The sequence below is a fragment of the Paractinoplanes durhamensis genome (assembly GCF_016862175.1).
GTDB lineage: Bacteria > Actinomycetota > Actinomycetes > Mycobacteriales > Micromonosporaceae > Actinoplanes > Actinoplanes durhamensis.
This window is the reverse complement of record NZ_BOML01000090.1, coordinates 1-43,625: the sequence shown is the minus strand read 5'-3', so window position 1 is coordinate 43,625 and position 43,625 is coordinate 1. Positions and strand designations below refer to the sequence as shown.

Genomic DNA, 43,625 nt, shown 5'->3' with positions numbered 1-43,625 from the left:
TGGCCCGGCTTCGGCCCGCTGGCGAGAGCCCGTTTTCCTGGATTTCGGCCGCTGGCCGCTGGGGCGAGGCCCCGACTTCCGCGAAGTCGGTGGGCCCGGCTCCGGCTCCGGTCGATCTTTGAGCAACCGGCTGACCTGGGCGGCGTTCGGTCGAAGCCATGTGAACAGTTACCGAATCCACGACCAGGCGCCAACGATGCGGGCTGCCGGAGGGCTTCGACGTCGGCTTGAGCGTCACCGAGGGCCCTGATCTCTGGGTGAGCAGAGCGGGGCGTCTGGCGCGCATGCGTGCGCTGCGTAAGCAGAGCAAGGGGGCGGCTGGTGGGGGCTGGCAAAATGCTGACGTGGACGACGCGTTGACGGTGCTGCGGCGGGAGTTCGAGGCGTCGGAGGGCAGCTTTCTTCTGGGCCTCCGGGGTAGCGGCCTCGTGTGGGAACGGGCGGCGTTCAGCCGGTTGGAGCGGGCGATGCGCGTGGTCTGCAAGCAGTACGAAGATTGTGACGACGTGCCGCGCTGGATGGCGGAGGGGTTCTACTACGTCGCACACTTCGTCGCCGAGTGGACCAGCCACCCGAACTTCCCCCGGCCGGAGCGGCGCAGTATTACGAGGAATGCCTGGAGCGGCTGCGCGACCTGGCGGACTGGTTCTTCCACGGGTGGCACTCCTACCTGGAGCCGCACGTGTGGCGTGACCTTTAGCCACTCGTCAGGCGGCTACGGACAGACTCAGGGCGCCGATCGTCTTGGCCTTCTTGGCCTCGTACATGGCCAGGTCGGCTCTGGTCAGGATGCCGTCGGTGGTGTCGTCGGGGTGGGCGTGGGCGATCCCGACGCTGACGCCGATGCGGACCTCGGTGCCGGCCGCGGTCAGGGGGTGGGCGGCCAGGGTGCGGATGCGGTCGGCGATCACGTCGACGGCCTGGTCGCCTCGGGTGATGATGACGAACTCGTCGCCGCCGAAGCGGCTCACCAGGTCGCCGTCGCGCAGGTCGCGGCGCAGGTGGTCGGCCACCGCGACCAATAGGTCGTCGCCGGCGGCGTGGCCGAGGCGGTCGTTGACCGGCTTGAAGCCGTCCAGGTCGCAGAACAGCACGGCCAGGCCGGTCGGGTCGGACGCCAGGGCCTCGGTCAGGTGGTCGACGCAGGCCGCGCGGTTGGGCAGGCCGGTCAGCGGGTCGGAGGTGGCCATCCGGTGCAGGGCTCGCTCGGCGCGGCGGCGGGCGCTGGACAGGCGGGCGATCCGGATCATGACCAGGGGGATCAGGGCGGCGGACGAGATGGCGATCAGGACGCCGTCGGTGGGCAGGCCGAAGATGACCCGGCCGCCGCCGACCAGTGGGCTCAGCGCCATCATCGTGCCGAGGAAGGCCAGCCGGCCGGTGCTGAGGTTGTCGACCGGGGCTTCGCCGGGCCTGGTCACCGCGGCGACCGACGGGTGCAGGGCGGCGCAGCCGAGGGCGGCGTACGCGGCCAGGTAGGTGATGTTGGTCCAGTCGGCGCGGGCGCCGGTGGCCGGGTCGACGGCCAGCGCGCCGGCCACGTTGCCGAACAGGGCGATGCCGACCGCCAGGGTCAGCAGCCGGACCGAGGCGAGCGCGTCCGAACCGGCGAACGAGATGCGCAGCAGGGCGCCGAGCGTGCCCGCCATGACCAGCACGTTGACGAAGACGGCCGCCTCGCGGCCGGTGGTCGCGCCCTGGTCGCTGAGGGCCGGGAGCAGCAGCGTGTCCCAGAGGATGCCGGTCAGCGCCAGCGCGCTGATGACCGAGTCGATGATGCCGCCGATGTCGCGCTTGCCGCGCTGGACGACCACGATCAGGGCCGAGCCGAGGACGAGGACGCTGCCGCCGGTGAGGAAGAACTCGGCGGCGCTGCCGTCGCCGGTGGTCCGGCCGTCGGCGAGTACCAGCCACAGCCACATGACGTTGCCGATGTTGTAGAGCGTCATCGAGGCGAGCAGCAGCCACCAGGCTTGCCGCGCCCCGGCCGGCGCGCGGCGCAGGGCCACCGCGATCGCGGGCATCGCACCCAGCGTGACCAGCAGGAAGATCCACGAGCGGTTCATCTCGGCCGGTAGCAGGCCGTACAGGACCACGAGCACGGCGTTCGTGGCGGCGTACAGGCTCAGCAGGGGCACGGCCGGTCCATCGGCCGTGCCGGGCGCGACTTAAGGAGCGGCCACCCGGAACACCCGCAGCTGCAGGGCGAGGGTCGCGTAGTAGCCGACCAGCGTGGTCAGCTCGAACAGCACCGGCAGGCCGAGCCCGTCCTCGGCCGCGGCGTACTCGTCGTCGGTCAGATCGTGGCGAGCAGCCAGGGCCGTGGTGGTGGCGAGGACCAGGCGCTCGCGCGGGTCGGGGAAGACCGACTCGTCGCCGGTGCGGAGCGCGGCCAGCTCGGCGTCGGTCATGCCGGCCGACCGGCCGACGGCTTCATGGGCGTACGTCTCGAAGGCGCTCGCCCAGGCCCGCGCGACCGTGAGGATGGCGATCTCGCGGCAGCGCAGGTCGAGGGTCGAGCCGTAGCGGACCGCGCTGCCGAGGGCCTGCAGGGCCGACCCGACCGACGGCTGCAGCAGCATCGCGTTGAACGGGCCTTCCAGCCCACCGTCCGCGTTGAGCAGCGGAAACGGCGAGCCACCGGCGGCCCGGGGCCCGCCGGCGATCGCGTCGTAGAGCTCCCGCTGGCCGGCGGAGAGGTCGGCGGGCGAAAACGGGGTCAGGGGGCGGTTCATCCGGTGTACCCCAGGAGGGCGGAGATGTCCCGGCAGGCTTCGGCGACCACCGGCTTGAGCTCGCGCACGATGCGCTGGCTGGACCAGTCGCGCGACTGCACGGCCAGGTTGGCGCCGGCCACGACGGAGCCGTCGCGGCCGTAGACCGGGGCGGCGACGGATCTCAGCCCGTACGCCAATTCCTCGTCCTGCATGGCCCATCCGTCGTTTCTGATCTTGGTGAGCTCGCCGTGCAGCTCGTCCAGGGAGAGCTTGGCGTTCGGGCCGTGGTTGAGCGTGAACGACGCGTCGGTGACCTGCTCGGTCAGGTCGGCGGGGGAGAGGAACGACAGCAGCAGTTTGCCGATCGACGTGTGCACGGCCGGCAGCGTCGAGCCCACCTGGATGTTCGCGGTGACCAGGTCGGAGTTGCGCAGCCGCACCAGGTAGAGCACCTTGTCGCCGGTCAGGACGGCCAGGTTGACCGTCTCGCCGGTCTCGGTGGCGAGCCGCTGCAGCCGGGGGGTGGCCGCGGTGACCAGGTCGAGGCTGCGCAGCGCCGCCCCGCCGAGGGTGAGCACCCGCACGGCCGGGCGGTAGTCGCCGTTGGGCAGGTGGTCCAGGTAGCCCTCGGCGGTCAGCGTCATCACCACCCGGTAGACGGTGGGCAGCGGCATGCCGACCGCGGGCGCGATGTCGCTGACCCGCCACGTCGGCCGCTGCTCGGTGAAGAGCGACAGGATGCGCAGGCCCTTCGCCAAGGCCTCGACCCGGTATTCGGGCTTCCCGGCCACGGCGGGCTTGGTGGGTACTGAGCGAGTCACGCCATGGAAGCTACTTTCGCAGAGCGAGAAATACAAGTTTGCTGAAAGCTCGGTTGTGACCATTGACACCGCAGGTGGTGAGCGGAAACACTCGGGTAACAACTGATGGAAAGCCACTCTCGCAGAGTGAAAGCAAGGCCAAAGAAGGGGCTCAGCCGATGGCACGCACGGTCTTCACCAACGGGTTGGTCTTCGACGGCACCGGCAGCGCCCCCACCCCGGGCGAGGTCGTCGTCGAGGGCGACCGGGTCGTCGAGGTGCGGGCCGGCTGGCGCGACGAGCACGGTGGTGACCAAGTTGTCGATGCCCAGGGCGGCACGGTTATGCCGGGCATGGTGGAGTCGCACAGCCATCTCACCTTCCCGTCGGCCGTCGGGCATATCGACCCTTCGTTCAACCCTCCCCTGGACGTTTCGTTCTTTCACCACATCGAGGGCCTGCCGAGCGAGCTCGCCCGGGCCGAGCGCAACGCCGCGATCCTGCTCGACCACGGCTTCACCTCGGCCTACTCGGCCGGCTCGATCCTGCCGATGCCCGTCGAGGTCATCCTCCGGGACAAGATCAAGGCCGGTGCGGTGCCCGGTCCGCGGATGCGGGCGGCGAGCATGGAGCGCGACAACCACCCGGTCCGGCCGGACGGGCACACCGAGCCCGACTGGCAGGGCCCGGAGGCGTGCGCGCGGTGGGTGCGCGAGCAGGCGGCGCAGGGGTACGACAGTGTGAAGTTCCTGCTCAGCAACGACGACGTGTTCGTGCCGGGCGGCTCCCAGATCACCCAATACACGCTGGAAGAGGCGATGGCGGCCGGCGCGCAGGCCCGCGAGTCGGGCGTCTGGCTCAACTGCCACGCGCAGTCCGCCGAGTCGGTCAAGCTCGCGGTCAAGGCCGGCTTCCGGAGCATCTACCACTGCACGTACGCCGACGAGGAAGCTCTCGACCTGCTCGAATCGGTCAAGGACACGGTGTTCGTCTCGCCCGCCCCCGGCATCATCTACGCGAACGTGTACGAGGGCGAGGAATACGGCATCACCCGCGAGGTCGCCGAGAAGATGGGCTCGGTCGCCGCGCTCGACGGCATGCGGGCCGTCTACCCGGAGATCCGGCGCCGGGGCATCCGCGCGCTGCCCGGCGGTGACTACGGCTTCCCCAACAACCCGATCGGCCGCAACGCCCGCGACCTCGAACTCTTCGTCAAGGAGCTCGGTTACACGGCGCTCGAGGCGCTCAACGCGGCCACCGAGCTCGGCGGGCAACTGCTCGACCTCGGCGACATCGGCCTGCTCAAGCCCGGCTGGGTCGCCGACGTGCTGGTCGTCGAGGGCAACCCGGCCGAGGACGTGACGATCCTGCAGGACAAGGACAACCTCAAGGTCATCATGCAGGCGGGCCGGCTGCACAAGGCGCCGGCCGTCGCATGAGGGCTTTCAAGGGCCTGAATCAAGACACGATTGATCTGTACGTTCCGGACGGCGCCACCACCCTCTGCGTCTACCTGCATGGTGGTGGCTGGCGGCTCGGCGACCGCACGCAAGGGCCCGGGGCCGCGGCCAAATGGCAGCCGAGCTTCTTCGAGACGGTGGCCGGTCTGGGCATCGCGATCGCGAGTGTCAGCTACCGGAAGAGCTTCGAGGCCGTCTATCCGGCGCAGTCGGAAGATGTGGCCGGAGCATTGCGGTTCCTGTCGGCCGCTCGTACGTCGTACGGAATAGAAAGCGAACGGACCGTGACGTGGGGTGTTTCCGCAGGTGGGCACCTGGCTGCTCTGGCGGCCCTGGCCGCCGGTAATCGCATCGCCGCGTCGGTGTGCTGGTACCCGCCGACCGATTTCGACGCCCTGTCGACGGATATCGAGGAGGCCGGCGGCACCGGTGACCGCAGCGCCGGCTCGCGTGAGGGGCAGCTGATCGGCGCCGGGATCGACGAACGGCCCGACCTGGCCGCCGCCGCCTCGCCGGTGCATCATGTCCGGGCCGGGGCGCCGCCGTTCCTGTTCCTGCACGGCACCGCCGACCTGGCCGTTCCGCCGCGGCAGAGCTCGCGGCTCGCTGAGGCGTTGCGCGCGGCCGGCACTTCGGCGACGGTCGAGTTGATTCCCGGCGCCACGCACATGTTCCCGGAGCTCGACGACGAGGCGACCTTGGCCCTCGTCCGGCGGTCGGTCGACTTCTTGAGGTAGTCGGCCGGTTGCGGCTCGGTGGCAATTGCTACCGAAGGAAGGCTCAACTAGGCGGCTTCGGCGCCGACGGTGGTGATCGACACCCGGCCCCGACCCCCAGGGACTAGCCGAATATGAGTACCCGCCTTCCCCGAAGCGTGGCCGCCGCCCTGACTGCCGCCATGCTGTGCGGCAGCCTGAGCGGCTGCAGCAGTCTCAAGGAGTTGACGAGCAGCAGCAAACCGCTGGTCGGCGCCAAGCCTTCCAGCAGCCCCAGCGCTTCGCCGTCGCCGACCGCGGCGGCCACGATTCAGGCGGTCGCGACCAAGGTGGCGACCCGCCCGAGCGGGCCGCTGGACACCGGCTCGGTCGTCCACAAGCTGAAGCAGGGCACCTTCACGGTCCAGATCACCTACTGGACCACGGACAACGCCAAGCTCTACACCGCTGAGACGGTCAAGAACCTGAACGTCGCCGTGCACATCGAGGACACCGACAGCACCCATCGGGTCAACGTCTCGACGTTCCAGGTGACCCAGGACGACGGCACCAAACGCGCGATCGTCACCACCGACAGCGGCAAGTTCGAAGTCACCCCGCCCTACCCCTACAACACCGTGGTGACGGTGCCGGCAGCGACGGCGGGAGCATCGGCGCTCACGCTGACTTTCCGGCTGGATCTCCTCGTGGAGACCGCCCCGAAGTCGAACAGCTACTACCGATCGACCGCCCTCGACACCCTGACCTTGCCGCTGCTCACGGATGGTGCCAACGAATGACCGAGTCAAGCCCCGGCCTGCGCCGGGCCACCGACCGCCAGATCCTGTTGCCGCGCAGCGCCAAGGCCGGAACGCTGGCGCTGCCGCCGGCCCCGGAGCCGCAGCTGCACGCCCTGGAAGCGGTCGAATCGGTGGCCGGCGAGATCGCCGCCAGCGCGTCCTCCGCCACCCCGCGGCACGCCACGATCAGCTGCATCATTCCCTGCTACAACGAGCAGGACACGATCGGCGACGTGCTGAAGAGCCTGCTGGCCCAGACCCGGCTGCCGGACATCATCCACGTCATCATCAACAACACCGATGACGACACCCCCGAGATCGCCCGCAGCTTCCAGGGCGTGCACACCCGCACGGTGAAGGGCGAGGACTTCGTCACCACCGTCCAGGTGCACGACATGGGCGTCAACCCGGACAAGAAGGTCGGCGCGCTCAACTACGGCTACTTCCTGTCCCGCGGCTACGACTTCATCCTCGGCGTCGACGGCGACACCACCCTCGCCCGCGACACCGTCGAACGCCTCGAGCTGGAGATGACCGACGACCCGCGGATCGGCGGGCTCAGCGCCATCTACAGCATCGACAAGAACCGGATCAAGGGCGCGATGGCCCGCTTCCTGATCTCCGGCCAGCGGGCCCAGTTCGCCGCGTTCAACATGGACAACCTGCTCCGCGGCCGCAACATGGCGGTGCTCGGCGGCCAGTGCAGCCTGTTCAACATGCGCGCCCTGGAAACCGTGATGATCCGGCACCACCAGCAGGCGCCGTGGGTCCGCGACAGCGAGGTCGAGGACAGCAAGCTGTCGCTGCAGATCAAGGACGCCGGCTACAGCACCAAGATCAGTGCCTCGGCCCGCGCCTACGTCGGCCCGATGACGAACCTGCGCGCCCTGCACGGCCAGCAGGTCAAGTGGAACTTCGGCGCCATCGACCTGTTCTGGCCCGGCCAGCGCGGCGACAACAAGGGCCAGCCGATGCACCCCAACCTGCGGCTGCGCTGGTACGAGAACATCTCGATGCTGTTCAACATCGGCTCCCGGCTCGGCTTCCTGCTGCTGCTGGTGGCGGCCCTGTCGATCAAGGCGTTCGTGTTCAACCCGATCTGGCTCATCCCGCCGGTCATCGCCATGCTCCTGAACTTCCGCCTCGCCATGGCGATGAAGGACAAGAGCGCTTCCGACCTTCTGTACGCGGCGTTGATCCTCCCCGCCGAGATGTACATGTGGATCCGGATGGGCCACTTCCTCTCCGCCTGGACCCAGTTCCTCGCCAAGTCGGACCAGGACAACTGGGCCGCCCAGGCAAACGCCGAGAAGGGCAAGGGCTCCGCGTACGTCATGCCGCTGGTGGTGCTCCTCGCCGTGGTCGGCGGCGCGATCTTCGCCTGGACCCAGCAGAGCGTGGGTGTCCAGTCGGCGATCCTGTCGCTGGGCTGGCCGATTCTCTACATCGCCACCATCGCGCAGAGTGTGTTCATGCTGCGCAAGCTGGTCCGCCGGCACCGGGGTTTCGCGGTCTGAGTTGGTTTCCTGACCTTCTTACGGGCCTTTCTATGCCCGTAAGAAGGTCAGCACCGCGAGCACCCGGCGGTGCTCGCGTTCGTGCTGGATCAGGCCCAGTTTCGTGAAGATGGCGGTCACGTGCGCCTCGACGGTTTTCACCGCCAGGTGCAGGTCGGCGGCGACGGCGACGTTCGACAGGCCCTGGGCCATCAGGGCGAGCACGGCGCGCTCGCGGTCGGTCAGATTGTCGAGCGGGTCGCGTTCGCGGCGCCGGGCCACCAGCCGGGCCACCAGGTCGGAGTCGATCACCGTGTCGCCTCTGCCTACCCGCCGTAGGTCGGTGCCGAACGCGGCCAGGTCGGAGACCCGATCCTTGAGCAGGTAGCCGACTCCGCCGTCGAACTCGTTGATCAGCCGCAGGGCGTGGTGCACCTCGACGTACTGGGACAGCAGCATCAGGCCGACCGCGGGGGCTCGGGCGCGGATCGCGGCGGCTGTCTCGATGCCCTCGGCCGCGTAGCCGGGCGGCATCCGCAGGTCGATCACCGCGACGTCCGGGGGATCGGCCCGGATCAGGTCGAGCAGGGTATTGCCGTCGCCGGCCTGGCCGGTCACCGTGAAGCCGGCGTCGGCCAGGATGCGGGCCAGGCCCTCGCGGAAGAGGACGGCGTCGTCGGCGAGCATCACCCGCACGGGATCACCGTCCGCAGCCTCGTGCCGTTGCTTGCGCTGTCTATTCGTAGGCGGGCGTCGAGGACCGCCAGCCGGTCGGCCAGGCCCTGGAGGCCGCCGCCGGGCCGTTTCGCGGCGCCGCCGCAGCCGTCGTCGGCCACCTCGACGGTCAGGCCGGCCTCGCTCTGCCGGATCTCGACGGTGATCAGGGTGGCGGCGGCGTGCTTGGCCGCGTTGGTCAGGCATTCGCTGACCACGAAATAGGCGGTGGCCTCGATCTCGGCCGGCAACCGGCGCTCGACCGCCACGGTCAGCCGCACCGGGACCGGGGAGCGGTCGGCGAGGAAACCCGCCGCCGCCTCCAGGCCGTCCTGGGTCAGCACCGCCGGGTGCAGGCCGCGGGCCATCTCGCGAAGTTCCGCGGTCGCCTCGAGCAGGTGCGCTCGGACCGTGTCGGCCTCGGTCGCCACGTCGGTGGCGCCGGCCGCGGTGGCCTGCCGGACCACCCCGCCCAGCTCCATGGCCACCGTGACCAGCCGCTGCTGTACGCCGTCGTGCAGGTCGCGTTCCATCCGGCGGCGGGTGGCGTCACCCGCCGCGACCAGGCGCTGCGCCGTCGCCCGCAGCTCCAGCACCAGGCCGGCCTGGGCGGCCAGGTCGGCGACCAGACGTTTCTCCGCGCTGGACATGACCTCGCCGGGTGCCTTCGTCACGGTGATCGCGCCGCGGAAATCGCCGTCGTGCAGCACCGGGGGTCGCTTCCAGATCGGTCAGGCGCCGTGGCTCGGGCGGGAGCGGCGCGGTCGCCGGCCAGGCCGATGCCGCGCGCAGTTCCTCCGGCGGGCCGGTCCAGAGCACCACCTCGCGGGCGCCGATCGCGTCGGCAACGGTCGTGCAGATGCCGTCGAGCGGTGCGGTCACATGCGCCGACAGGCGGGCCAGAGCTTCGTAGGGGGTGACCCGGCGGCCGTGGACGAGCCGGTCGGCCAGCCGTTGCACGCGCCGGCGCAGCGGCTCGAACGCCACCGCCACCACCGCGGTGGCGATCAGCGACAACACGGTGCCGTGGCCGTCGACCAGACTGCCGATGCCGGTCACCACGGCTATGTAGCCCGCGGTCACCACCAGCGCCATCGCGCCGAACACCAGCGATTTGTTGATCACCGGGTCGATGTCGTAGAGGCGGTACTTGACGATCGCGGCGCCGGCCGCGGCGGCGATCAGCGGGACGGCCAGGACGCCCGGGATCGGGGAGCGCCACAGCACGAAACCCAGGAGCATCACGGCGGCGGAGACGGTCACGGCGTACACGAACCAGCGGAGCTGCCTTGCCTCGTCGCCGGACGCCGCGCGGACCCGGACCACCACGCAGACCGCCCAGGTCAGCTGGAACAGCAGGTAGCCGATCGGGCGGGCGGTGTCGTAGAAGGTCTCGGCGGCCGCGCCGCCGGGCAGGGCGAGGGGGTGGGCGGCGAGCAGGCCGGTGCGGGCGTACTCCACCGGCCACAACGCCGAGACCCCGGACAGGACCAGCCCGATCGCGGCCATGACACCGACGACCGGCCGCCACCTCCTGGAGGGCAGGCGGCCGGACGGGAAGCACATCACCGTGACGCCGACCAGCACCAGCACGAGCGGCAGCGGCCAGACGCCCAGCCAGCCGATCCAGGACCCGCCGGGGCGCAGACCGTACTGCCGGCCGAAGAACATCACCGCGTGGGCGACACCCGTTGCGGTGAACAGCATGCCCTCGCGGTTGCCGGGGCGGCGGTGCACCACTTACAGCCCGACCGTGGTGAACGACGCCGCGATGAGCCCGTTGTGCAGGTTGGCCAGGTGCACGCCGCCGAGGGCGAAGCCGACGCCGACCAGGGCGACGGTCACCGCGGCCGCCACCCGATGCAGCGTGCCGGCCCGGATCACGCTTGTATCGTGCCAGCGCACGGCGCCGAGGGGACCAGGGTTAACCCGGTGATATCGCCGGGCCTGCCCCGATGACCACGGCCGGCCGCGGCGCGACCGTACTGGCATGACCTCACCACTCGACCGGGTGCTCACCGCATCGCTGATCGCCGGCCCGGCGATCTACCTCATTGCCGACATCCTGTACGCCGTGAACGGCTGGGCCGACCCGACCGCCGCGGTCTTTCACATCCTCGGCGCGATCGGCTACACCATCGTCCTGGTCCGGCTCCTGACCTTCGCCGACGGCTACTGGGCCGCGGCCCTGCTGATCGTGGGCGCGCTCGGGGCGGCCGGCAACGTCGCGTACGGCTTCAACACCATCCACGTCTCGCTCGGTGACACCGATCTGGTCGACGCGACCGGCGCCGCCACCCTGATCAAGCCGCTCGGCCTGTTCTTCCCGCTCACCCTGCTGCTGGCCGCGGTGATCCTGCGCCGCTCCCAGCCACTGTGGACCGCGGCGCTGCTCGGCGTGGCCGCGCTGGCGTGGCCGGTCGCGCACATCGCCAACATCGGCTGGCTCGCGGTCGCGGTGAACGTCGCCCTGGTCGTGGCGCTCGGCGCGGTGGCCGTCACGGCGTTCCGCGCGCCGGCCCCGGCCGCTCAGGTGGCGTAGCGCAGCAGCAGGGCGCCGCCCCAGGTGAGCGCGGCGATCGTGCCGACCAGGAAGAGGAAGGCCCAGATCGCGCTCGGGATCAGGGTCAGCGCCTGCAGCGACACCGAGTCGTTGACGTCGTCGTCGTACTGCCGGTTCAGCACGAACAGGATCATCCGCTGGACCGCGCCGATCAGCAGGAACCAGACCCACATGTGCGTGTAGAGGGTCCGCTGCGGCTCGTCGACCCTGGTCGCGATCAGCCAGATCGCGGCGATCAGGCCGGGCACCAGCAGCCAGCCGAGAAGGCCGCGAACCGCGAACAACATCAGCACGAGGAACCCGAGGCTCGCCCACAGCACCTGCGCGGTCATCCCGTGGATCAGCATCCACGCGCCGAGCAGCCCGAACGCCGACGGCCCGAGATAGCCGGCCAAGAAGATCAACACATTGAACAGCCAGGGTACGTCGTTGGCCGGCACGGTCGCGCCACCGCCGCCCGAGGTGAACGAGATCCCCTTCAGCTTCTGGAAGAACAGCTTGGCGAGCAGCGCGTGGCCGCCCTCGTGCGCGATGACGAGCACGAACTTGGTGACGAACCAGAGCGGCACCGCCAGCAGCCACGAGAGAACGGCCGCCGACCAGGCCAGCCTCGACGGCCCGTCGGCGAACGGCGCGGCGAACAGGGACATGTGGCCGAAGATATCGACAGTTATGAGCCGCGTATACAGGGCGTCAGGACGGCGATACGCACCGATCGTGCTAGTTACTTTTACCGGGGCCAACGAACGACGGTGCCGGGCTTCGCCGGCTCCGGGATCTTCAGTGCCATGCCGATGCCGGTGAAGAACAGCACCGGCACCAGCATCCAGAGCACGATCGAGTCCTCGCGGCCGTCGTTGGCCAGCACCACCGCCAGGAGGATCGAGGCCGGCAGCAGTCCGCTCGCCCACCCGATGTAGAAGCGCCGGGTGTGCGCGTGCGGCGGCGGATCGTCGGTGGCGATCACCGCCGGGTTCCGGTCCACCCACTCCGCGGCGACCGCTTGGGGAACCTCGGGGATGCGCAGGTCGCCGAAGCGGGTGCGGAACGGCAGCTGGCGGGGGAGCCCGCGGTACTGCACCAGGTAGGACAGGAACGATATCGCCGAGACCACGACGGCGTAGCCGCCGGACAGCAGCCGGTCGGTGAAGGCCGAGGACAGCCACACGGCGATCAGGATGACGGCCAGGAGAGCGGACCACGGCGCGAGCCAGAAGTAGCGGCGAACGACCCGGGCGCTGCGCGGATCGAACGGAAGCCGCTGGGTCGGCGGCGGCTTGATCCGCCGCCGGTACAGCGGCACGTCAACCCAGACCGGATCGGCCGTGCCGTCGGTGACGGCAAGCGGCGGAATCTGCAGACCGGCGACCGCAGCGGCCGGAATCACGAGATCAGTTCGCTGTTCGATGCCCGTCATGGTAAACCGGTTCGCCCCCCAGATAGACGCGCAGCGGCCGCTGCAGGGCGGTGATGTCGGCGACCGGATCCCCCTCGACGATCAGCAGATCGGCGTCGAAGCCGGCCCGGATCCGGCCCTTGCGATCCGGCACACCGCAGGCCTCGGCGGCATGCACGGTCGCCGAGGTCAGCGCCGCCGCCGGGGTCATCCCGCTGACCACGTACTCCGCCAGCGTGCGAGGCAGGATGCCGTGCGGCTTGGCCGGCCCGATCCCCGCGTCGGAGCCGGCCACGATGCGAACACCGGCGCGGGCCAGCCGGCCCACCCCGTCCTGCAGGATCGCCTGGGTGAGCCCGGCCCGCTCGGCCATGGCGAGGATCTCCGGCGGCACGACGATCGCCGGATCGGTGCCGAGCGTAGGGCAGACCACGATGCCGCTGTCCGCCAGCGCTTTCGCGAGCTCGTCGTCGACGTGCGCGCCGCCCGGCCCGACCGAGGTGCAGTGCTCGATGCCGTCGACGCCGGCCCGCAGCGCCTGCCAGACAGCGGCGTGGGCATGCGCGTGCGCCGTGATCGGAAGCCCGTGCGCGTGCGCCTCCGTGACGGCCGCGGCCATCTCGTCGTCGGTGAACTGGGTCCCGGCCGTGTCGGTGCCAGGCGTGAACACCCCACCACTGGCCATGATCTTCACAACGCCGGCCCCGTCGGCCACCCGGTCCCGAACCGCCCGGCGAACCGCATCCACCCCGCGCACCTCCCCACCGAGAAACCAGCAGTGACCACGGGGCGTGGTGAGCGGGGTGCCCGAGGCGATCACGTTGGGCGAGCTGGTGTAGCGGCTGAGGACGGCATTGTGCACATCACCGAGGTCACGCACGGTGGTAACGCCGGCCAGCAGATGAAGCAGCAGCGAGTTCTCGATGGTGGCGGTGAGCTCATCCGGGGTGGCGCCAGGCAGCCGGTCGAGCGCACCCGGCCCGGCGTCGGCACAGAGATGGACATGACAGTCGACGAGCCCGGGCAGCAGAGTCCCGTCCACAAGTTCAACGTCGTCCGGGTGCTCACCAAGGCGTACCTCGATGATCCGTCCTTCGGCCGTAACGACGACGCCCCCGTCGCGATGCAGCCGTTCCCCGTCGAAGATCCGAGCCACCCGGATCGACACCACACGTCCCCTCGGCATACCGGCCAAAGTAGCCCAAGGACGCACCGGTACCGCGCCTCACGCAGGGGGTGTCCCGGCGCGTGGTTTCCCCTCGTTGCGGCGGTACAGGTTCCACGTCTCGGCGGCGTCAGCGAGGGGGCCGAGGTGGGTGACGGACGGGCGGGGTCGTGCTTCGTAAACTGCAAAACCTGCGCCCCGAGCTGGCCCGGTTCAAGAAGGATCCGCATGTCCGCAATCTGGACACCGAGATCGCGCACCTGGTCTTTTCGTCGCATTGACCAGCTCAACAGAAGGGCTCCCCGTGTCCACCGAAGCCGGCAAGATCTTCCGCGAGGCGTGGATCGCTGGGGTCAACAAGCACTACCCCGGCGAGCCGAAGGCAAGCTACGTCACCCCGTGGGATGAAACTCCGGAGTGGGAGCGGCAGAGCGCGGCCGCGGTCTGCCAGCTCGTCGCCGAACTCCTACGCGTCAGCGAGGGCGCAGCACGACGCCTCTCCCGAGTTCAGAAGAGCCAGTTCGTCGCGGCCGGATGGACCGCCCAGATGTTCCTGCGGATCGAGAACCCCAAGCCGGCCTATGTCGCGCCGTGGGAGCAGCTTCCGGCCTGGCAGCAAGAGGTCGACGCGGACATCTTTGAGGCCATCGAGGGGTTCACCTCGGCCCGTGACGCGGTCAATTGATCGATGTTTCGGTTTGAGCTTCGGCCCCTTGCTGACGTTCCGCCCTGGGGTGGGGAGCGGCCGAAGCTGCATTGGTTTGGGCTTACCAGTGGCTGGTACTGGGTTGAGCTTCCGGATGGCGAGTTTCTGCGCTACCACGATGACGCCGTTCGGCGGTGGGCGCTTGAGCGGCCCTATCCCTCGTACTACGTCGTGCGGTTCTGGGAGGACCTGCTCGTGCTGCGGTGGGCGCTGGAGGAGCCCGTACCCGAAGATCTCCTTTCGTTTGTGGACGGGTCGTTCGGGGCGCGTGAGTTTCCGGAGGACGACGACTGGATGGGTGATGACCGGGTCGATGCCGCCTTTGACCTGAAGAGTGACTATCTCGTCGATTTCGGCTACCTCACCGACTCGCCGATCCTGCGTGCCTGGCGCCATACCGTCGACGGGCGGGATGTCGTGGTGTTCAGTCAGGAGATCCGGCCGGCTGAGGAGCGCACCTTTGACGGGCCGGCTCGACGGGATGTCGTGATGCCGGCGGTGGAGTTCTTCGCGGCGGTCGAAGACTTTGATCGGCGGCTTTTCTCGGCGATGGATGAGCGGGTCGCTGAGCTGGAACGCTGCGGGCCGCCGGCCGGAGTGGATCTTGATCTGGGGCAACTGCGGGCCGAGCATCGGCAGCGCAGCACCTGGCTTGCGCAGCGCCTCGCCGCACCGAGGCAGGTCGACTGGGCGAAGGTGCGGGCCGGCGTCGCGGTGGTCTCCGCCTGGGAACGAGTTGATCCCCGCCCGTAAGAAGCACGGGCGGGGATCACGTGGCAGAGGGTCAGTGGGCCATGGCCTTCGGGGCGTCGGGGTCTACGTCCAGCGGGCCGGAGCGGAAGATCGTCACCGAGACCAGGGCGGCCAGCAGGAAGAAGCCGCACGACCACCAGAACACCGTGTGGTAGCTGGACAGCTGGGCCTGGGCCTGGACCAGCGCGGACGGGGTCTTGCCGGCCGCGTAGTTCGTCGCCGCGCTCGCCGCGAATGAACTCAGCAGCGCGGTGCCGATCGAGCCGCCGATCTGCTGCATGGTGTTGACCATGGCGGACGCCACGCCGGCGTCGCGGTGCTCCACGCCGCTGGTGGCGGCGTTCTGGGTCGGGGCGAAGACCAGGCCCAGGCCGAGGCCGATGACCAGCAGGCCGGGCAGGACGCCCGATGCGTACGTCGAGTCGAGGTCCAGGCGGGTCAGGAAGGCCATGCCGGCCGCGGCGATCAGGGCGCCGACGGGTACCAGCGGGCGCGGGCCCACCTTCGGGGTCAGGATCGAGCCGGCCGTCGTCGCCGACAGCATGATCGAGCCGAGCATCGGCAGGAACGCCAAACCCGTCTGGATCGGGGTGAAGCCCAGGAAGCCGACCAGGTAGTAGGTCAGGAACAGGAAGATGCCGAACATGCCGGCGCCGGCGATGCCGATCGAGGCGTACGAGCCGCCTCGGTTGCGGTCCAGGACTACGCGCAGGGGCAGCAGCGGGTGCGGGACGCGCAGCTCGATCAGCACGAACGCGACCAGGATGACCACGCCGAAGATGATCGGGATCAGGGTGCCGGCGGCGGTCCAGCCGTCGGTCTCCGCCTTGCCGAGGCCGAAGACCAGGCCGACGAGACCGGCGATCGCGGTGACCGCGCCGGGCACGTCGATCTTGTTGCGGTCGGTGATCTTCTCGTCCTGCAGCTTCATCAGGCCGCCGACCACGGCGATCGCCGCGATGACCAGGTTGACGTAGAGGCACCAGCGCCACGACGCGTACTCGGTGAGGACGCCGCCGAGCAGCAGGCCGACGGCGCCGCCGGCGCCGGAGATGGCGCCGAAGATGCCGAACGCCTTGCCCCGGTCGGCCGGCTCGGTGAACGTCGTGGAGAGCAGCGACAGGGCCGCGGGGGCCAGCGCCGCGCCGAACGCGCCCTGCAGGATGCGGGCGATGATCAGCATCTCGAAGCCGTTCGCGGCGCCGCCGAGGGCGGACGCGAGCGCGAAACCGATGAGGCCGATGAGGAACATCTTCTTGCGGCCGAAGAAGTCACTGAGCCGGCCGCCGAGCAGCAGCAGGCTGCCGAAGGCGAGGGCGTAGCCGGTGACGACCCACTGCCGGTTGGCGTCCGAGAACGCCAGGTCGGCCTGGGCGGTGGGCAGGGCGATGTTCACGATCGTGGCGTCCAGCACCACCATGAGCTGGGCCATGGCCAGCACGACCAGCGACCACCAGCGGCCGTTGCCGCCGGTCGGGGCGGCGACCGGTGGGGCCGGGTGGGACAGTTCGGTTGCGGTACTCAAGACGACGCCTTTCCGGAGCGGAGCGAGGGTTATACCTCTGAGGGATCGGTCCGGCTCCGCGAAAACTGAAAGGGGGCGCTTGCGCGCCCCCTTCTTGCAACCGTTCGGCTCAGCGAGCGGGCCAGGTCAGCCCATGTGCGTACGGGTAAAGCGGGTGTTCGGTGTCGTTCGGCACGTCCTCGCGTGACGCCTCGACCTCGGCCATCGAGGAGGGCAGCTCGAACGGCAGCGTCCCGGTGGCGGCGGAGCGACCGAACAGCACGTCCAGCAGCGCCTCGTCGCTCACCCCGAACGTGCCGACCAGCCCGGCCACCTTCCCGGAGAGCTGGGTGAGCACGGCCGGCCGGTCGAGCAGCACGTCCACGACCGTCGGCACCTGGCCGGCCAGGTCGAGCACCGGCGCGATCTCCGCGCCGGTCCAGTCGAGGCGCCCGGCGTGGAAGAACGTCTCGAAGCCCGTGGTGCGGGGCTCGAACGCGGCGCCGCGCCGGACGATCGCCACGTCGGCTTCGGCCGGGTCGGTGACGACCTTGGCGTAGCGCCCGGCCACCACCGGGTCGACGCCGTCGAGGAAAACGGTGCTGCCCTCGGTCAGCGGCAGCCGCGCCGACGCCTCGAGGACGACCACCGAGCGGCGCTGGGCCTCCAGACCCGCTTCGAGGTACGCCGGGGTGCCGACCGTGTCGGCCGCGGCGGCCGAGTCGACGTAGCGGCGGTCGTCGAACAGGCCCAGCCGGAACTTGTCGCGCAGGATCCGGCGGGCCGACACGTCGATCCGCTCCTCGGTGACCCGGCCCCGCTCGACGAGTTCCACCACCAGCTCGGGAGCGAACTCGCCGCCGAGCTGGTCGGCGCCGGCGTCGATGATCCGCTGCACCCGGCCGAGCCGGTCCAGGCTCTCCACGCCCCAGGCGCGGGCGGCCATCGGCGCGCCCATCACGTCGTCGGCGTCGGTGACCAGGCCCCAGTCGGTGCAGACCACCCCGTCGAAGCCGTAGTGGCCGCGTAGCAGGTCCTGGATGATGCCTTTGTTGAAGCCGAAGCCGACCTCCTCGTGCTCGGTGCCGACCGGCATGCCGTAGTAGGGCATGACCTGCGCGACTCCGGCGGCGAAGGCGGCTTCGAACGGCTTGAGGTGGTCGGCCCAGCGCCCGCCGGGGTAGACCTGCTCACGCCCGTACGGGAAATGGGCGTCTTCTCCGTCTTTTTGTGGGCCGGCGCCGGGGAAGTGCTTCACCATCGCGACGACGCTGTCCGGGCCGAGGGAATCACCCTGCAGACCCTCGACGTACGCCGCGACCAGCTCGGACACGAGCTCGGGGTCGGAGCCCAGGGTGCCGCTCGTGCGGGCCCAGCGCGGCTCGGTGGCCAGGTCGGCCATCGGGTGCAGGGCGACCCGGATGCCCGCGGCCAGGTATTCGCGGCGCACCGTGTCGGCGAACTCGCGGACCAGATCCGGGTCTTTGGTGGCCCCCAGGCCGATCGGCTCCGGCCAGGCCGAGAAGCCGCCCGCCGCGGCCGAGGTCGCGGGGTTGTCGACGGTGCCGTGCCGGGGGTCGGTGGAGATCGTCATCGGGATGCCCAGGCGGTTGCCGGCGGCGAGCTGCTGGATCCGGTTGTGCCACTCGGCGATCTTCTCCGGCGGCACCGGCGCCATGGTGAGGATGTTGAGGTGGGTGATCAGCCTGTCGGTGACCAGCCAGTTCGTCGAGGTGAACATGCCGCCCTTGGCGGCCGGCTCGTGCAGGGTGCCGTCCGGGTTGACCGCGACCATGGTGTGGAACATCAGCGCGGCCTTCTCGGCCAGCGTCATCCGGGAGAGGAGGTCGGTGACGCGCTCGTCGATCGGGAGGGCGGGGTTCTCATAGGGGTTCATTTCGGCAATCCCTTCAGCGCGCGCCGCGGACCATGCGGACCAGGACCGACCCGGCGACCGCGACCACGGCGCCGAGCAGGAACAGCAGGCGGTAGTTGGAAGCCGTGCCGGCGCCGATGGCGAGGACCGGGGCGGCCAGGATCGGCACCAGCGACTGCGGCAGGGCGTTCGCGATGTTCAGCACGCCCATGTCCTTGGCGGCGTCGTCCGGGTTGGGCAGCACCTCGGTGGCCAGGGCCAGGTCGACGGCCAGGTAGACACCCTCACCGAGACCGAAGATCGCCGCCGCCACCAGGAAGACGCCGTAGCTGCCGCTGAACGCGGTGATCGCCAGGCCGACCGCGATGACCAGGCCGGCGCCGAGCACGAACGGCTTGCGCAGCCCGGTGCGGTCGGAGAGCCAGCCGCCGACCGACGAGCCGAGGACCAGGCCCGCGGTGGTGATCAGGGTGGCGACGAGCACGCCGGAGGCGACGTTGTCGGTGGTGTAGCCGAACCGGTCGATCAGCAGGTACGCCTGGTAGGTGGTGAGGCAGGAGAGGCCCATCCAGAGCAGGAAGCGGCTGAGCAGATTCCACGAGAAGTCCGGGAAGCGGCGCGGGTTCACGTAGAAGGTGCGCAGGAACTCCTTGAACGTGTAGCGCCCGAAGTGCCCGGGCGTGGCCGGCCGGTCCTTCAGCACGATCACCAGGGCCAGCACGGTCAGCAGGCCGATCCCGGCCGGGACCATGAACATCAGCAGGGTGTTGCCGTCGAGCAGGGCGGCGAGCGAGGTGCCGCCGAGGATGGCCACCGAGGTCATCAGGCCGAGGATGCCGCCGACCCGGCCACGCTGGTGCGCCGGGATCTGGTCGGGCATCAGGGCGGTCAGCGTCGACAGGGTCGCGTTGACGCCGAGCTGCGCGAGCGCCCAGCCGAGGGTCAGCATCGGGATGGCGCTGCCGGTGGCGACGACGAGCAGGCCGAGGAAGCCGACGCTGATGCCGCCGATCAGCCACGGGCGGCGGCGGCCCATCCGGGCGGTGGTCCGGTCGGACATCGCGCCGAAGAACGGGTTGCCGATCAGGGCGAGGAGCGCGCCGACCGACAGGACCGTACTCAGCGCCGAGGTCTTGTTGTCCGGGGCGATCTGGGCCACCCGGATGGAGAGCGTCACGACGACCGGGGTGAGGATCGTGAGGTATGCGCCGAACTGGGCCAGGGCCATCGCCGCGATCAGGCGGGCCGGAGCGTTCGGCGGGGTATCGGGGGAGACGACGGCGGGAGCGGTTTGCCGGGCCCGACCGGTTTCGACAGCGGTCATCGCACACCTCTTCGGCTAGCGCGGGACGAAAAATCAGGCTTTGCGGCCGGGCCGGCACCGTCCGCTGATTACTGCTTGATAACCCGAAGGTATCGAGCCGATTAACGCGAAACCAGCACCCGAAGGCCCCTTCCTGTGCCCTGATTCGGCCTCACGTGGTTCTGATCACGGTTCATTTGCCGGAATCACCACGTAGGTGGCTGTGAGAACCCCGGAGTATTGTCTAACTCCAGCAAAACCCTGGGGGGTGAGCATGCACCATCGGGACCTCATCCTGGCCGCCGTGCGGGAAACCGGCGGGGCCGGGCGCACCGATCTGGTCCGCCGCACCGGCATGGCCCGCGCCACCGTCAACGCCCTGGTCGCCGAGCTTCTGGCCGAGGGCGTCCTCGCCGAGGAGGAGGCGTCGGCCGACGGAAGCCGGCCGGGCCGGCCGGCCCGATTGCTCACCCTGGGTGCGAACGCGGGCGTCGTGGTCGGTGCGCTGGTTGCCGCTTCGGGTGTACGGGTGGCAGCAGCCGACCTGTCCGGAACGATCCTGGCCGAACGCTCCGCCGCCGCCGACCCGGAGGACGGGTCGGCCGGCCTCGACACTCTCGTCGGTTTGATTACCGAGGCCGTCGGTGGCCGCCGGGTCTGGGCGGCCATGCTCGGGTTGTCCGCCCCGGTCGCCGGCGGGGTCGTGCAGCCCAGCAGCGTCCTTCCCGGCTGGGCCGGGGTCAATCCCGGGGTCGAGCTGCGGCGCCGGCTCGGCCATCCGGTCGGCGTCCGCAACGATGCCGACCTGGCCCTCATCGGGGAGCTGCGGCACGGGGTCGCGGCCGGGCGGCGCGACGTCTGCTACCTGCGTATTGCCACCGGTATCGGCTGCGGGCTGCTCCTCGACGGGGTGGTTCAGCACGGCGCGAGCGGGGTGGCGGGCGAGATCGGGCACGTCCAGGTCGACGAGACCGGCACCCTCTGTCGTTGCGGCAACCGTGGGTGCCTGGAGACCATCGCGTCTCCTCGTGAGGTCCTGGCTGCGCTCTCCTCGATGTACGGCGAGGAGGTCAACGCCGTCCGCGCCGTACAGCTCGCGGCCAGCGACGCCATCGCCGAGCGGGTCCTCGCCGACGCCGGGCGGATGATCGGGCGGGTGGTCGCCGACCTGGCCAACACCGTCAATCCGGCGCTTGTCGTGCTTGATGGGCCGTTGATCACCGAGCATGGGCCGCTCGTTGCCGGGGTGGCCGACTCGGTTCGCCGCTACGCCCAGCCTGAGGTGGCCGACGCTCTTGAAGTTCGGGCCGGGGAGCTCGGTGATCGGGCCGCTCTGATCGGGGCGGTCACCGCCGCGCTGCACGGCACTCCGGTGGCCAGGCATGTCGCCCCGGCCGCCGGGCCGCCCGCGGCCCGCGAGCGCGATCACCGCCGGGACGCCGTCCTTGATCTGCTGCGGCAGCGTGGCGTGCTGGCCCGCAGTGACATCGCCCGGATCACCCGTCTGCCCCGGGCTGCCGTCGCCGACCTTCTTGACGGGCTGGCCGCGGACTCGCTGGTCGAGCCGTGCGATCCGCCCGCCGGGGCCGCGCGATCCGGGCGGCCGTCGCCGCACTTCCGGGCGGTCGTCGCGGCCGGGGTGCTGGCCGGGATGGCGATCCGGGCCGACGGGGTGCAGGCCATCCTGACCGATACGGCCGGCAATCGGCTGCACGAGGCGTTCGAGCCGCGGCCGATGAGCATGGCCGGCGAACCGCACATCCGCGACGCCGGGGAACTGACCCTTTCGCTGCTCGCCGCGCACGGCCACACCACCGCCGACCTGAAAGGTGCCGTGGTCAGCGTGCCCGCCCCGGTCCACCCGGTCACCGGGCGATTCGGGCCGCGCGGGGTGCTGCCGATCTTCGCCGGGTTCTCGCCGGCCGAGCAGATCGCCGAGATCCTCGGAGTGCCGGTCACCGCCGGTAACAACGCCCACTTGGCCGCGCTCGCCGAGACCCGCCGGGGTGCTGCGCGTGGTGCTCGGGATGTCCTCTACCTGCGCGCCGACCAGTTCACCGGGGCCGGGATCGTGGCCGGCGGGCGGATGTATCGCGGCGCGATCGGCTACGCCGGGGAGGTCGGTCATCTCAACGTGCGCGAGGTCGGCCCACTGTGCATCTGCGGCAGCCGCGGCTGCCTGTCCACGTACCTGTCGCCGCGCTACTTCCTGCCACTCGGCGGGCCGCCGTCCGAGGAGCGCTTCCTGGAGCTGGTGTCCGGCGGCGACCGGCCGGCCCAGCGGGCGCTGCTCGACGCGGGCCGGCTGATCGGGCGCACGGTCGCGCCGCTGTGCAACGCCCTCAACCCGCAGATCGTGGTGGTCGGCGGCCATTTCATCGAGGCCGGACCGTACGTCGTGGACGGCATCCGCGAGTCCCTGCAGCGGCACTGCGCCCCGGCCGCCGCCGCTGCCCTGACCGTGCGTCCTGCCTCGCTGGGCGCCGACGCGGAGATCGTGGGAGCAGTCGAGTCGCTGCTGTAGCGGTTCAGATTGTGAGCGGGCCCTGAGTTACTTCGGGGAAGCTCTCCCGATCCAGCGGGAAATCGGTGCTCGTGCCGGTGAAGCGGCCACTCCCAACAACATGCAGCGGGGTCGCGGCGTTGGGTCGACACTGCGACGCGCGTACCGTAATCGGGGTGAATGACCTTGAAGGTGCTCTTCTGTTTGCCGGGGTTCCGCTTGCGGTGCTCGGGCTGGTCTTTGCGATCGTCTTTCGGACCAGCGACAAACCGAGCCGGGAGCCGATCACCAAGCCGGTCATGGACGACGACCGCTCGCACTGAGCGATGCGGATTCTGAGCCTGAACGCCTGGGGTGGTGCGCTGGCCGATGAGCTTCTCGGCTGGCTTCCGGGGAGCGGGGGTGACGTCGTCTGCCTGCAGGAAGTCACCCGCACGCCGGGGCTGGCGGGCTGGACTCGCTTCGCTGATGGGGAACGCAGTCTGCCGCAGCGGGCGGACCTTTTCGACGACGTGCGCGGCGTGCTGCCCCGGCACCAGGCCATCTTCGTGACCAGCGACTCCGGGCCCGTGCACGACGACTCGGGCGGGCGGCATCGGCAGGACTTCGGGGTGGCCACCTTCGTCGGGGCGAGCCTTCCGATCGTCGGGGTGGATTCCGAGTTCGTGCACGGGCAGTTCACCGTGCACGAAGAGTGGCCGGACACGGATCGGCCGCGTATTGCGCTGGCCGTGCGGACCGTCGAACGCGGCCGGTCGGTCTGGGTCGTGCAGATGCATGGGCTGCGGGACTCGGCCGGCAAGGGCGACACACCGGCCCGGCTGCATCAGGCCAAGCGGCTCGCGGAGCTCGTCGGGCGGATCCGCGGGCCGGGCGATCTGGTCGTAGTGTGCGGTGACTTCAATCTGCTGCCGGGGAGCGAGACGTTCGGGGTTCTGGCCGAGGCCGGCCTCACCGATCTGGTCGGGGCTGCCGACACTCGGACCTCGCACTATGCCAAGCCGGTCCGGCACGCGAGCTATCTGCTCGTCTCCGACGTGGCGGCGGTCGAGCGGTTCGAGATCCTGGCTGAGCCGGAGGCCTCCGATCACCGGGCCCTGGTCCTCGACGTCTAGGACACGGCGGGGCGGCGGAACTGTCTAGAGTGGGCCGATGCCTCGTCCCTGCCGTGTTGGTGTGCAACTGCCCGAGATCGAGCGCCGGGTCGACTGGCCGGAGCTGGTCGCGATGGCCCAGGCGGCCGAGGGGGTCGGGTTCGACTCGCTCTGGGTCGGTGACCATCTGCTCTACGACATGCCGGACGGGACCGTGCGCGGGCCGTGGGAAGCGTGGACATCGCTGGCGGGGCTGGCCGCGGTCACCTCGCGCATCGAGCTCGGGCCGCTGGTCGCGGCGACCGCGTTCCACAACCCGGCGATGCTCGCCAAGCAGGCGGCCACCGTGGACGCGATCTCCGGCGGGCGGCTGATCGTCGGGCTCGGCGCGGGCTGGAACGAGCGGGAGTTCTCCGCGTACGGGCTGCCCTACGACCACCGCGTCGGTCGCTTCGAGGAGGCGTTCACGATCGTCCGCAGCCTGCTGCGGGACGGGCACGTCGACTTCCGCGGGCAGTATCACCAGGCGGTCGACTGCACGCTCGACCCGCCGCCGGTGCGCCCGGGCGGCCCGCCGCTGCTGCTCGGCTCGACCGGGCCGCGCATGCTGAGCATCGCGCTGCCGCACGTGGACGCCTGGAACATCTGGTGGTTCAACTACGGCAACACGCCCGAGGGTTTCGCCGCCGTCCGGAAGCAGGTCGAGGAGGCCGCGGTGGCGGCCGGCCGTGCCCCGGGCGAGGTTTCCGCGACCGCAGCCACGATGATCCGCCTCCCGGGCGGCGTCGGCCGGCCGCGCGGCAAGACGCCGCCGATCGAAGGCACCCCGTCCGACATCGCCGAGCACATCACCGCGCTGGCCCAGGCCGGCGCCGAGCACGTCCAGATCGTGGTCGACCCGATCACCGTCGAGTCCATCGAGTGGCTGGGCCAGGCCTTGACGATCCTCGACGAGTGACTAGCCCTTGAGGATGCGGCGGCCGGCGGCCAGCAGGTGGTCTCGGAAGTCCTCGTCGTCCAAACCTGTTACGGCCGGGTCGGCGCCGGCCATCATCAAGCCGCCGGCGATCACCGCCATCCGCACGCGGCTTCCCGGGTCGGGGGCCGTGCCGCCGAGCAGGCGGCGGATGCGCTGCAGGTTTCGTAGCGCCGGGTGAGCCCGCACCAGGCGCATCACCACCGGGTCGAAGCTCAGCGTGGCCGACACCTTGCGGAAACCCACCACCAGGTCGACCACGCCGGCCAGCACCTGCTCGCGGCGGGCCGCATTGCCCCGCTGGGCCTCGGCCTCGTCGGCGATCGGGCCCAAGCGGTTCAGTGCCGGGTCGATCACCGCCAGGACGATGTCGTCCTTGGACTGGAACTGGTGGTAGACGGCCGCCTTCGTGACGCCCAGGCGGTCGGCGATCATCTGCAGCGACGTGCCGCTGACGCCGTGTTCGGCGAACAGGTCCAGGGCTGCGGTCAAGAGACGTTCGCGTGCTGAGACGACATGCATCGAAACCCCCGCCCGGATCCTATCGACCCTTGTCCTGAACTAGCCGGTCGGCTACCTTACTGGCTAGCCGATCGGCTAGCAGGGGGAGGCGTGGGCGATGACCGAGTCGTGGGACCGCGAGGTTGATGTTCTGGTGGTCGGGTCGGGTGCGGCGGGGCTGTCCGCGGCCATCGCCGCCGCCACCCAGGGGCTGCGGGTGCTGGTCGTCGAGAGCACCGCCAAGTGGGGTGGGACCACGGCGCTCAGCGGGGGCGGGCTCTGGATGCCGACCAACCCGTTCGTCGACGGGGACTCGGTCGAGAAGGCGCTGACCTACATGGAATCCGCGATCGGGGAGGCCGGGCCGGCCAGTTCGCCGGAGCGGCGGCGGGCGTTCGTCGAAACCATCCCGGAGGTGTTCGCCTTCCTGCAGAAGCTCGGCGTGCGGTGGGTGCCGGCCAAGGACTACCCGGACTACTACCCGGACCGGCCGGGCGGCATGGTCGGGCGCGGCATCGAGGTGCAGCCCTTCGACACCAAGAAGCTGGGGGAGTGGTTCGCGACCTTCCGGGGGCGGGAGAGCATTCCGGCGCCGTTGCGCACCGACGACGTCTGGCTGCTGTCCCGGGCCTGGTCGACGCCGTCCGGCTTCGTGCGGGGCGCGCGCTTCGTCTTCCGTACGATCGGCGGGATCGTAACGGGAAAACGCCTCTACGGCATTGGCGGGGCGCTGTCGGCGAATCTGATGAGTGTCGCGTTGAAGGCCGGCGTCGAGGTCGAGTTGTCGGCGCCGCTGACCGGGCTGATCCAGGGCGACGGCGGTGCGGTGATCGGGGCTACCGTCGGCGACGGCAAGCGGATCCGGGCGCTCGGTGGGATCGTGCTCGGCGCGGGTGGCTTCGCCCGGAACACCGCCTGGCGTAAGGAATACCAGGGCACGCCCGGGTTCACCTCGGCCTCCGAAGGGGACCTCGGCGACCCGATCCGGATCGCCCGGGACGAGCTCGGCGCGCGCACCGAGCTGATGGACGACGCCTGGTGGGGTGCCTCGGTGCCGCTCGCCGACGGGAGCGCGCAGTTCGTGCTCTCCGAGCGGTCGATGCCGTTCAGCATCGTCGTCGACCAGGCCGGCGAACGCTACGTGAACGAGTCGGTCAGCTACATCGACTTCGGGCACGCCATGCTCGCCCGGGACAACGCCGTGCCCAGCTGGCTGATTCTGGACACGCGGCACCGGCGGCGCTACCTGTTCAACGCGTTCCTGCAGGGCACCAAGAAGCTGCGCGAGGCCGGCATCGTCCGCTCGGCACCCACCCTCGCCGAGTTGGCCCGGCAGCTCGACATCGAACCGGCCACCCTTCAAGCCACTGTCGATAGATTCAACGGCTTTTGTCGTACGGGGGTGGATGCCGACTTCGGGCGGGGCCGCACCGCGTACGACAACTACTACGGCGACCCGAGCGTGAAGCCCAACCCGAACCTCGGCCCGATCGAGAAGGGGCCGTTCACCGCCGTACAGCTGGTGCCGGGCGATCTCGGCACCAAGGGTGGGCTGCTCACCGACGCCGCGGCCCGGGTGATCGGCAGTGATGGCGAAGCCATCGAAGGGCTGTACGCGGCCGGAAACACGACCGCCTCCGTGATGGGTCGCACCTATCCGGGGCCCGGTGCGACGATCGCGCCGGCCGTGGTTTTCGGGTATCTCGCCGGGCGGCACGCGGCCGCCCGGGTCCGTTCTTGACCTGGAGTGCGCTCCAGGATTTAGCGTCGTTTTCATGCAGACGATCGAATTGGGCCGTACGGGTACGCAGGTCAGCCGGCTCGCTCTGGGCGCGATGCAGATGGGCAACGCGACCAGTGAGCCGGACTCGATCCGGATCCTCGACCGCTACCGGGAGATCGGCGGGTCGCTCATCGACACCGCCGACTGCTACGAGTGGTGGGCCAACCGGGGCAGCCGCGGCGGGGAGAGCGAGGAACTCCTCGGCCGCTGGCTGCGCGCCGGCAACCGGCGCGACGAAGTCTTCCTCGCCACCAAGGGCAGCGCGCTGCCGCACTACTCACCCGAGCTCTGGACGGCCGACGGCACCCCGGACTGGGAACTGGCCCGGCGCACCTTCGCCGGGGCGGGCGCCAAGACGCTGCGCGACGCGCTCGACGGCAGCCTGCGCCGGCTCGGCACCGACCACGTCGACCTCTACTACATCCACGTCGACGACAAGGGCACGCCGCTGGAGGAGACCCTCGAGGCCCTCGCCGGGTTCGTCGAGGCCGGCAAGGTGCGCTATCTGGGCTGGTCGAACGTTCGGACCTGGCGGCTGGAGCGGATCCGCGGGCTGTGCGAGCGCAACGGCTGGCCGCTGCCGGTAGCGATCCAGCAGCAGCACAGCTACCTGCGGCCGAAGGCGGGCCTGGAGTCGGCGTCGATCGTCGGCGCCGAGCAGCTCGACTACCTCAGCGACCACGACGACCAGACGCTGGTCGCCTACTCGCCGATCCTCAAGGGCGTCTACGACTCGCCGGCCAAGCGCACCGGCCACTGGATGATGGCCAACTACGCGGGGCCGGACGCGGACGCCCGGATCGCCGCGGTCGAGGAGGTGGCCGCCGAGGCCGGGGTCACGCCGAACCAGCTGGTGCTGGCCTGGCTGATGCACCAGAGCTCGCCGCGGGTGCTGCCGCTGATCGGGCCGCGCACGACCCAGCAGTTCGAGGACGCGATCCCGGCCCTCGACGTGAAGCTGAGCGGCGAACAGCTCGACCGGCTGGACGCGGCCGGGGCGTGAGGGGAGGTGCGCCGGCCGTCAGAGCGGCCGGCGCACCACCAGCGCCGTCCCGGTGCCCTCGTCGAGGTGGAAGATGCCGTCGCCGCGCAGGTGCACCGCGCGGGTCGGATAATTGATGGATTCCAGAATGACGGCGCCGCCGGTGGTGGGCGTGGCGCAGAAGGTGGCGTCCTTCCGGAACAATTCGGCGTTCTGCCGGTTGCCCTGCTCCAAACGGAGCACGAAGTCCCGGTGCCGCAGGAAATAGCCCGGATAATTAACGGATTCGAGCGAGACGCAACCGTCGTCGGCCAGGCCGTCGCGGACGGTGAAGGCGGCGTCGGCCTTCTCCAATGGGCTGTCGGCGGAGCCCATCCGGTCGGCGCGGGCGATGAAATTCCGGTGCCGCAGCCGGACGCCGGGGCTGCCGCTGATCTCCAGGCCGACCGTGCTGCCGACGGTCAGCGTGACCGCCGGGGTGGGCTTGGTCGTGGTGGTGCGGGACGGGGTCGCCGACGGGCGCTTCGTGGTGTGCTCGGCGACCGGCTGGGTCTGCGTCGCGATGACCACCGGGGGTGGCGCGGAACTGCTGGCCGGGGCCGGTAGCAACGAGATCGGGGTGAGCGGCTCGAACGACGGGAAGGCGAGCTGGGCGACCGACGGCAGCGGATCGTCGTCACCGTCGGTGGTGACGAGCAGCGCCATCACGCCGGCCACGCCGACCACGACCGCGGTGCCGCAGGCGAGCAGGACCCGGCGGGAGCGGTCGGACGTGTCGGCCGGCCTGGCCAACGGTCGCGGACGGTACGGCATGAGCGCCGTCGACGGGACCTCCTTACGGGGTTCGGAGAACCAGCCACCGATCCGGAGATCGTTGAGCTCGTCGTCGTGGGGCATGCGGCATCCGCTCCTACGGCCGGCGACCTAAGACACTCTTAAACTCTCGAAAAGGCATTGTTGCGGCGAATGACCCTAATGACAAGGGTGAGATTTAAGGTCGCCTTTGGCCGGTTCCCGAACGTCTGCGCGGAAAATCGAACCGACCGGCGCTGTTGCTCCGTATTCACTCACGACGCCATACGCAGCCGGGCGCAGGGGGCGACCGGCCGTACCAGGGAGACGATCGCGTGGACGGCTCCGCCTCGAGTGATCTCGACACCTCGGTCCCGCAAACCGACACCGACACCGACACCGACGCCGCCGAGAGCTGGCCGCGGATCTCCGACTACTGGCCCGATGCTCCACATCGGATGGGGCCGGCCGCCGACTGGTATCCGGACGGAGACGAGACGGCGGGGGCGGCTTCCCCGCCGTACACCCAGGAACCTGATCTTCCGCAGCTGATCAGCCCGCCGCCCCGCCCTCGCCGCGGTGGCCTGCGCTTCTTTCTCGCGGCGCTCGCCGCCGTGGTCTTCCTCGGCGGCAGTGTGCTGGTGCTGGCCCGGATGGTGCTGCGCAACGACGCCTCGCCGGAGGCCGCGGTGACCGCGCAGCCGACGGCAGCTCTGCCGGCCGACCCGCAGAACCCGCCTGTCTCCGTGCAGCCCGCACCCGATCCGAGCGCCGTCACCTCGGCACCCAGCGCCGCCGCGAGCACGTCGGCGCCGGCCGCCGCGTTGCCGTTCACCTCGGGCACCTTCGAACTGACCGGAAACGTCGTCGAGCTGAACGTGACGATCGCCGCGCTCGGCACCGACGCCGTGCAGGTCAGCACCCCGGACGGCAGTGGCCTCGACCCGAAGGTCGCCATCGACGGCGACACCCTGAAGGTGAATGCGAACCCGGACGGCAGCAAGGGCAACGGCCGCCTCGACGTGAAGCTCAACGGCAAGGTGACCTGGGCGCTCCGGATGTCCGGCGGGATGACCACCGGCAACTTCGCGCTCGGCAACGCCAAACTGCGCCGCATCGACCTGAACGGCGGCGCCAACCGCTTCCAGATGTCGCTGCCCACCCCGGATGAGACGCTGCCGATCAGGATGACCGGCGGGGTCGGCACCTGGGAGATCACCACCGCCGACAAGGTGCCGCTGTCGGTGCTGCTGCGTCAGGGCGCCGGCGAGGTCCAGCTGAACGGCAACCGGGTTCGCAACATCAAACGCAATACGAACGTACGGGCGGACGGCGGTGCCGGGGTCGAGTCGGGCGGGCTCGGCATCGACGCGGTGGCCGGACTGGGGACGTTGACCGTGGCGCCCGACTGACCGATTTTCACCGGCTTTTCCACTGCGGAACGTGACCGGTTCGGTACGGTCGGCAGTGTGTCAGATCTCCTCCCGACAGGTCGCCGACAGATGCTGGATCGGCGGTCCGCCGGTGCTCACGCTATTGGCATGACGACAACGTTCGACCGGGAGCTCGTGCGCGGCAGCGCCCACACGCTCAAGGAGAAGCGGCAGGAGCTCTCCGCGCTCGAGATCCCGCCGGGCCGCGGCTGGGATCCGCTGCGCGACCGGATGGCGGAGGTGCTCGGCGACCAGCCGCAGGGCATCTCCGATGTGATCGACAAGCTGGTGATCACCCAGACGATCCTCGACGACCTGCCGCCCAGCCGGGCCGCCAACCGGGTCGCCGCCTTCAACGAGCTCTACCTGAAGATCACTCGACGGGTCGACGACGCGCTCCGCACCGGCGTCAACCAGCCCGACTTCCTGGAACTGCTCGACGTCGAGTTCGCGAAGCGCTACTTCGCCGCGCTCGACCTGTGGAACTGCGACAACGAGGACACCCCCGACGTGTGGGAGGTGCTCTTCAAGCGCGGCCACGACACCCGGATGAGCAAGCTGACCGCGGCGATGCTCGGCGTCAACGCGCACATCAACCACGACCTGTCGCTGGCGCTCATCGGCACCTGGAACGAGCTGGGTGCGCCGACCGACGACCTCATCCACCCCGACTACCTGCTGGTGAACGAGATCTTCTTCGAGGAGATCCCGCCGCTGCGGCGCGGCTTCTCCACCCACTGGCAGATGGAGATCGACGAGTTCGTCGGGCCGCTCGACGACTGGACCCAGCGGATCCTGGTCAAGGTGACCCGGGCGCACGCCTGGGACCAGGGCCGGCACCTGTGGGAGCTGCGCGACGACCCGGAGGACTTCGAGCAGGCCCGGCGGGCGATGGACCGGGCGGCGTCGCTGGTCGCCGAGTGGGCGATCTTCGGCGACCGGCTGGTCAACGGGGTCGGGCGGGTGGCGCGCGTCTTCGGCGGGTGATCCTTTCCGTACGGCGCCCGGGTTGTAGGGTGAGGCGCCGCACGGGGAGGAGGGGGCTTTGTCTTCATCATCTCGTGCGTCCGAGTTCGGGGCTGACGCCCTCATCGTGTGCGACAGCCTGGTGCGCATCTACCAGTCCGGGCCGGTCGAGGTGCAGGCGCTGCAGGGCCTCGACCTGATCGTCGAGAGCGGCGAGATGGTCGCCGTGGTCGGTGCCTCCGGGTCCGGCAAGTCGACGCTGCTGTCCATCCTGGCCGGGATCGACGCGCCGACCGCCGGGCGGGCCCGGGTCGACCGGTGGAACCTGCTGTCGATGTCCCGCGCCGACCGGGTGCACTACCGCCGGCACACCGTCGGCTTCGTCCGCCAGCAGACCGCCGGCAACCTGGTGTCCTACCTGACCGCCCGGCAGATGGTCGACCTGCCGATGACCGCCGCCCGCGTCCCGGCCCGCAAACGCCACGCGCGCAGCCTCGAGTTGCTCGGCGCGCTCGGCGTCGCCGACTGCGCCGACCGCAAACCCGGCCAGCTCTCCGGCGGCCAGCAGATGCGGGTCGCCATCGCGGTGTCGCTCGCCAACGAGCCGAAGGTGCTGTTCGCCGACGAGCCGACCGGCGAGCTCGACACCGCCACCTCGGCCGAGGTGTTCGGGGCGATGCGCGACGTCAACCGCGAGCTCGGCGTCACCATCGTGATCGTCACCCACGACCCCGGGGTCAGCGGCCAGGTCGAGCGCACCGTCGCCATCCGCGACGGCCGGACCAGCAGCGAGGTGCTGCGCCGCACCGCCACCGCCGACGACGGCGGCACCCACGTGATCGCCGAGGAATACGCGGTGATGGACCGGGCCGGCCGGGTGCAGGTGCCGGCCGACTACCGGGAGGCGCTCAACCTGACCCGCCGGGTCCGGCTCGCTCTCGAACCGGACCACGTCACGATCAGGCCGGACGCATGAGTTCGGCGCTCCTCTCCGTCGCCGGGATCCACCGCACGTTCGGCTCCGGGCCGGCTGCCGTGCACGCGCTGCACGACATCTCGTTCGAGGTCGAGCCGGGCACCATGGTCGCGCTCGTCGGCCGTTCCGGCTCGGGCAAGACCACCCTGCTCAACGTCATCGGCGGCCTCGACCGGCCGGACCGCGGCACGGTCACCGTGGACGGCATCGACGTCACCGCCCTCGACGAGGACGGCCTCTCCGCGCTGCGGCGGGAGCGCGTGTCGTACGTGTTCCAGACGTTCGGCCTGATCCCGGTGCTGTCCGCGGCCGAGAACGTGGGCGTGCCGCTGCGGCTCGCCCGCACCCCGCAGGCCGACCGGGAACGCCGCGTCGAGCTGCTGCTGGAGCTGGTCGGGCTGGCCGGGCACGCCCAGCAGCGGCCCGGTGAGCTCTCCGGCGGGCAGCAGCAGCGGGTCGCGATCGCCCGGGCGATCGCCGCGTCACCCCGGCTGCTGATCGCCGACGAGCCGACCGGCCAGCTCGACGCCGAGACCGGGCTGTCGGTGATGGCCCTGCTCCGCGGGATCGTCGAGTCCGAGGGCGTCACCGCGCTGGTGTCCACGCACGACCCGGTCATGATGGCCCTCGCCGACCGGGTGATCCACCTGGCGGACGGACAGCTGACGACGTGACCGCGCTGCTCCTGCGGCGCGCCCGGGCGCAGTGGCCGCTGCTGCTGTCCCTGCTCGCGGTCCTCACCCTCGGTGCCACCCTGCTCGGCGCCAGCGCGCTGCTGGTCACCCGCACCTCGGAGCGGGCGGTCGAGGTCGCGGCGGCCCGGGCCGAACCGGACGACGTCGAGGTCACCGCCTACACCGTGACCATCGCGGCGGCCGACGCGCGGTCGGTCGCGGCCGACACCAAGTCGCTGCTGACCTCCGCTCTCCAACCGTTCACCGCGACCACCACCACCCGGGCGTCGTCCCGGATGCGGATCCTCCCCGCGCACACCGACGACGCCCGGAGCCTGCTCAGCGAGGCTTACCTGTCCGGGGTTCAAGGGCTCCAGGACCGGGCCTCGCTGGTCGGCGGCCGCTGGCCCCGGGCCGGCGCTCCGCTGGAGGCCGCACTCTTCGACAACACCGCCCGGCTTCTCGGGCTCCGGGTCGGCAGCCGGGTTCACCTCGGGCCCGAGCTCGGTCGCGACCCGGCGCCGGCGCTCGACCTCACCGTCGTCGGGCTGGTGCACCCGCTGCCCGACGCCGGCTGGGACCGGGACCCGCTCAACGGCACCGGCTACGACCCCGACCCCAAGGACGCGGTCTACGCCGACGACGTCAACGCGTACGGGCCGTTCCTCGTCGACCTCGAGGGCCTGCTGGCCAGCGGCTCCGCCCTGGACCGCCTCGAGGTCACCGCGCACCCCGACCTGTCCGCGCCGGACGGCCGCGACCTCGACCGGCTGACCGCCTCGGTGCTCGGCGCCGACCGGCGGCTCGGTGGCACGCTCGGCGACCGGGTGCAGATCGAACGTGTCTCGTCGCCGCTCCCGCAGACCCTGCTCGGCGACCGCAGCCAGCAGGAACTCACGGCCGGGTCGGTGCTCGCGCTCGCCCTCATCGGGATCGTGCTGACCGCGATCGCGCTCGCCCTCGCTGGGCGGCTCACCACCGGCGTACGCGCCGAGGAGAGCGACCTCTTCTCCGCGCTCGGCACCAGCCGCGGCCAGTTCGCCGCCGTCGCCACCGCCGAGGCCGCGATCCTGGCCGCGCTCGCCGTCGCCCTCGCCATCCCCGGATCGTCCGCGCTGCACTCGCTGCTCACCCATCTGCCGCCGCTCTCCGGGGCCGGGCTCGCCGCCCGGCCGGCCGTGACCCTGACCCAGGTCGTCGCGATCGGTTGCGGTGCGCTCGCCCTCGCCGCCCTGCACGTCGGGCTGGCCATGCGGCCGACGGCGAACGGTGCCCGCCGCGGCCGGCGGGAGCTTCTCGCTCGCTCGGGGGTCGACCTGCTGCTCTTCGGGCTGGCCGCGGTCGGGTGGTGGCAGCTGCGGGCCCAGCCCGCCGGGGCCGGGTCGCGGGCCGACGCCGTACGCGTGCTTGCCCCTGCTCTCCTTCTCGCCGCCGGCACCGCGCTCTCGCTACGGCTGATGCCGCCGCTGCTGCGGCAGGCCGAACGGCTGGCCGGGCGGTCCCGTGGTCTCGTCCTTCCGCTCGCCGCCTTCCAGGCCGCCCGGCGGCCGCAAGCCTTCGCGGCCGGGCTGCTGATCGGGCTGGCCTGTGCGGCCGCCACGTTCGGGACCGCGTTCGGCAGCACCTGGACCGCCGCCCAGCACGACCAGGCCGACCTGTCCGTCGGCACCGACCTCGCACTCACCCTGGACGCGCCGCCGCTGGCGGGGCAGAGCGCGGCGGTCGGTGCGGCAACCGGCGGGGTGCTCAGCCCGGTCGCCTCGCACAACATCGCGGTCGGGCAGTGGCTCGGCGGCTCCGGCCCGTCGCCGAAGCTGGTCGCCGTGGACACCCGGCAGGCGGGCCTTTTGCGGGGGCGCGACTCCTCCTCGGTCGCCGATGGCCTCACGCCTGCCGTACAGGTGACCGGACCTTTTTTGGCGGCGGGCGCTACCCCGACGATCACCGGCACCGCGACCCGGGACACACCGGTCATCGTCACCCCGCGGCTCCTGCTGCAGGACGACAAGGGGCTGCGGACCGCGTGCAACGGCCCGCCCATGGCGCTCGACGGCCGGCCGCACCCTCTCCCCGGCTGCGTGCCGGTCGCCGGACTGCGGCTGGTCGCCGTCGCACTGCCGGTCACCGCCGGGTGGGAAGGGCAGCCCAACAGCGCGATCGACGTGTGGATTTCCGTGCCCGGCGCCGCGGCTGCCTGGACCGCCCGGTCCGCCGCTCCGGAAAGCCGGCAGCTCACCGACCCGGCCGTCACCGCCGCCGGCGACCGGCTCAACCTCCGGGCGAACGTGCAGTTCGCCGACCCCTCCGACATGAGCCGCGTCCTGGTCGCCACCACCTTCGCCGACCCCGGGCCGGTGCCGCTCGCCATCTCCGAGCGGTTCGCCGCCGACGTGAGCGCCCGGGTCGGCGGCAAGCTCAGCCTCACCTTCGGCACCACCCCGATCGAGGCCGTCGTCACCGCGATCGTGCCGACCGTCCCGTCCGCGCCCGGCGAGCCCGCCGCCCTCGCCGACGTCGACACCCTCTCCCGGGCTCTTGTCGTGCGCGGTGACTTCGACTCGCCGGTCTCCGCCTGGTGGGCCGGAAACCCCCGGGCCGGTGCCGCCGCGAGCGTCGGCGACCTGCATCTCGGGACGGTTATCACGCGTACGGACGAGACCGCGCGCCTCACCGGCAGCCCGCTACGCGCCTCGCTGCCGGCCGTCCTGCGGGTGCTCGTCGCCGCGGCCGTCCTTCTCCTCTTCGGCGGCGTGATCCTGCATGTCGCCTGCGACGTGCAGCTGCGCGCCCTCGAAGTGGCCCGGCTCCGCGGCCTCGGCATGTCCCGCCGCGACATCCGGGCCGCCCTGCTCGGCGAACACTCCGCCGTCCTGCTGCCGCTGATCGTCACCGGCGCGCTCGTCGGCGCCCTCGCGACGTGGGCGGTCGCCCCGCTGTTGATCCGCTCCGACACCGGCGCGGCACCGGTGCCGCCGGCCGCCGCCCACTGGCCGTGGGCCGCCGAGGCCGCGCTGCTCGCCCTGCTGATCGCCGGCTCCTGGCTGGCCGTTGCCGCGGTCGTCACCATCCAGGCCCGCCGAGCCGACGCCGCCCACCTGCGGGTGGCGTCGTGATCCCGGCCCTGCACCGGCCCAGCATTCGTGGGCGGGCCCGCGCCGACCTCGGGCCGCTGCTGCTCGTCGCCGGGGTCGTCCTGGTCATCACCCTGCTCGCGGCGGCCGTGCCGCCGCTCATGCGGGCCACCGCCGACCGGGCCGCCCAGGAGGCGATCCGCAAGGCCGGGCCGGACGCCGCCGTCCAGGCGCAGGCCCGCTGGGAGGACGACTACGGGCCGAACGGCGGCCGGGTCCGCAGCACCGGCATCGCCGCCGACGTCGACGACTTCCGCGGCCGGGCCGAGGAAGCCCTCGACCCGGACCTGCGGGCCGCGCTCCGGCCGCCGATCACCACGGTCGCCGCCGTCACCCTCGCCGTCACCGACGGCAGCGTGCAGCGGCACTTCCAGGTCGACTACGTGCAGGACGACGCCGGCGGCCCGGCGGTCACCTGGATCGCCGGGCGCGCGCCGGGCGGCACCGCCGACGGCAACGTGGAGATCCCGCTCAACGGGCCGCTCTGGGAGGTGCAGGTCGGCCTGTCCGAGACCGAGGCGGCCGCCCTCAAGCTCAAGCCCGGCGGCCACGTGCCGGTCCAGGACGAGCTGCGGCAGCCGTACAACCTGCTGGTCAGCGGCATCTTCCGGCCGGTCGACCCGGCCGACCCGGCCTGGCGGACCGTCCCGTGGGTGCTGCAGCCGTCGTCCGGCCTGGACGGTTCCGGCAGCACCCGGCTCGGCGGCCTGCTCTCCGCCGACTCGCTGCCCGACGCCCGGCTCGCCTTCCAGCAGGACCAGCTGCGGCGCACCGTCTGGTTCGCCGCCGACCCGGACAAGCTCACCTGGGAATCCGCCCAGCAGCTCGCCGCGACCGCCGCCGCCCTCAAGGCCACCTCGGCCTCCTCCGGAGCCCGCGACGACTCGCTCAAGTGGGACACCGGCCTCGACCGGGTGCTGCGCGACGTACGCGCCCAGGTCGACGCCGCGTACGCCCAGGCCGCGGTGCTGCTGATCGCCGTCCTGGCCGGCGCGGTCCTCGTCCTGCTGCTCGCCGCCGATCTGATCGCCCGCCGGCGCGCGACGGCGCTGGCCGCCACCCGGCAGCGCGGCGCCGGCCTGCCCAGCCTCGCCACCGAGCTGCTGATCGAATCGGCGGTGGTCACCGTGCCGGCCGCCGCGCTCGGGATCGCGCTGTCCCTGCTGCTCGCCGGCGGCGCCGCGCTGCTCTGGACCCTGCCGGTGGTCGTCTGCGCCATCGCCGCCGGGCCCGCGTTCGGGGTGCTCGCGGCGGCCCGGGCCACCCGCGACCGGCGTGCGCCCGCCAACCGCAGCGCCCGCCGCCGCCAGCTCCGCACCGCGCAGCTGCGCCGGGTTGCGATCGACGCCACCGTCCTGGCCGCGGCGGCCGGCGCGGTCGTCGCCCTTCACCAGCGCGGCATCGCTTCCGGTTCCGACTCGGCGCTGCCGGCGAGCGCACCCACCCTCGGCGTCATCGCCGGCACGCTCCTGGTGCTGCGCCTGATGCCGGTCGGCACCGGCCTGGCCCTGCGCCAGTCGCTGCGCTCGCGCCGACCGCTCGCCGTCTTCGGCGCCGCCCGGGCCGCCGCCACCGCCGCCCGGGTGCTTCCGCTGCTGGTACTGACGGTCACCACGGCGCTGGCCGCGTTCGCGGTCACCCTCGACACGACCACCGCCCGCGGCACGGCCGACGGCGCATGGCAGACGGTCGGCGGCGACGCCCGCCTCGACGTGCCCCCCGACTCCCGCGACGACGCCACGAAGATCGCCGCCCAGCTGGCCACCGCACCCGGCGTGAAGCACGCGGTCGCCGCCGAGGTCATCGACGGCGTCCGGGTGATCGCCGACAACAACGCGCTCACCCCGACCCTGGTCATCGTGGACGCCGCCGCCTTCCAGCAGCTCCGCGCCGACACCCCGCTACCCGCCGCGCCGGACCTGGCCGGGCTCTCCGGCCCGCGCGCCCTGGTCCGCTCCGGCGACGGCAGCCTCCGCCCCGGCATGACCATGCGCCTGCGCCTGGAGAACACCGACCCCATGGTCGAGCTCACCGCCGTCGGCACCGCCCCCGCGATCGGCACCGCCACCGACGTGATCCTGGTCGACGCGTCGGCCGGCCTGGCCTACCAGCCCGACACCGTGTGGGTGACCGGATCCGGCGCCGCCAAGGCCGTCGAGGCCGCGGCCACCGGCGGACGGGCCGAGACCCGCGCCGAGGTGCTCGACGACCGCCGGTCGGCACCGCTGAACGCCGGCCTGGCCGCCCTCGAATGGGCAGCGGCCGGAACGCTCCTGCTTCTCGGCATGCTGGGCTTCGCGCTGAGCGCCGCATCGAGCGCACCCGCCCGGTGGGAAACGCTCGCCCGCCTGCGCACCCTCGGCCTGCGCCCACGAGACACCCACCGGGTCGCGGCCGGCGAGCTGCTCCCGCCGGTGCTGGTCGCCGCGATCGGCGGGCCGCTGCTCGGCCTGTTGCTGGTGAAGCTGACATTCGGCCCGCTCGCGCTGCGCACGCTGACCGGCCAACTCGCCGACCCGGCCACCACGGTGCCGTGGTGGCTTCTCGGAGTGGCAGCGGTGCTGCTGCTCGGCACGCTGGTCGCGGTGGTCGCCGCCGAGGCCGCGCTACGCCGCCACCTGCGCCTCGGGGACGTCCTGCGAGCAGGCGGTTCGTAGCCGCGTCCCGGAGGTTGGTTCGGCCGCGGTGGTCCGGCTCGGGTCGTAGCAGTTGGCCCACGGTCCCCGGTAAGTGCGAGGATGGGTTTGTGAGTATCAACCAGATGCTGGCCCGTGCAGGCGGCGTTGCCGACCGCATCCCCGGCCGGGGTGAGTTCGCTGGCCCAGCAGACGGCCTGGTTGAGCTCCCGGATCTCGCAGCGGTCTGACCCGGCGTGGATCCATCAGTAAGTGCTTGATCCGACCGAAGTCTGCGTCCGTCGGCACGTCGAACGGGACGGGCGGAAGGTGCAGCCCAAAAGGGGCTCTATCAGATGTGGAGGGCTTCGACGCGGGAGCTGGCGGTGGGGGTGTCGGCAGTCAGCTCGAAGCCGCCGAAGGCCACCAGCAGGTCGTCGTGGACCGCTGCCGAGAACGAGGCCCGGCCGACCGTGAGGAGCGGATCTAGCGTGCGCCAGCGGTCGGCGTGCGGTTCGTACACCTCGGTCGTGCGCAGCGGACCGTTCGCGCTCGCGCCGCCGACCACGAAGATCCGCCGGCCGCCGTCCGCCGCCACGCCCGGGTTGCCGCGGCCGGTGTGCAGCGGAGCCACGGTGTGCCAGCGGTCAGCCGCCGGGTCGTAACGCTCCACCGTGGCCTGGAAGACCTGGACGTCGACGGTGCCGCCGATCGCGTACAGGTGGCCGTCGAGGACCTCGGCCTTGAGCAGGCCGCGCGCGGTGCGCATCGGGTGTGCGTCATGCCAGGCGTCGTTGTGCACGTCGTAGACCGAGACCGCCGTGGTCGCGTTGTCGGTCGCGTCGAAGCCGCCCACCACGTAGAGCCGGTCGCCGATCGCCGCCGCGGCCGCACCGCCGCGGGCACCGGGCAGCGGCCGCCCCGTCCGCCATCGGTCCCCGTCCAGGATCTCCACGACGTCCAGGATCTTGTCGTCGGCGTAGCCGCCCAGCACGTAGACGTCACCGCGCACGGTGGCGGCGGCCGGGTTGCCGCGCGCGGTCGGCATCGGTGCGATCAGCCGCCAGTGGCCGCCGGCCGGGTCGAGCCGCTCGACCGAATCCAGCCCGGTGCCGAAACCCGAGGTGAAGCCGCCGATCGCGTACGTGGTGCCGGTCGTCGTGCCGATCAGGCCGCCGCGCGCCACGTTGAGCGAGGGGCGGGCCTGCCAGCGTTCCGTCCTGTTCTCCGTCATGCCCTCCACGCTGCGGTCCGGCAGCCGACAGGCGCCATACGACGTACGTCGTAGGCTCCCCCGATGGGTATCAACCTGGGCGACGACACGCTCCGCCGGTTGTTCGAGGCCACGGCCATCGCCGACGTCCTCGGTGTCCTGGCCGAGGTGGTCCCGTGCGACGTGGTGTCCTGGTCCCGCCTCGACGTTCCCCGCCGTCGGGTTCTCGACAACGAGACCTCGGTTCCCGACGACTCCTCCGACGAGGCGTTCTGGGAGCACTACCACGAGCACCCGCTCTGTCACGGCCCCGGCATGCTTCGGCCGGTCTGCTCGATCAGCGACCTGCTGGGCGAGCGAGCCTGGCACCGTACCGCGATCTACCACGACTGCTTCCGCCCCTTCGGCCTGGAGCACGAGATCGGGGTGAAGCTCCCCTGCCCACCCGGCCAGACCAACGTGCTGCTGCTGGATCGGGCTCCCGGCGCCGGCTTCACCGACCACGACCGCTTGGTGCTGACCCTGCTGCGCCCCCACCTGGAGGCCGCCGTCCGCCGCGCCATGACGCCGAGCCTCACCCGGCGTGAGCGGGAGGTGCTGGCGCTGGTCCGCGAGGGCCTGACAAACCGGGCGATCGCCCACCGCCTGGCGGTCTCCCCGCACACGGTCCGCAAGCACCTGGAGAACGCGTTCGCCCGCCTCGACGTGCACAGCCGCACCGAGGCGGCGATCTCGACGGAGGCCGGCGGGTACCGGTAACGCCATCCGTGCTGGTCAAGCGGCATGCCCGATTCGTGGAGGCGCCCGCCGAGTCGGTCGTATCGGCGGAAGTCTCCGGGCCGGGTGTCGGGTCGGGGGTAGCGAAGCGCGGGGCCTTCGTCGAACTCAGGACCGACGTACGGGAGCCGCACGCGCTACCTGCCCAGCCCCTGATTTCCCGCCCGGTCGCCAACCCCGCGGCTACAAGTAGTTCCCTGCCGCGCAACTATCGGCGGCAGATCCGGATGCATCGTCGCCGCGGCCGCCGGCTGCCGCCGCACTCCGTGCGCTGGTTTGCGACCTAGACCAACACAATTTCCAGGATGTCGGGGCCGTCCAGCCTCGTTGAGGCACCGACATCCTGGACATTGTGTTGATCATGAATGCGTCCGCTTCTCGGTATGACCGGACGCTCGGGTGCTGGCAGCGGGTGCGCGTGTATGGGTCTCGTTTCGACTGTGCAGGTGATGATGATGGAGGCGCCGGGTTGTCGGTGGTGATCTTCGCCCCCGGCGCGGCATGTCGGCCAAGGACGCGTAAAGAGATTCCTCTTGCGTCACATGCGGCGGGTGGCAGGGGGACGGTCGGCCCGGGGCGTAGGTCGCTTTCTCGTGAGGTGGGTTCATGGGTGGTGTCGTGCTCCGCGATACATTGGTGATCTTCATCTGGCCGTCGGGGCAGGCTACGGGTACCGCTGCGGACGCCGGCCTGCCGCGCTGACGGGTGTGACACCACGAACCCGAGGGACGACATGGACTCGTACACCATCACCATCACACCTGACGATGACAGCGGGAACAGCACCACCCTGACCGTGGACACCTCTACCGGCCAGGCCCGGATCACCAGCGTGCACATGCACGCCCCCGGCGGCCTGACCGGCGCCCAGGCACCCAACGTCAACGTCGACTTGCTCCTGCAAGCCGTGACCGGTCCTACGCACACCCCGGCCGCGATCACCCCGGCTTCCACACCGCTCACGCAAGCCGCACCGGGACCATCAGCCGTGAACACCGACCTCGGAGCCGGCGAACCCGCGACAACCGCCACTGCGGCGACACCGCAGCCCGTGACCGGCGGCGCCACGCCGCAAGCCTCGACCGCGGCGCCCGCCAAGCGTGCGAGTCGCCGGGCAGCCGCCGCCGAAGGCCGGACCGCCGCCGGCGAGGCGGCACCGTCGAGCGGGGCGCGCCGCGGCCGTAGCCAGCCGGCTCCGAAGAAGACACCGAGAAAGCCAGTACGCAAAGCGGCAAGTCCCGCAGCCGGTGCCGCAGCCGGTGCCGCTGCCGATATTGCTGCCGAACGGGTATACCGCAGAATGCCCGACGACTTCAGCGCCGTCTATCGCCAGGCCGGCACCGCCGCCGTGATCGCCGATCACTACGGCGTACCCCGCCACACCGCACAAGGCTGGATCCGCCGACACAACAGACACGACGCGACCGCCACCAACTGACCACCGCGAGCCCGGCGCTGACGCGGCCCGCCCGAGCCCCGCGGAAAGGCCAGACCACACAAACGGTCAACCTGCCAAGGCTCTCCACCAGCCCCCGTACCCCAGCCGGCGGGCGTTGTACCCGCAACCGCCCGCCGGCTCACCCCAACCGCCGCCAAGCAACCGACACGCAGCCAGACCCCACCCGTATGCCGCGCCCGGTCGGCGGCTACTTGCACTCGGCGTCTGCCGGCGCGTCGGTTGCCTGCGGATGATGAGATTGGCTCGACGGCGCTTGGTCGAGGACGCCCGTCATCGAGATTGTTGAAGGCGGCGAAGACGCTGGCCCATTTCCCGACCGTTCTGTGTTGCCGGCATATGAGATACCGGATCAGTCGAATTCGTGAGCCTCGAACTGACGCCCGGGTCATGTACGTTTCGTTCAGTCGGCGTCAGGATCGAAACGGGTCGTCCGGCTCTCGTGCACCACGTTGTAACGAGGGTGCAGTTCGTCAGCGCGCCGGCGCAGGGTGGACTTGCTGATCACCCAGCGGTCCGGGTCGTCATACTCGAATTCGACGCTGATCGTGCCACCGGCACGCCCGACGCGCACCAGGCAGGTCTTCCACGGTAACCGGTCGTCAGCCTTGGCCATCTCGTCGCGTAGCTTGCGCAGCACCGCAAGCGTCTCGAAGTTGCGTGGCGCGGCGGGCTCGTAATCACCCGCCGCGTCATAGCAGAAGCCGGTCATGCGTGACTGCCCGGCATCGACGACACCCACCAGCGCCAAGTGCTGCCAGTTCTCAGTCGCGACTTCCGCGTCACCGACCAGCAGCGAGCAGAGCTGCTGGATCAGGTCGTCCTTGGCCGCCATGCCCGCGACACTACGTGGCCGGCCGCGCGTCCTGCGGGCCGTCGAGGTGGCTCCCTGCCGGGCAGGCGTACCCCAAAAGATGGGTTCGGCTACTCATCCGCCGACGGCGGACGATCAGCAGACTGGCTCGCATGCGAATGACAGGTACCGAACCGCCGAGAGGGGCACATGGCGGCGGCACGCTGCTCACCCTCGGCGCCGCGTCCACGGCCGCCGCGGTGGCCGCTGCAGTGCGTGCTCGTCCTCGTGGCCGTCGCCGGTGGCCTCTTCGCCGGTGTGCTGCTGGTCTTCGCGGACGGGCTGACCTGTCGAGGTGGGTCGGGTTCCGCGGACTCGCCATGGTGACTGTGCTGAACCTCTCCGCGTGCTCCGTGGTCCTGGACAACGTGGAGTCCGAGGACCTGCCCGCCGACCGGGAGAACTATCTGGTCAGGATCGGCATGATCGATAAGGGCGAGAACGTGCGCTTCTTCACCAGCGGCGGGGTGCCTTTCGAGGAGGCAGGGCAGCTGTTCACCGACGTCCGGGTCGGCTCCTATTGGCTACCCGACCACGACCACCAGGAGGACAAAGTGCAGTCGATCCTCCTGAAGGACGTGACAGCCATCGAGTTCACCGACCGCGACGCCTGGACCTACGCGGACTACGTCACCGTGACCCCCGCGAAGGGAACGGACATGAAGGTCTACCTACCCGGATCCGATGACTTCCCCGAGCGCTTCTACGAGGCCCTCAAAAAGCAATGGAGGAACGTCAACGCGCAGAAATGACCCCGCCGGCCCTGGACACCCGGCGGAGCACCTAGTTCGTAGTTCGCCGCCCGGGCCGCGCTCGGTCCCAGCACCCGAGCAACAGATATGCGGGATCCTTGCCGGAACGCTCCGTGCCTTGCCGGAGGCGCGCTCGTTGAGACAATGACAATGCGTTGCTCTGCGGCGGTACACATTGCTGCCTGCGGGTTCTTCGTAAC

General features: G+C 71.0%; 40 protein-coding genes. 23 read left to right on the top strand and 17 right to left on the bottom strand.

The window, feature by feature from the left end; all coding sequences use genetic code 11:
• Nucleotides 1-559 precede the first annotated feature (559 nt).
• Nucleotides 560-700 (top strand): hypothetical protein, encoded by a 141-nt coding sequence (locus Adu01nite_RS45695; protein WP_203735675.1) that lies wholly within the window; start codon nucleotides 560-562, stop codon nucleotides 698-700.
• A gap of 7 nt (nucleotides 701-707) precedes the next feature.
• Here the strand turns inward: Adu01nite_RS45695 and Adu01nite_RS45690 are convergent, their stop codons facing one another.
• Genes Adu01nite_RS45690 through Adu01nite_RS45680 form a run of 3 tightly spaced genes read right to left on the bottom strand, consistent with a single transcriptional unit; the run spans nucleotide 708 to nucleotide 3,538 of the window.
• Complete coding sequence (locus Adu01nite_RS45690; protein WP_203735674.1) at nucleotides 708-2,138, bottom strand: GGDEF domain-containing protein; 1,431 nt, start codon at nucleotides 2,136-2,138, stop codon at nucleotides 708-710.
• 30 nt (nucleotides 2,139-2,168) lie between these two features.
• Entirely contained in the window at nucleotides 2,169-2,735 is a 567-nt protein-coding gene (locus tag Adu01nite_RS45685) for a carboxymuconolactone decarboxylase family protein (protein ID WP_203735673.1), read from the bottom strand.
• Nucleotides 2,732-3,538, bottom strand: a complete 807-nt coding sequence (locus Adu01nite_RS45680; protein WP_239133206.1) for an IclR family transcriptional regulator — start codon at nucleotides 3,536-3,538, stop codon at nucleotides 2,732-2,734. The genes Adu01nite_RS45685 and Adu01nite_RS45680 overlap by 4 nt, the downstream gene beginning before the upstream one ends.
• Before the next feature lie 158 nt (nucleotides 3,539-3,696).
• Between Adu01nite_RS45680 and Adu01nite_RS45675 the strand changes: the two genes are divergently transcribed.
• The 4 genes from Adu01nite_RS45675 to Adu01nite_RS45660 all read left to right on the top strand — a co-directional run bounded on the left by Adu01nite_RS45675 (nucleotide 3,697) and on the right by Adu01nite_RS45660 (nucleotide 7,989).
• The gene (locus Adu01nite_RS45675; protein ID WP_203735671.1) at nucleotides 3,697-4,956 is read left to right on the top strand and encodes an amidohydrolase family protein; all 1,260 of its coding nucleotides are present in this window, start codon (nucleotides 3,697-3,699) and stop codon (nucleotides 4,954-4,956) included.
• Nucleotides 4,953-5,714 (top strand): alpha/beta hydrolase, encoded by a 762-nt coding sequence (locus tag Adu01nite_RS45670; protein ID WP_203735670.1) that lies wholly within the window; start codon nucleotides 4,953-4,955, stop codon nucleotides 5,712-5,714. The genes Adu01nite_RS45675 and Adu01nite_RS45670 overlap by 4 nt, the downstream gene beginning before the upstream one ends.
• A 113-nt stretch (nucleotides 5,715-5,827) precedes the next feature.
• Nucleotides 5,828-6,472: a hypothetical protein gene (locus tag Adu01nite_RS45665; protein ID WP_239133205.1), complete on the top strand. Its 645-nt coding sequence runs from the start codon at nucleotides 5,828-5,830 to the stop codon at nucleotides 6,470-6,472.
• On the top strand, nucleotides 6,469-7,989 hold the full coding sequence (locus Adu01nite_RS45660) for a glycosyltransferase family 2 protein (protein WP_203735669.1): 1,521 nt from the start codon (nucleotides 6,469-6,471) through the stop codon (nucleotides 7,987-7,989). Before Adu01nite_RS45665 ends, Adu01nite_RS45660 begins: the two co-directional genes overlap by 4 nt.
• Before the next feature lie 30 nt (nucleotides 7,990-8,019).
• On the opposite strand, the gene Adu01nite_RS45655 is transcribed toward Adu01nite_RS45660, so the two are convergent.
• Genes Adu01nite_RS45655 through Adu01nite_RS45640 form a run of 4 tightly spaced genes read right to left on the bottom strand, consistent with a single transcriptional unit; the run spans nucleotide 8,020 to nucleotide 10,587 of the window.
• Entirely contained in the window at nucleotides 8,020-8,664 is a 645-nt protein-coding gene (locus Adu01nite_RS45655) for a response regulator transcription factor (RefSeq protein WP_203735668.1), read from the bottom strand.
• Nucleotides 8,655-9,332, bottom strand: coding sequence for a sensor histidine kinase (locus Adu01nite_RS45650; protein ID WP_203735667.1), 678 nt, complete (start codon nucleotides 9,330-9,332; stop codon nucleotides 8,655-8,657). Before Adu01nite_RS45650 ends, Adu01nite_RS45655 begins: the two co-directional genes overlap by 10 nt.
• Nucleotides 9,232-10,422 (bottom strand): hypothetical protein, encoded by a 1,191-nt coding sequence (locus Adu01nite_RS45645; RefSeq protein ID WP_203735666.1) that lies wholly within the window; start codon nucleotides 10,420-10,422, stop codon nucleotides 9,232-9,234. The genes Adu01nite_RS45650 and Adu01nite_RS45645 overlap by 101 nt, the downstream gene beginning before the upstream one ends.
• Nucleotides 10,423-10,587, bottom strand: a complete 165-nt coding sequence (locus Adu01nite_RS45640; protein ID WP_203735665.1) for a hypothetical protein — start codon at nucleotides 10,585-10,587, stop codon at nucleotides 10,423-10,425.
• 85 nt (nucleotides 10,588-10,672) lie between these two features.
• Here Adu01nite_RS45640 and Adu01nite_RS45635 point away from each other — a divergent pair, with 85 nt between their 5' ends.
• Entirely contained in the window at nucleotides 10,673-11,224 is a 552-nt protein-coding gene (locus Adu01nite_RS45635; RefSeq protein WP_203735664.1) for a hypothetical protein, read from the top strand.
• On the opposite strand, the gene Adu01nite_RS45630 is transcribed toward Adu01nite_RS45635, so the two are convergent.
• The 3 genes from Adu01nite_RS45630 to Adu01nite_RS45620 all read right to left on the bottom strand — a co-directional run bounded on the left by Adu01nite_RS45630 (nucleotide 11,212) and on the right by Adu01nite_RS45620 (nucleotide 13,827).
• Nucleotides 11,212-11,895 carry a M50 family metallopeptidase gene (locus tag Adu01nite_RS45630; RefSeq protein WP_203735663.1) on the bottom strand — a complete coding sequence of 228 codons (684 nt, stop codon included), beginning with the start codon at nucleotides 11,893-11,895 and terminating at the stop codon, nucleotides 11,212-11,214. The genes Adu01nite_RS45635 and Adu01nite_RS45630 overlap by 13 nt on opposite strands.
• Nucleotides 11,896-11,975: 80 nt before the next feature.
• The gene (locus Adu01nite_RS45625; protein ID WP_203735662.1) at nucleotides 11,976-12,632 is read right to left on the bottom strand and encodes a hypothetical protein; all 657 of its coding nucleotides are present in this window, start codon (nucleotides 12,630-12,632) and stop codon (nucleotides 11,976-11,978) included.
• Nucleotides 12,633-12,636: 4 nt separating this feature from the next.
• Nucleotides 12,637-13,827, bottom strand: a complete 1,191-nt coding sequence (locus Adu01nite_RS45620) for a metal-dependent hydrolase family protein (protein WP_203735661.1) — start codon at nucleotides 13,825-13,827, stop codon at nucleotides 12,637-12,639.
• Between the two features lie 283 nt (nucleotides 13,828-14,110).
• Between Adu01nite_RS45620 and Adu01nite_RS45615 the strand changes: the two genes are divergently transcribed.
• Nucleotides 14,111-14,491, top strand: coding sequence for a hypothetical protein (locus tag Adu01nite_RS45615; RefSeq protein ID WP_203735660.1), 381 nt, complete (start codon nucleotides 14,111-14,113; stop codon nucleotides 14,489-14,491).
• Nucleotides 14,492-14,494: 3 nt separating this feature from the next.
• Complete coding sequence (locus Adu01nite_RS45610; RefSeq protein WP_203735659.1) at nucleotides 14,495-15,265, top strand: DUF5984 family protein; 771 nt, start codon at nucleotides 14,495-14,497, stop codon at nucleotides 15,263-15,265.
• Between the two features lie 31 nt (nucleotides 15,266-15,296).
• Here Adu01nite_RS45610 and Adu01nite_RS45605 read toward each other — a convergent pair whose 3' ends face one another.
• The 3 genes from Adu01nite_RS45605 to Adu01nite_RS45595 form a co-directional block, all read right to left on the bottom strand.
• Nucleotides 15,297-16,790, bottom strand: coding sequence for a DHA2 family efflux MFS transporter permease subunit (locus tag Adu01nite_RS45605; RefSeq protein ID WP_239133204.1), 1,494 nt, complete (start codon nucleotides 16,788-16,790; stop codon nucleotides 15,297-15,299).
• 109 nt (nucleotides 16,791-16,899) lie between these two features.
• The gene (locus Adu01nite_RS45600) at nucleotides 16,900-18,666 is read right to left on the bottom strand and encodes a glycoside hydrolase family 3 protein (RefSeq protein WP_203735658.1); all 1,767 of its coding nucleotides are present in this window, start codon (nucleotides 18,664-18,666) and stop codon (nucleotides 16,900-16,902) included.
• 13 nt (nucleotides 18,667-18,679) lie between these two features.
• A complete protein-coding gene (locus tag Adu01nite_RS45595) occupies nucleotides 18,680-19,969 on the bottom strand; it encodes an MFS transporter (RefSeq protein WP_203735657.1) in 1,290 nt (429 codons plus the stop codon).
• Nucleotides 19,970-20,222: 253 nt separating this feature from the next.
• On the opposite strand from Adu01nite_RS45595, the gene Adu01nite_RS45590 reads away from it, so the two are divergent.
• The 4 genes from Adu01nite_RS45590 (at nucleotide 20,223) to Adu01nite_RS45575 (ending at nucleotide 24,503) form a co-directional block, all read left to right on the top strand.
• Entirely contained in the window at nucleotides 20,223-22,472 is a 2,250-nt protein-coding gene (locus Adu01nite_RS45590) for an ROK family transcriptional regulator (protein WP_203735656.1), read from the top strand.
• Between the two features lie 155 nt (nucleotides 22,473-22,627).
• Nucleotides 22,628-22,774 carry a hypothetical protein gene (locus Adu01nite_RS45585; RefSeq protein ID WP_203735655.1) on the top strand — a complete coding sequence of 49 codons (147 nt, stop codon included), beginning with the start codon at nucleotides 22,628-22,630 and terminating at the stop codon, nucleotides 22,772-22,774.
• 3 nt (nucleotides 22,775-22,777) lie between these two features.
• Nucleotides 22,778-23,566 (top strand): endonuclease/exonuclease/phosphatase family protein, encoded by a 789-nt coding sequence (locus Adu01nite_RS45580; protein ID WP_203735654.1) that lies wholly within the window; start codon nucleotides 22,778-22,780, stop codon nucleotides 23,564-23,566.
• Between the two features lie 61 nt (nucleotides 23,567-23,627).
• Nucleotides 23,628-24,503 carry a TIGR03619 family F420-dependent LLM class oxidoreductase gene (locus tag Adu01nite_RS45575; protein WP_203735653.1) on the top strand — a complete coding sequence of 292 codons (876 nt, stop codon included), beginning with the start codon at nucleotides 23,628-23,630 and terminating at the stop codon, nucleotides 24,501-24,503.
• Here Adu01nite_RS45575 and Adu01nite_RS45570 read toward each other — a convergent pair whose 3' ends face one another.
• Complete coding sequence (locus tag Adu01nite_RS45570; RefSeq protein WP_239133203.1) at nucleotides 24,504-25,013, bottom strand: TetR/AcrR family transcriptional regulator; 510 nt, start codon at nucleotides 25,011-25,013, stop codon at nucleotides 24,504-24,506.
• Nucleotides 25,014-25,140: 127 nt separating this feature from the next.
• On the opposite strand from Adu01nite_RS45570, the gene Adu01nite_RS45565 reads away from it, so the two are divergent.
• Both Adu01nite_RS45565 and Adu01nite_RS45560 read left to right on the top strand, forming a co-directional pair.
• On the top strand, nucleotides 25,141-26,763 hold the full coding sequence (locus Adu01nite_RS45565; protein ID WP_203735651.1) for an FAD-dependent oxidoreductase: 1,623 nt from the start codon (nucleotides 25,141-25,143) through the stop codon (nucleotides 26,761-26,763).
• Between the two features lie 34 nt (nucleotides 26,764-26,797).
• Nucleotides 26,798-27,808, top strand: a complete 1,011-nt coding sequence (locus Adu01nite_RS45560; protein ID WP_203735650.1) for an aldo/keto reductase — start codon at nucleotides 26,798-26,800, stop codon at nucleotides 27,806-27,808.
• A gap of 18 nt (nucleotides 27,809-27,826) precedes the next feature.
• Here Adu01nite_RS45560 and Adu01nite_RS45555 read toward each other — a convergent pair whose 3' ends face one another.
• Nucleotides 27,827-28,684 carry an AbfB domain-containing protein gene (locus Adu01nite_RS45555; RefSeq protein ID WP_203735649.1) on the bottom strand — a complete coding sequence of 286 codons (858 nt, stop codon included), beginning with the start codon at nucleotides 28,682-28,684 and terminating at the stop codon, nucleotides 27,827-27,829.
• Nucleotides 28,685-28,914: 230 nt separating this feature from the next.
• Between Adu01nite_RS45555 and Adu01nite_RS45550 the strand changes: the two genes are divergently transcribed.
• The 6 genes from Adu01nite_RS45550 to Adu01nite_RS45525 all read left to right on the top strand — a co-directional run bounded on the left by Adu01nite_RS45550 (nucleotide 28,915) and on the right by Adu01nite_RS45525 (nucleotide 38,416).
• Nucleotides 28,915-29,991, top strand: a complete 1,077-nt coding sequence (locus tag Adu01nite_RS45550; protein ID WP_203735648.1) for a toast rack family protein — start codon at nucleotides 28,915-28,917, stop codon at nucleotides 29,989-29,991.
• Nucleotides 29,992-30,120: 129 nt separating this feature from the next.
• Complete coding sequence (locus tag Adu01nite_RS45545) at nucleotides 30,121-30,999, top strand: DUF5995 family protein (protein WP_203735647.1); 879 nt, start codon at nucleotides 30,121-30,123, stop codon at nucleotides 30,997-30,999.
• Between the two features lie 58 nt (nucleotides 31,000-31,057).
• Nucleotides 31,058-31,954, top strand: a complete 897-nt coding sequence (locus tag Adu01nite_RS45540) for an ABC transporter ATP-binding protein (RefSeq protein WP_203735646.1) — start codon at nucleotides 31,058-31,060, stop codon at nucleotides 31,952-31,954.
• Complete coding sequence (locus Adu01nite_RS45535) at nucleotides 31,951-32,628, top strand: ABC transporter ATP-binding protein (RefSeq protein ID WP_203735645.1); 678 nt, start codon at nucleotides 31,951-31,953, stop codon at nucleotides 32,626-32,628. The genes Adu01nite_RS45540 and Adu01nite_RS45535 overlap by 4 nt, the downstream gene beginning before the upstream one ends.
• Nucleotides 32,625-35,741 carry an FtsX-like permease family protein gene (locus Adu01nite_RS45530; protein ID WP_203735644.1) on the top strand — a complete coding sequence of 1,039 codons (3,117 nt, stop codon included), beginning with the start codon at nucleotides 32,625-32,627 and terminating at the stop codon, nucleotides 35,739-35,741. The genes Adu01nite_RS45535 and Adu01nite_RS45530 overlap by 4 nt, the downstream gene beginning before the upstream one ends.
• Nucleotides 35,738-38,416, top strand: coding sequence for an FtsX-like permease family protein (locus tag Adu01nite_RS45525; protein ID WP_203735643.1), 2,679 nt, complete (start codon nucleotides 35,738-35,740; stop codon nucleotides 38,414-38,416). The genes Adu01nite_RS45530 and Adu01nite_RS45525 overlap by 4 nt, the downstream gene beginning before the upstream one ends.
• Before the next feature lie 310 nt (nucleotides 38,417-38,726).
• Here Adu01nite_RS45525 and Adu01nite_RS45520 read toward each other — a convergent pair whose 3' ends face one another.
• Nucleotides 38,727-39,608 (bottom strand): Kelch repeat-containing protein, encoded by an 882-nt coding sequence (locus tag Adu01nite_RS45520; protein ID WP_203735642.1) that lies wholly within the window; start codon nucleotides 39,606-39,608, stop codon nucleotides 38,727-38,729.
• 63 nt (nucleotides 39,609-39,671) lie between these two features.
• On the opposite strand from Adu01nite_RS45520, the gene Adu01nite_RS45515 reads away from it, so the two are divergent.
• A complete protein-coding gene (locus Adu01nite_RS45515) occupies nucleotides 39,672-40,346 on the top strand; it encodes a helix-turn-helix domain-containing protein (RefSeq protein ID WP_239133202.1) in 675 nt (224 codons plus the stop codon).
• A gap of 751 nt (nucleotides 40,347-41,097) precedes the next feature.
• A complete protein-coding gene (locus Adu01nite_RS45510; protein WP_203735641.1) occupies nucleotides 41,098-41,802 on the top strand; it encodes a hypothetical protein in 705 nt (234 codons plus the stop codon).
• A gap of 421 nt (nucleotides 41,803-42,223) precedes the next feature.
• Here Adu01nite_RS45510 and Adu01nite_RS45505 read toward each other — a convergent pair whose 3' ends face one another.
• A complete protein-coding gene (locus Adu01nite_RS45505) occupies nucleotides 42,224-42,655 on the bottom strand; it encodes a hypothetical protein (RefSeq protein WP_203735640.1) in 432 nt (143 codons plus the stop codon).
• A 338-nt stretch (nucleotides 42,656-42,993) separates the two neighbouring features.
• Between Adu01nite_RS45505 and Adu01nite_RS45500 the strand changes: the two genes are divergently transcribed.
• Complete coding sequence (locus Adu01nite_RS45500) at nucleotides 42,994-43,425, top strand: hypothetical protein (RefSeq protein ID WP_203735639.1); 432 nt, start codon at nucleotides 42,994-42,996, stop codon at nucleotides 43,423-43,425.
• The last annotated feature ends 200 nt before the right edge of the window (nucleotides 43,426-43,625 follow it).

Coding starts and splice junctions, on each gene's coding strand:
- Adu01nite_RS45600 (WP_203735658.1), bottom strand. CDS start 18,666: ATGAACCCCTATGAGAACCCCGCCCTCCCGATCGACGAGCGCGTCACC.
- Adu01nite_RS45520 (WP_203735642.1), bottom strand. CDS start 39,608: ATGACGGAGAACAGGACGGAACGCTGGCAGGCCCGCCCCTCGCTCAAC.
- Adu01nite_RS45650 (WP_203735667.1), bottom strand. CDS start 9,332: ATGTCCAGCGCGGAGAAACGTCTGGTCGCCGACCTGGCCGCCCAGGCC.
- Adu01nite_RS45670 (WP_203735670.1), top strand. CDS start 4,953: ATGAGGGCTTTCAAGGGCCTGAATCAAGACACGATTGATCTGTACGTT.
- Adu01nite_RS45665 (WP_239133205.1), top strand. CDS start 5,828: ATGAGTACCCGCCTTCCCCGAAGCGTGGCCGCCGCCCTGACTGCCGCC.
- Adu01nite_RS45545 (WP_203735647.1), top strand. CDS start 30,121: ATGACGACAACGTTCGACCGGGAGCTCGTGCGCGGCAGCGCCCACACG.
- Adu01nite_RS45510 (WP_203735641.1), top strand. CDS start 41,098: ATGGACTCGTACACCATCACCATCACACCTGACGATGACAGCGGGAAC.
- Adu01nite_RS45610 (WP_203735659.1), top strand. CDS start 14,495: ATGTTTCGGTTTGAGCTTCGGCCCCTTGCTGACGTTCCGCCCTGGGGT.
- Adu01nite_RS45515 (WP_239133202.1), top strand. CDS start 39,672: ATGGGTATCAACCTGGGCGACGACACGCTCCGCCGGTTGTTCGAGGCC.
- Adu01nite_RS45560 (WP_203735650.1), top strand. CDS start 26,798: ATGCAGACGATCGAATTGGGCCGTACGGGTACGCAGGTCAGCCGGCTC.
- Adu01nite_RS45660 (WP_203735669.1), top strand. CDS start 6,469: ATGACCGAGTCAAGCCCCGGCCTGCGCCGGGCCACCGACCGCCAGATC.
- Adu01nite_RS45620 (WP_203735661.1), bottom strand. CDS start 13,827: ATGCCGAGGGGACGTGTGGTGTCGATCCGGGTGGCTCGGATCTTCGAC.
- Adu01nite_RS45595 (WP_203735657.1), bottom strand. CDS start 19,969: ATGACCGCTGTCGAAACCGGTCGGGCCCGGCAAACCGCTCCCGCCGTC.
- Adu01nite_RS45500 (WP_203735639.1), top strand. CDS start 42,994: ATGGTGACTGTGCTGAACCTCTCCGCGTGCTCCGTGGTCCTGGACAAC.
- Adu01nite_RS45635 (WP_203735664.1), top strand. CDS start 10,673: ATGACCTCACCACTCGACCGGGTGCTCACCGCATCGCTGATCGCCGGC.
- Adu01nite_RS45590 (WP_203735656.1), top strand. CDS start 20,223: ATGCACCATCGGGACCTCATCCTGGCCGCCGTGCGGGAAACCGGCGGG.
- Adu01nite_RS45505 (WP_203735640.1), bottom strand. CDS start 42,655: ATGGCGGCCAAGGACGACCTGATCCAGCAGCTCTGCTCGCTGCTGGTC.
- Adu01nite_RS45580 (WP_203735654.1), top strand. CDS start 22,778: ATGCGGATTCTGAGCCTGAACGCCTGGGGTGGTGCGCTGGCCGATGAG.
- Adu01nite_RS45630 (WP_203735663.1), bottom strand. CDS start 11,895: ATGTCCCTGTTCGCCGCGCCGTTCGCCGACGGGCCGTCGAGGCTGGCC.
- Adu01nite_RS45555 (WP_203735649.1), bottom strand. CDS start 28,684: ATGCCCCACGACGACGAGCTCAACGATCTCCGGATCGGTGGCTGGTTC.
- Adu01nite_RS45565 (WP_203735651.1), top strand. CDS start 25,141: ATGACCGAGTCGTGGGACCGCGAGGTTGATGTTCTGGTGGTCGGGTCG.
- Adu01nite_RS45535 (WP_203735645.1), top strand. CDS start 31,951: ATGAGTTCGGCGCTCCTCTCCGTCGCCGGGATCCACCGCACGTTCGGC.
- Adu01nite_RS45685 (WP_203735673.1), bottom strand. CDS start 2,735: ATGAACCGCCCCCTGACCCCGTTTTCGCCCGCCGACCTCTCCGCCGGC.
- Adu01nite_RS45675 (WP_203735671.1), top strand. CDS start 3,697: ATGGCACGCACGGTCTTCACCAACGGGTTGGTCTTCGACGGCACCGGC.